The sequence below is a fragment of the Pedobacter westerhofensis genome (assembly GCF_900182595.1).
GTDB lineage: Bacteria > Bacteroidota > Bacteroidia > Sphingobacteriales > Sphingobacteriaceae > Pedobacter > Pedobacter westerhofensis.
On sequence record NZ_FXTN01000011.1, the window covers coordinates 173015 to 230685 of the forward strand.

Here is a 57671-nt window from a genome sequence, read left to right on the forward strand (position 1 = left end):
AATCCCGGGATAGTAAGATTCATCCCTCCCCAATATGGAGGAGATTGCGGAAGCAGGTTAAACGATCTCCAGTTCTACCTCGATATTACCGCGGGTAGCGTTAGAATACGGGCAAACCTGATGTGCTTTTTCGGCAAGCGACTGAGCAACTTCGGGAGTTACTCCCGGGATAGAAATCTGTAGTTTTACGGACAGTCCAAAACCGCCGCTGCCGGTCTTGCCAATACTTACCTGTGCAGTCACTGTGGTCTCTTCGGTTTCAACTTTTGCAGTCCTGATCACCAGGCTCAAAGCACTGTCAAAACAAGCGGCGTAACCCGCGGCAAATAGTTGTTCCGGATTGGTATATGCCCCGCCCCCGCCTCCAAGTTCCTTTGGCGTTCTCACCTGTAAGTCCAGCACGCCGTCTGATGATTTAACGTTTCCGTTTCTGCCGCCTGTTGCTAAAGCTTCTGCAGTATATAATTTCTCGATCTTTTCCATGATGTTTGAACATATATTAGAAACTTATGTTTTGATAACAATCATTATGATTTGATTATGACAGCAATATTCCAAAACTATTTTCAAATGCTCCGGTTATAGAAAGTATAAAATTAAACTAATCCCATCTACCTATGGAAACCAATAAAGAAATCATAAGCGATTTAAAAGAACTGCTGTCTATTGTAAATGACGGCAAAGAAGGATATGAATCTTCAAGTGAAGCTACAGAAAAAATTGAACTGCAGGGCGTATTTTTAAAGTATGCTGCCCAGCGTGCAGGATATGCGGCAGAACTTAAAGCGCATATCGCAACACATGGTGGTGATGCAGACAATGAAAGCGGAGGTGTCCTGGGTGCTTTGCACCGTACCTGGATAGACATCAAACAGGCGCTGAGCAGTAAAGAAGATGCTGCTATTCTGGAGGCTATCGTTACAGGCGAAAAAGCGGCACTGGATAAGTACGACGAATACATCAGTGACTATACTGACCATGCAGACCATATCGACCTGCTGAAAAGACAAAGAGAAGGTGTGCTTGAAGCACTGAAAGAGATTGAATCTTTATTGGTTCAGCACAAATCTTAACCAGCATTCCCAAAAGTAAAGGAGCCGTATCAGAAAAACTGATACGGCTCCTTTGTTAAAGGCCAGGTACTGCCCGATGTTACTGCAGGAATTTATGCTTTATTTGACAAACCCGGAATTTGTACCATTTCGTCTGTTTCGGCATCGTAATCAACACCTGCTACATCAAAACCGAACAAGTTGAGGAAGTCTTTCTTATATCCGGCAAGATCCCCGGTCTGAGGAAGCGTATCTGTATCAGACTCTTCCCATAACTTCGCCACCTCTGCCTGTACATCCTCACGCATTTCCCAATCATCCACGCGGATTCTTCCCTTTTCATCAGTTGCAATTTCCTTGCCTGAGAACAACCTGTCCTGAAACAGCCTTTGCATCTGTTCAATACAGCCTTCATGCAGGCCGGCATCTTTCATCACTTTGTAAAGTAATGAGATGTATAAAGGGATCACCGGAATTGCAGAGCTCGACTGTGTAACCAGGGCTTTGTTTACAGAAACATAAGCCTTTCCGTCCAAATCTTTCAGTTTCTCCGTGATGCTGAATGCAGTTGCTTCCAGATCGTCCTTTGCACGTCCAATGGTACCGTTACGGTATACAGCTTCAGTAATTGCAGGTCCGATATATGAATATGCAACTGTTGTTGCACCCTGTGCAAGTACGCCTGCGGCTTTCAGATCTTCGATCCAGAATCCCCAGTCTTCACCGCCCATTACGGCAACAGTATTTTCAATTTCTTCTTCATTTGCCGGTTGGATGGATATATCCGAAACTAAACCTGTATGAAAATCTACCGTTTTATTGGTAAAAACCTGTCCGATCGGTTTTAAAACCGAGTTATATACAACTCCTGTTTTAGGATGAGTCCGGCGTGGGGAAGCAAGGCTGTAGATCACCAGGTCAATCTGGCCCAGGTCAGCTTTGATCAGGTCAATTACCTGCCGTTTAATGTCGTCAGAAAATGCATCGCCATTGATACTTTTTGCATATAGACCTGCTTCCTGTGCTTTAGCTTCGAAAGCCGCCGTATTATACCATCCTGCTGAAGCAGTTTTGCCTGGCGCAGGAGGTTTTTCAAAGTATACACCTACGGTAGATGCTTCTGATCCAAAGGCGGCAGTAATTCTTGACGCTAGTCCGAATCCTGTGGATGAACCAATAACCAACACGCGTTTGGGGCCATTGATAGCTCCTTTTGATTTAACGTGGTTAATTTGATTGACAATATTTTGCTCACATCCCTGAGGGTGGGCGGTCAGGCAGATAAATCCACGTATTCTTGGTGCAATAATCATATTCTATTCTTTAAAGAGGGCCTAAAATAGCAATTCTTTTTTATTTATCGTCTTTTGGAATTTCTTTCAATACCGCTAAAAGATAGCTCCAGAACTTTTTAACGGAAGATATCTGCACTCTTTCATCCGGAGAATGCGCCCCCCTGATGGTCGGGCCAAACGAGATCATGTCCATTCCCGGCAGGTGAGCACCAAGAATGCCACACTCCAGGCCGGCATGGCAGGCTTCTACCCTTGGGGATTTACCAAATTTTTGCTGGTACAATCCGGTCATCAACCTTAAAATGGCCGAATCAGGATCGGGTTTCCATCCCGGATAATCGCCGCCCTGCTGAACATCGCAGCCCATATTTTCAAAAGCGGCGCTCACTGCATTTGAAACATCTGCCTTGGTACTTTCAACACTGCTGCGCTGTAATGATTGTGTGGTAAACTCCCCATCCTTAATCACTACCCTGGCCAGATTTGTAGAGGCTTCTACAAGCTCCCTGATATCAGGGCTCATCCTGAACACTCCGTTGGGCACAGCATAGAGCGCATTGATGATCTTCCTGAAATCTACAAAAGTCATCACCCTGGATGGCAATATGGTTTCCTTAATGCTGATCAGCAGCGAAGGCTCCGCAGTATTGTATTCATCCGCAAGCAATTCGCTGAACTGCTTTAAAAGCAACACGAATAGCTCCTTCTGTCCATAAGGCACTACAATTACAGCGGCAGATTCCCTTGGGATTGCATTTCTGAGGCTTCCCCCGTCTACGCTGTGCAATTGGATATGTACCGTTTGAGACAAGGTATAAAACATCCTGTTCATCAGCTTATTTGCATTTGCCCTGCCCTTATGAATGTCCATTCCTGAGTGCCCGCCCAGCAAGCCGGTAATTTTAATTTCAAATGCAGTGCCCTGAGCATCAGCAGCTTCCTGCTGGTAATGGTAACGTGTATTTGTATCTATCCCTCCGGCACAGCCGATGGTCAGTTCATCATCTTCTTCAGTATCCAGGTTCAGCAGAATCGTACCGCTGAAATTGGCTGGATCAAGCTGTTTGGCACCCGTCATCCCGGTTTCTTCATCAATGGTAAACATGGCTTCGAGGGCGGGATGTTCAACAGTGGCAGAAGCAAGCAGGGCCATAATTGCCGCTACACCAATACCATTGTCGGCACCCAGTGTAGTGCCCCGGGCCTTTACCCAGTCGCCCTCTGCAAACATCGCTATGCCCTGCTCATCAAAATTAAAAACGGTATCGCTGTTTTTCTGGTGCACCATATCAAGGTGCGACTGTAAAACTACAGTCTTACGGTCTTCCATGCCAGCAGTTGCCGGTTTTTTGATCACCACATTCCCTGCAGCATCCTTAATGGTTTCAAGACCAAGCCTCTGGCCGAAGGCAATCATAAACGCAATTACCCGGTCTTCTTTTTTTGAAGCACGCGGAACGGCATTTAATTGAACAAAATTTTGCCAGAGATCCTGAGGTTCTAAATTATTGACTTCCATTAATTATATGAATAAGCGGCCAAATTAAGGATTATCGTTTAAAACCTTGCAATAGTTTTTCCAAGATACCAGAAGAAATAGCTAAACAATGGAGCCGCCAGCACATCTGCAGTGTAATGCACATGCTGGATCAGCAACAGCATACCCAATATCGCAGCAGCACAAAAAATGATGATTTTTTCTCTTTTATTTTCGAGGCATAAACCAACCAGGAAAAGTGTTGCTGTATGCCCGGAGAAAAACAGGTCCTTCGTAATCATATTTGAGCCATAGAAAATCACCGAGAAAGGATCAGTCATGTGTACCAAATGCCTGGGCGCTTCAAGGGGGATCAGTGAAATGGTCAGCATCCTGATCAGGCAGAGAAAGATATAACCCCATAATGCAGTAATACAAAGTATACTGTTCTTTCTCATCCTCCAGAAAAACAGTCCTGAGGCAGGATACAGCACCAGAAAGATGTAAACCGATACGTCATGTGCAGGCAGAATATCCAGTAACCAGTCATGAACCGGAACCCCATTTCTGCTTTGTACAAATACAAAAAAATCCTGTAAATAAAAGACGATCAGGGTCATCACAAATAGCCCCAAAAGGAGCTTGACCCTAAACGCAGGATAATCCCAGGCAAATCGCCAGGTTAACTGTTTAGTTTGCATTAATAATGGTTCGTTGATAATGTGGGAACAAATATAATATTACATTCCCGGCTGCATGATATTTTGGAATTAAATTGTCATTAAAATATAAAGGTTGGGTGTTTAACCGTATATTTCCCTGATGACGCCCGATTCAAAAAAATTGCTCAGCTGTCCCGCCGGGATTACTGTTTTGCTGTTCCTGCTCACGGTATTTCTCAGCCAGTGCCGCCCCAAAGAGGTTAAAGTAGCACGTGATATCACAATTACTCCCCGCAATGCAGTGACCAGACTGTTTGTAGACAGCCTGCAAATGGAAGACTTTATCAGCAAACAGGGTCTCGAGGATAGTTCTGCCAACCGGCTGAGGAATTTTTACAACAGCAGGAATTTCCAGTTTGCCTGGATTGCAGAGAAAGGCCTGGCAGAACAGGCGAAGGTATTTTACGAACTTGACAAAAACTATATTTCCGGAACACGGGACAGTACCGATGCCGACCAGGCGCTGCACAACCAGCTTGGGCTGCTCCTGAGCAGGGATACGGTAATCAGGGCTGTAAGCCCTGCCCTGATTGCCCTGGAGCTTTCCCTTACTCAGCATTTCTTTGATTTTATAACCTACGCTTATGCAGGGAAGCTTGATCCTGCCGCTCTGCAATGGTATATCCCGCGGAAAAAACTGGATGCCGTTGCCCTGCTGGATTCGCTGGTGGCAAAAAAAGGCACAAGCATCGAAAACTGGGAACCTGTAAACCGGTACTATAAATCTCTGAGCAAAGAGTTATTGCGCTGGTATGCCATTCAGCAAAAGGGAACCTGGGAAACCATCAGCAGCGGCAAGGTTAAAATATACCGGCAGGGAGATACCGGAAAAGTCATTGCCAGCATCCGGCAGCGTCTTGCAGATTTTGGCGATCTCCCTGCGGGCGACACCACAACTGTTTTTGATGCAGCATTAAATGAGGCTGTAAAAAAGGCGCAGAAACAGTTTGGCAGGGCGCAGACCGGAAGGATAGACCAGAATTTGCTTAATGCGCTTAACGTACCTGCTGAACAGCGCATCCAGCAGATGCTTATCAACCTGGAACGTATGAAATGGACGCCTCTGATTCCTGAAAGCAAAGTTATCCTGGTAAATATTCCCGAGTATAAGCTGCATGTATTTGAATCCGGTAAGGAAGTTTTGAACATGGGCATTGTTGTTGGAAAAGCGGCCAATCAAACCGTCATTTTCAGCAATGAGCTAAAGAACATTGTATTCAGCCCCTACTGGAATATTCCTCCCAGCATTGTGCGTACAGAAATATTGCCCGAGATGCGAAAAAACCGGAATTACCTGAGCCAGAAAAATATGGAGCAATATGGTACAAGCGAGGGGCTCCCCCAGATCAGGCAAAAACCAGGCAGCTCAAACTCACTGGGAAAAGTTAAATTCCTATTTCCCAACAGTTATAATATCTATCTGCATGATACACCGGCAAAGTCATTGTTTGCCGAAGAAAAACGCGCTTTCAGCCATGGTTGCATCCGGCTGGCAGAACCCAAAGAACTTGCTGAGTACCTCCTGTCTGACAGACCTGAATGGACCAGTGAAAAGATAGGCCAGGCGATGAATAAAAAAACAGAAGTGTGGGTAAACATGAAACAGCCCGTACCGGTATTTATCACTTATTTTACTTCCTGGGTGGATAAAGATGGGCTCCTGCATTTCCGCGACGACCTCTATGGGCATGACAAGGCAATGGCTGCACAAATGTTTAAATCAGCGGAATCAAAAAAATAATAAACATTTTGCTTCTGCCCGGGTTATAGCTTGACATTTAAAAATACAATAAAATATCGACCTATGGCAACTACAGTAAAAACACCTGCAAAATCAGCAGCTAAGTCAGCTACAAAAAAACCTGTTAGTAACACAGGAAAAATGGAAAATTCAGAATTTCACGAATTTTTCGTTGATGAATTAAAAGATATTTACTGGGCAGAGAAACACCTGGTAAAGGCACTTCCGAAAATGAAGAAAGCTGCTACAAGTCCTGAACTGGCTGCAGCATTTGAAAAACATACTCAGGAAACCCAAACACATATCGAAACTCTGGAGCAGGTTTTCGCATTATTAGATGAAAAAGCTGCCGCAAAAAAATGTGATGCAATGGCAGGATTGCTTGAAGAAGCAGACGGCATTATTTCAGAAACTGAAAAAGGCACGCTGATCAGAGATGCAGGACTGATCCTGGCAGCACAGAAAGTAGAGCATTATGAAATTGCTACTTATGGAACACTGAGAACTTTCGCAGAAAGCATGGGCCATACTGATGTAGCAGATCTTTTGCAACAAACGCTGGACAATGAAAAAGCGACTGACGAGGCCCTGACAGGAATCGCAGAAAGCTTTGTAAATGAGCAGGCTTCAGCAGAATAATTTGCTCTTCCTTAGCGGTACAAGCAAAATCAAATAAGCTGTACAAATAAAAAACTCCGGTCCGGCACCTATACGCTAAAGCAGTATAAGTACCGGACCGGAATTTTTTTTGTCTTTCAGCCTTGCGGCTTTATAGTTCTCCGCTGGCCTTGCGGCGTTCGCTGGCTTTGATTTCCTGCAGATCTTCTGCCGCATCTATGGAGTGAGAATTGTGGATATCATCATCTTCTTCAGAGATATCCGATAGCCGCTGATAATACTTGTGCAATACATCCAGTTCTGCTTCGGTAAGATCTTCGATATCAACCATCCGGTTACTTGCATGCCTGCTCGCAGCAATCAGTTCATTCAATTTTAGCTGTATGGCTTTAGAATCCTTATTCTGAGATTTCTGAATCAGGAATACCATCAGGAATGTAATGATGGTAGTACCCGTATTGATCACCAGCTGCCAGGTATCCGAATATTTAAAAATGGGCCCGGTAATCCCCCATACGATAATCACTGCAAATGCAATTCCAAATGCGGGGGAGCTTCCTGTCCAGCAGGTAATCTTGGTTGCCATCGTTTCAAAAAACGAGTCTTTCTTCTTTTTCATATGATATAGTTTGATAGGTGTGTTTGCAGTATCAGGTCGCCGGTACATACTTTACCTGAGGATTATGCCAATAACAACAACATGAGGCTTCTGTTTGAAGCAATTCAAACAATAGGCAAATAAATCTGCTTTTCATGCAATTTACTCCGGAGAAATATAAGTTACCCAATTAAAGCCTATTTTTATTTGGAAATTATCCTCAAAAGACTCTATGTTTACACTTGAATTTACAGTGATGAATAATACTATAAGAAATATATCTATTTTGATGCTGGTATTCATGAACACAGGATGCGATCAGATCTCCAAGCATGCTGCCCGGCAAAACATTGGGTATTATGAGACTATTGATGTGATAGGAAAGCATCTGATCCTCACCAGAATAGAAAATTCGGGCGCCTTTTTAAGTACGGGAGATTCACTGGAGGGCTCAGTAAAGTTCTTTTTTTTATCGCTCCTCCCACTCGTAGTACTTTGCTACGGGATTTATTACCTGCTGTCTAATAAAGACCTGTCAAGGCTGCTGGTATCGGGCATGTGTTTTGTTATTGGCGGCGGATTTGGAAATCTCTATGACAGGCTGCGCTATGGCTCAGTAACAGACTTTCTTCACATTGATTTATATGCCTTTAAAACGGGTATATTTAATTTTGCCGATGTTTCTATCATGGCAGGTATGATCATGATCTTAATCAACCTGTATTTTAAAAGAACTACTACTGAATTAGCAGAGGAATAAAATATGAAATCACATCTCCTGATCTGGCTGCTGCTGATGATTTCCGGCGCTGCCGGGGCACAATCGAACTACGTACAGATCTCCACCAATAAAGGCAATATGATTGTTATGCTCTATGATGAAACACCACTGCACCGGGACAATTTTTTAAAAGTGATCCGGAACGGGATGTTTAAAGACATGGAATTTAACAGGGTGATCAAAGGGTTTGTGAGCCAGGGCGGAGAACTGGACGAAACCATTCTTGACCGCGAGAAGCTTCATCCCGGACAAACACTGCAACGGATAGCCGCAGAAATTAAGCCCAACTTATATCACAAAAAAGGAGCACTGGGCGCGGGCAGGAATGATAATCCGGAAAAAAGTTCCTATGTAGACCAGATCTATCTGGTGCAGGGTAAAATACAGACTGATGCACAACTTGATCTGATTGAAAACAAAACAGGACGCAAATTCTCAGCAGAGCAAAGAAATACCTATAAAAAAACGGGCGGAACGCCCGGGCTCGATGGCGATTATACCATCTTTGGCGAGCTCATCAGCGGCATGGCTGTTGCAGAAGCCATCAACAATGTTCCTGCAAGCACTAAAGATCGTCCCCTAAGCCCTGTAACCTTTACATTCCATATCCTTACAGCAAAAGAAATCAAAAAACTGCACGAAAACTCAGGGCATTAAAATTGTATTCAGTTCTGCTTTTTCCTCGTCATCAAGTTCTGCAATTTTTTCAAGTATGGGTAGAATCTGCCCGCGCTGATCTGAGACCAGAACCGTATCCAGCAAAGAAACAATCGTTTTCTTCTGGTCGATGCTCAGATTGCTGAACAATTTTGGATGAATTTCGTAAAATGTCTTTAAAATATCCAGAAGGTCCTTTTTTTGTTTGCTATCCGGTACGTCAACATTGGCCTCTGCAATGATGCCTTCCTTTTGATAACGTTCAACCAGTCTGGATGAATATTCTTTTAGAAACAACTTTCTTTTTGCCCTCAGGAGTTCATTTACTTTTTTATGCAGAAACTTAAACTCCGGCGATGATTTTGAACGCTGGTAAAGTCTCACCTGTGCATCAAATTCTGAACCGCTGAAATCAAAATCAGTAAAAAATTCGCTCTGTATATATACACTGTGGAAATATTCGTCTGCCTTCTTATTCAGTGTGGTATATTCTTTATGCACTTCCTCATCCTTCTCATTGATAAAGTACACTTTTGATAATTCCTTATGCAGGGATTCTTTCCATTGTACAAATTTTAGCCTGAACAGAGTTTTGGTGTCTTCATAACAGATCTCCAGATTTTCTTCATAATCCTGTATATAATCAGAATAGTCCATCCTGATGCCATTGATCATGATCGTATAGCTACTTTTTTTGTTAAGTTCAAGGAACCAGCAGAACTCTGCTTTCAGATAGGGTATAATCTCCCGCTCCAGATCCTCAGCTGAGATCTTCAGATTTGAGAATATCACACGGGTACCGGCCTTGTCGTTCAGGGGAATATCCAGCAGTCCGGACTGGTAGTTGTTCAGTGCATGTACACCTATGCTGATCCTTCCGCTTTGCAGTGAGCCACGGTATAAAAAAGTGGTCTGCCATTCTGCGTCGTTGGCAAACTTAAAAAAGGTAAGCCTGCCTACCCCATTTTTACCGTGCATCACAGATCTGTTTTTGTTTACCGGCAGCTGCAATGCTTTTTCTGATTCAAAGAAAGGTTCAAACTTAACGCTCAGGTTTTCGAAGTTGATGCCATGACCGTTATCCGATATTTCAAGGACGTCTATAAATCCAAGTTCATTTGCCGCATAATTAATTTCCACAGTTTTGGCATTGGCGTCAAAACCATTCCAAATATACTCGGCAAGTGCTTGCTTTTCGTTGTAATTGCGCAATACTTTCTGGATGCCATTGGAAGTGATGTTAACGTTATTAGCCATAAAAAGAGATAAAATTCTGTAGATAAAACTAATAAATAATTTGTACAATTTGTCCCGTTTTCTGATTCTCCGAAACAATTTGGGGCCGCAAAGGTTATCATCCGATAAACATGTAGAAACAATACTATGGCAACCTTAAATGTACAACCTAAAAGTAAAAGCCTCTGGTGGCTTTGGTTAATAATTATCCTGGTGGGTATGGCAATCGTATATTTTGCAATTCACAAGGACGACCACAAAACTTCAGACAAAATAGTAACTGACTCAACCACTACAGTAACTGATTCCACAGCAGCTACTCCTTAAAAATAATTTTATGGCAATCGAAAATACAGATGAAAACCGCCTTCTGGAAGAACTGGATCGCAGCGATTATGAAATTGCTGAAGGTGAACCTGATGTTCAGGGATGGCATATCAAGGATACCCGCGGTTCAAAAATAGGCAAAGTGCACGATTTGCTTTTTAATCCCGCTACGCGAAAAGTAAGATACCTGATCGCAGATCTTGAGGCAAGAGTATTTGGAGTGCAAAACAGAAAGGTACTGATCCCTATCGGGCTTGCCGAACTGCACCTCACTGATGACGAAGTTTATTTACCTGCAATAACCATTGCACAACTTGCGGCTGCGCCGGATTACATCCGGGAATCTTTTAAACCCGAAGATGAAATCACTGTCCGCAATGCGTTTGCAGACGATATAGATATTCAGCAATCCTGGGATGAGCAAACTTTTTATGAACATGACCATTACAATGAACGCAACTTTTACGGAAGGCGTTTTATGGGCAGGCATGAATAAGGGATATACTTAAAGGTAAGTACAGCAGGCGATGAGTATTAACCAACCTAACTACGGGCCTGCTGTACCTCCCTGTGCTTTAGTCAGGCGGTTCTTTAATACACCGGTTTGAATGAATAACGAGCACTTGCATATCGTTTGAAATAATACAGGATCTTTATAATACAGTGTGAAAAACCGATTAATCTCCTATAACATTTCAAAAAAAGACACATAAAAATGTATATATGTGTTTTGCCGCAATTCATCACCATGAGAAATATCCTTATCAACTGCATGGAGGATAAAGGAAGTAATCCAAAGGCCTGAAAAACCGCTCAGCGCTCCAGATTAATTTTCTTCTAACAGATTCTTCTTGCTGAGCAGCTCTTTGATCTGCTCTACTTCTTTTGAAAGCGTTTCGATAATTGCATTGACCAGAACTGGTTCAGTTGTTAGTGGGCTCTTTGTATTGTCTGCCGTTTTATTTTCCATGATTTTATGTTATTATATCATTTAGTTTTGCTCGACTTATAATTTGATATTACTAATATAGCAAAATTGGCAGGGATGCAACCGATTTTTTTAACATTTATCTCCTCAAAAATCCTGCATTAATCATGAAGAAACAGTAACATTTCTTTAAGTGTATTTTTATTAAAAAAACGGGTATTTTGACACATAAATCGTTTGCTTAAAATTCATGTAAGGAGATAAACAGATGTGGAAAATTAAATATTACCTAATTTTTTTAACAGTAATCTGACACTGGGACTGAGTAAAATAATGTTAAATGCTTTTAGCAATTTATTGCAGGTAAAAGGTCATGCCTTAATTACCCAAAGAATATATCTGAAAAAACAAAGCCGGGCATTGTTCAGTCTACCCGGCTCCATGCATCAATCGTATAGAATTAATGTAGTCATGAGGACTACTCAAATATATTAATAATTCAGAATTAAACAAAAAAAATTAATTATAATCACTTAACGTTCAGACAACTATCATAAAACCTTAAAATCAACACGGGAATACAGGTTAATGATAAATTTAATAATAAAATATATCATTTTTTGCTGTTAAGCCAGGTCGCTCAATTCTCCCTGCTGTGAAGATGTGGTGGCATTTTTATTAAATACCGGTACCGAAACCATAAAGCTGGTACCTTTTCCCGGGGCACTGCTAAAACTAATCGTACCATTTTGCAGTTCAGTAAATTCCTTGCATAAGATCAGGCCCAGCCCTACCCCCTTTTCATTGTTCGTACCAAATGTAGATTTCGCTTTCAAAGAAAAAACATGTTTTTGATCGGTTTCGGCAATGCCGGTTCCAGAATCCACGATAGTAATCCTACACTTATCATTAATGGCAGCCATCACCTGTATGTTGCCTCCTGCGGGCGTGAACTTGATGGCATTGCTCACCAGATTACGGATCACCAGCAGCAGCATATTGGCATCGGCAAGCACATACATGTTTTCAGTGATGTGATAGGTTAAACTGATCTGCTTTTCCTGGGCAATACTCATCTCTACCTTCAGCATGTCCCTCAGCGTTTTTAAGAGATCAATGGGCTGGATATTCACACGTACACCTTCCAGCTGCGACTTAGACCAAGACAATAAATTTGCCATCATGTTCGACGTGTTTTTGGTAAGGGACAATAACTTGAGTTCAATTTCCTTTTTCTCCTGTTCAGTTAAGGGATAGGCCGTCAGCAATTCGAGGTAGCTTTGTATAGAGGCAAGCGGACTTCTCAGGTCGTGCGCCACGATAGAGAAAAGTTTGTTCTTTTCACCATTCAGTATCTCTAACTGAATATTTTTCAATTCGATATCCAGCGCTTTGTTCAATGCAGATTTCTTTTCCATCTCGTAGTTCTGCCGGATGTATTTCAGCGAAAAAAACATGGCAACCACTACCACCAGATATGCAGAAATGTTATCGGTAAAACGACTGGCCAGCGTTGGGTATGTTGTTGGTACCAGGGTAGGAAAGTAGAATTGGGTGATGCACACACCACTGACGGTAACAATATTCAACAGGAGCCACCACCATTGTTGCTTTTTGGGAGCGGTGGAACATAACAGGTAAAAGAATAAGGCAAATAATATCAGCGTGGGGCCATCAATACCGGAATTTAAAAAATAGACAATTGCGAAAAAGATATTGCCCAGTATCCCAAGCCCTATGATACTCGAGGTAAACAGCCTTTTCACGCGAGAGAGATAGTAAAGCCCGGCAAAACCTACCAGCATAATCAAACTTACCAAAGCTACTTTAGGTAAGCCAACAAAATAATTAAAGGGTACATTATACGCCAATGCAATAAAGCCAACCATACATATGCAATGATATATTCGAGCTTCCAGGGAAAATGTTGCATCACTTCCGGTTAGTTTGACCTGAAGTCGTTTTAGCGTAGATGAAAAATACATGAAACTGACTATTGTTCAAATATAACTATTTAAACACATATTATTATTTCATTTATCATGTCCTTTCCTGTAAATAAAACAAAAAAAACATTGCATCTTCAGGAAATTCATTAGTTTTGAGAAGGAAATGGTGTCTTCCTTTAACAAACCGCATTGCTGATGGCGCCTGCAATTAACCGCGCAACTTGTTGTGCTTAATATTTTGTAGGTGAAAAAATTCGAACATTACTCCATTATTAAACAGCTTTTACGCTGGACAATCCTTGTTTTCCCGATAGCAATTTTAACCGGCAGCGCCATTGCATTATTTTTATGGCTGCTGAACCAAGCCATACATTACAGGTTTGGGCATCAATGGCTGCTTTTTCTGCTCCCTGCCGCAGGAATAGTAATATATTTCCTCTATCGCCTATTTGGGAAAAATTCCGAAAAAGGAAATAACCTGATCATTGATGAAATCCGTGAACACGGAGAAGGAATTCCCAAAAGAATGGCACCTCTTATTCTGCTCACTACAATAATCACTCATTTGTTTGGTGGTTCTGCAGGCCGTGAAGGTACAGCTGTTCAGATTGGAGGCAGCATCGCAGCAATGTTCGGACGCTGGTTCAGGCTCAATGAATCAGATACCCGTGTGATGCTTACTGCCGGTATAGCCGCCGGTTTTGGTGCCGTATTCGGCACGCCTCTTACAGGTGCCATTTTCGCACTGGAAGTGCTGGCGATAGGAAGCATCCGGTATAATGCCCTCTTCCCTGCGCTGATGGCCAGTATCATTGCCGACATTACAGTAGCTGCATGGGGCATTCATCACACTGCTTATCATATTGATATCATTCCACATCAGATTTATTTTATGTCTGATCTGCTGCCGGTGGATTTGCTGCTGATCATTAAAGTTATTGTGGCAGCGATAGCATTCGGGCTTGCCAGTTTTATTTTTTCTGGAATGGTACACGAGATCAAAGTAATCCTGGGCAAGGTCATACCGATAAAATGGTTAATTCCTGTCGCAGGCGGGATGATCATTATCGGCCTGACCTATATCAATGGCAATCAGGATTATCTCAGCCTGGGCGTAGACCCTCAATACCCAGGTGCAATTACTATTCCCTCCGCATTTCATGCCGGTGGCGCAGATACCTGGAGCTGGCTGTGGAAAACCATTTACACCACTACAACGCTTGCCTCCGGATTTAAGGGCGGAGAAGTAACTCCATTGTTTTATATTGGTGCAACACTAGGCAATACCCTCTCTCAACTATTAAATGCACCTGTAAGCCTTTTCGCAGCCCTGGGATTTATCGCCGTATTTGCCGGGGCTACCAATACGCCCCTGGCCTGCACATTTATGGGCATAGAGCTGTTTGGAGGCGAATATGCCTTGCTTTTTGCCATCGCCTGTTTTACCGCTTACTTATTTAGCGGGCACTCCGGAATTTATTCTGCCCAGACCATTATCGTTCCCAAGTTTGAAGGATCTCCTGAAATAAACAACCTCCATGAGGCCAGCCAAAAACGAGGCTACCTCCACACTAAAATCTCAAAATATAAATTTAGATCCTAAAATTCATTGAGAAAAACGGATACCAGCCTTCTGTAGAGTGCCCGGCCATTAACTGTATGATGGTTAACCCGGCAGGCGAGAAATATAGCCCCCCGCCAGTTCCCTGGTGCCACTTATCAGAATGTTCGTCTTTTTCCCAAACCCGGCCGGCATCATAAAAGCCCGATAAACCAAGCTGGCCCGGCAGGATATAACTTGCTACATTGAACAGTTTAACCCTGCCCTGCAGATTGTTATATACCATATGCTCACCTGCGAAACGGTTTTGGAGGAACCCCAGCAGGTTACCCTGTCCGCCCAGGAACATCGATTGGTAAAAAGCTGCGTCACCAACAGTTACACCGCCGCCCACCCGGTCCGACAGAACAATCGTTCCGCGGGAATTAAGCTTCTGATAATAGGTAAACTCAGGCCTGATCTGCATAAAAGATTTTGAATAATGGTTAAGGCCGGTGTATCCCTGCAGTGTAACGTTAAAATAGTATCCTGCACTAGGGAGAAAATTACTGTTCCTGTGGTTGCTGTTAAAATTCACGATCAGGCCTACATGCGCTTTGTCTTTGTTTACAGTGGCACTGTCATAAGAATTAATGAGGGACTGCTGGTTGATAAATCTTCCGCCGTTGTCATCAAAGTTCAGGTGATAAAACTGAATGGAGGGCCCTGCGCTTAATGTATTTCCATTGCCAACATGCCAGCGCAGTGCGGGATCAACCTGGTAGGTATCAAACCTGGTCCGGTAAAACCTCCTGTAATCTCCCTCTTTTACCAGTGCTGTTTCATTACCGCGGCCAAAGAAATTCATCGTATTATCAGGTGCCTGGGCATACGCCTGCAGGGTGATATCAGCCTTGCCAATGGCCTGGATCCATTCTCCGTTATATTTGATCCTGAAAGCATCAGTGGCAAAGGCATGGGTAACCATGATCTGCTGTGAACTGGAATAGGGCAGCTTTCTGAAGCCGTCTTTTTTTACAAACTTTACGCCCAGTCCCAGTAAAAATCCATCATCTTTATTGATCGCAGCTGTGGCCAGTGGTATCCAGACATTATACAGGTTGGTGGGGATAAATTTAGTATTCAGCGTATCATTGGAAAGATGGGTTTTAAACCGGCTTACATCGCCTGTCAGATGAGAATTGTCCTTCTGGTCGTACAGCTTTACCTTACGGCCGGCCTGTTTTACCTCATATGATTTATTGCCCTCTCCCCCTACTATTCTTAATTTTATTGGCTGATCACTGGTATTGATGGTCACCTGGTCATCACCGCCCGAAACATATAAGCGGATCTCTTTGGTAATATCAGGATTATAGGTCATGTCCATCAAAAGATCTTTTGCCTGTCCGTCTTTATCGATTTTATTGATCAGCACCCTGGTACCATGATCAGGAGCATCACTGAATGTTACTTTCTCGTTCTTATCACTCGTTTTAATGTCTACAATTCTGTTGCTGAACCTGTAAAATCCGTCCATTGCTGCAGGGATATTGTCGCGGCGTTGTTTAAGCTCAGTAAAAAGCTGGTCGTGGCGCATGCGGTATACCTCGGCCGGCAGCAATTTCAGCCCTTCTTCCAGCACCTGATCGTTCTCGGCTTTTACAAAGTCGTTTACCACCTTCATATATTCAGTATAGCTGAGCTGTGCATCAGGAAAGCCTTTCATAAACCTTGTTTTAAACAAAGAGTATTTCACACCGGGAAGCGTAGGCCCAAAATCGCCCAGTAGTGGATCTATCCATGGCAGGGCAGCAATTGAAGGAAACAAACCCTGGTTTACATGAAAAACCTGATCACGGTCGCGCGGCACTGCCTCATACATTTTCTGTCCTTTGCCCGGTTTCACATCCAGCCAGCGCCACTGGTCTTCATGCCTGTCCCAGTCGCCAATCAGCAGGTCGAGCAGCCTTGCCCTTAAAAACTGTTTGCCGTCAAAATGATGATCATTATCTTCATTCAGCTCTTTAATCATTTTGGGGGTATTATCTGATTCGCCGCCCGGCTCCCGCTCTTCCAGCAGCACAACCATACCTGTAAATTCCTTATTGAATTCTCCAAGGGCATCATCAGCCGCAATTACGCCGATCACCGGATTGGTATGATGTACATTTGCCGCAGCGGCAAGTGGCGGCACAATCAGGGCAGAAAACGGGTGCTGCCCGCTCATGGCATCCCGTACCCAATCCAGGGCAAAAGTTCCTCTCAGACCTTCGGGCAATATTTTGTCCGGCGTTTTCTCCACACTGCGGATCACATATTCAATCCCCTTTTTGTCGGCCAGGCGCAGCGATTTGGATTGCATCCCTCCGCCTTCCTTTACCGGCGCCAAACCGCCGTATACTTTAGATATTTTAATCAGGGGCAGCTTAACAGCTGCCGCCCATTCTTTTCTGTAGTTTTCTCCAAAGAACCATTTGTGTGTACCACTTACATCTTCGTAAACCGGATGCACCTTTACCACTATACTATCAGGAAAGTTTTGACGGGCGGATGACTTTACCCTGTCCGAATTTTGTGCTTGTACATATCCGGCAAATGAGGTTAACAGTAAAATTAAAGGTAATCGTTTGGGCATAAGGATCTAATTTGGGCATCAATTTATTTAAAATCAGCTTGAACACTCCTGCTGTTGTGTTCAAGTACTAAAATACAAAATTATTAACTTAAAAATAATGTTCATCCCAAAACCCATTTAATTTCCGGAGATTTATATGATCTTTACGGTCTCTAATTATTGAATATATGACCGGCCAGATCCATCAGCATTATAAATGTACATGTCAGAATCATCAGTTTTTACAAGTTATACTGGCAGCAGGTATATTTCTGCTGTGTTTTTCGGGCTGCTCAATCCCGGCCGGCTCCCAAACGATAATCGCTAAAACAGACAAAGGATATATCCGTGGGGCAATCGAAAATAACATTCTTGTTTTTAAGGGTATTCCCTATGCCAAATCCCCAGAAGGCGAATTGAGGTTTAAATCTCCCCAACCAGCAGACCGCTGGGCAGATACCCTGTCCTGTGAAAACTTTGGCAATATCGCCGCTCAGTATGACGGAGGTAAAAAAGCTGTCGCAGGAAATGAAAATTGTCTGAGCCTGAATATTTATGCTCCCTTTGTACCAGCAAGCACAGGAACTTCATCAGACATGGGCAGAACCATGAAACCCGGTGCTGCAGGCCTGAAGAGGAAACTGCCGGTAGTGGTATGGGTACATGGTGGGGCAATGACTTCAGGATCAGGGATGGGAATGAACGGGCATGCTTTTGCAGATCAGGACAGTATCATTACCGTAACTATTAACTACAGGCTTGGTGTTTTCGGCTTTCTCTATATGGGAGATCAGCGGGGAGATTACCGTACTTCAGGAAATAATGGTTTACTTGACTGCATCCGGGCTTTGAGATGGATTAAAGACAATATCAGCTCTTTTGGCGGAGATCCTTCGGCGGTTACCGTCATGGGAGAATCTGCCGGGGCAAAACTCGTAAGTACACTTCTGGTATCTCCCCAGGCAAATGGGCTCTTCCGGCAGCTGATACTTGAAAGCGGTGCGGTACAGTGCATCCGCGACAGTGCAACCGCCAAAAATATCAGGCAAAGGTTGCTGGATACGCTCCACCTCAAAGACCCTGCGGACCTTTTTAAGCTCAGCACTTCAGCTTTGATCGAAGCACAAAATAAAGTATGTAGCGGGGCACAGGGAACCAATTACTTTGGCCCGGTACAGGATGGGGAAGTGATCAGCGAAGATCCATATACTTATATCAGCACGCATCCGGATCAAAAAATCAAACTGCTTATGGGCACAAACAATGCTGAAAGCAAGATGTTCATGAATGCGGACAAAAGACTGTTCCATGCAGATGACCAGGCATTGAAAGACTGGTTTGGCACAAATTACCGCCATATCAAATCTGCCGGCCTGAAAGCGATGGCAAAGCCCGGTCAGCTGAGTCCTGTTATGAATTTATTCACTCAGTATATGTACCAGATGCATTCCTATCGTTTGGCCGATGCACTGGCGAAAAGTAAAATTCCGGTATGGATGTACCGCTTTGATTACAGCAGGGATAACTCCGGTGCCAACCACGCGCAGGAACTAGGGTATGTATGGTATTCAGGCAATAACACAGGATTCAATGCGGAAGAAATTAAACTTGCAGTGCAGGTTCACAGATCATGGGTACAATTTATCAAAGGGAAAAATCCGGGAAAGATTAACGGGCAGTCCTGGCCGCTTTTTACACAGCAGCTAAAGACAGTAATGGTTTTCGACCATGTCTCCGGCCCTCAGGTTCAAGAAGATATTTATAATGACCCGCTGTATCCATCTGCCGGCTTTGTATTAAATTGAATATGAACGGATAACATTTACAGCTAAAAAAAATAACATTCCAATACAATTATACTAATTATATTAGTATAATTGTATTATGATTAAAGTCAGCGACCCTATCTACGGAACATTTGAACTACCAAAAATATTTGAGGATTTAATGAACAGCAAGGCGGTTCAGCGCCTGGGCAAAATACATCACAGCGGGGCAATATTTCTCGTAAATCCCGAAATCTGCCATACCCGTCTGGAGCACTCAATAGGTGTAATGCTGCTGATCAGGACACTGGGAGGAACAGAACTTGAACAGATCGCAGGTTTGCTGCATGACATCTCACATACCGCCTTTTCACATGTTGGCGATTATGTTTTTAACAACACAGATGAGACTTACCACGAGCAGCTTTTTGCCACAGTATTAAAAGATTCTGATATACCGGCAGTACTGGAAAAACATGGCTACCATGCCGATCAGCTTTTGCAGGGAAGGTTCTCCATCCTGGAACAGCCCCTTCCGCATCTTTGTGCAGACCGCCTGGATTATACGCTGCGCGATGCCTTGCACACCCGGATCATCAGCAGGAAAGATGCCCGGGATTTTATCCATGCCGTTACCTTACAGGAAGAAAAGATAGTGGTAAAAGACCAGGTACATGCCGAATGGATAGACCACATCTTCATCCTTTTAAATAAAGATGTTTACAATGCACCGCTCTACGTGTATGCTAACCAGCAGCTCGGTTTGCTGATTAAAGAATTTCTGGAAAAAGGAGAAATCAGGGAAAGCGATCTCCTGAAGGATGATACATTTCTGCTGAACAAGATCAGAAGTACGGTGTATGGATTTGATGCCGTTAAGGCGATCAAACAACAAAAAGACTATTCTAAATTCCTAAAGAAAGGTGCCAGCCTAAAGATCAAGGAAAGATTTCTTAAAGCACGTGTATCAACGCTGAACAAACAGTTTTTGTAATTTATTTAAAACTATTTTCCTGAAAGGACTGTGTCTCGGCAAAATTTATTAATTTCATTTTGTAAAAATAATTCAAACATGAGCACATCAACCCGAAGAAAATTTATAGGAACCGCCGCGATATTGTCAGCTGCAACAGCAGTATCAGCATTACCTGTTCAGAATCCCCTTAAGAATATGGAACAAAAATACCCTGTAGTACACCATGTGTTTTTCTGGCTGAAAAATCCGGGATCGGCAGCAGACCGCGATAAGCTCATTGCCGGCGTAAAAACATTATCCAAAATTGAAACTGTACATGAACTCCGCGTAGGCGTGGTTGCAAGCACTGAAAAGCGCGAAGTAGTGGATAACAGCTGGGCAGTATCAGAACTGATCTTCTTTAAAGATCTCGAAGGCCAGGCTACTTATCAAAACCACCCTATACATCTGGAATTTATAAAAAACTGCAGCCATCTCTGGGAAAAGGTCATTGTTTATGATGCTGTTGAAGCCTAGGTGATCCGTCCTGCAGCTTTCCAGCATAGCTGCAGGACGGATTAAGTAATTGGTTTAAACAGTTGCAAGCGGCAGCGTAAACCAAAACGTGCTCCCTTCGCCAACCACACTGTTTACGCCGATCTCGCCCTCGTTCTTTTTCACGATCTCAGCACAGATATACAATCCAAGACCAAGACCGGAATATTGTAATCCGGTAGTATCTACCCGGTAGTACCGGTCAAAAAGATGCGGCAGTTTATCTTCACCAATACCAGGCCCGCCGTCGGTAACAGAAACTTTAGCCATATTTCCAACCTTTTCAATCGTAACCTGGATATCTTTTACTTCAGGTGCATATTTAATTGCATTGTTTACAAAATTGATCATTACCTGATCAATCCGTTCCGCGTCTGCAAAAACTACCAGTTCCAGCTCACCGGTGGTGATGATGTTATAGATCCCTCCCATTCTCACATGCTGACAGCAGTCTTCAATCACTTTATATAACACAAAGTTTGTTTTGTTCAGATGAAGGTGCCCCTGGTTAAAACGGCTGGCATTTAGTAAATCTTCTATCAGGATGCTTACCTTTTCCAGGCTTCTGTTAGATACATCGATCAGTGAATTAAGTATTGTAGGTGATGGATTATCCTTCATCCTGTGAATCAATTGCAGAGAAGCCTTTAAACTGGTAATGGGTGTTTTCAATTCATGACTGGCAATACTGATAAAATCATCCTTTTGCTTTAACAGTTCAAGCGTTGCCTGGTCATGCGCCTTTTGGGCAGTAATGTCAAGCGAGGTTCCCACAAACCGATAAGCTATCCCATGGAGGTTAAAATAAGCTTTGCCTTTAAATTTTATCCATTTGAGATGATTACTTTTTGGTTCAATGGTACGGAATTCTTTTTCATACTCTCCTTCACTGGCTCCTGCCAGGGCAGCTTTCAAAGCCTGGCCAATCTCCTCCCTGTCATCCTGATGAATCATTTTAATAAAACTTTTATAATCAGTTTCATCCGCAGAAGAGAGGCCCAGCATTTCCCTGCTGCGCTGGTCGAGAATGAGTTCATCATGCTGGGGATTGTAATCCCAGGTGCCCAACCCGGCTGCATCTACGGCAATCTTGAGGCGCTCTTTACTTTCTTTAAATAAAATTTCTACTTCTGCCAGTCCTTCTTCAACCTTACGCTTATCGGTCATATCTTCAATAGCGAGGATAATCAGTTGTTCGCCATTTACATTATCCAGCTGGCGGGTGTTTACACACATCACCCTGCGGCCAATGGTAGGAAAAACTTGCGTTACTTCATAATCGGCAAACACTTTTTTCTCAGGCAATATACTTTCCAAAAGTTCGCGGAGAGCGGGAATATCCCACTGTTTATTTCCCAGGTCATAAAAATATCGACCTTCAGTTTCCCCTTTGGTCACTTTAAACTTGGTATAAAAACCACCGGTAGCGCGTTTCACTTTTAATTCTTTATCGAGAATAATCAAGGGGTCCCTGATGGTATTGATAATGGCCTCAGTGTAAATCCTTGAATTGCTCAACTGGTCGTTACGGTCCAGCAGCTCACTGTTCACAATGTTGATTTCCTCATTGGTGCTTTGCAGTTCTTCTTTTGACGTTTCCAGCTCTTCATTCAGGCTCTGCAATTCTTCGCTTCCGGACAGCAGCTCTTCATTGGCACTTTGCAGTTCTTCATTTACAGCTTCCTGATCTTCAGTAACGGTCCTCATATCCGAACGGGACAGCAGAAGCTCTTTCTCCAGCTGTTCAATCCTCAGGTCTTTCGCATCTGTAATTTTCTTTTTGCTGCTGCCGGATTTGCCGGATTGTACAGTAACTGCAAACCCATTTTCAAACATGATCAGATAATGCAGGTCCAGGGCACCCGTTAAGGGGGTGATCTCCATAGTTACATAGCGCTGGGCACCATTTAAACTGAAAAGAACATTTTCTTTCCGTGCCACATCGCTCGTGCGCCTGGCCTCATGCAGCAGATTTCGTAATTCAAAAGAAAGCCCTTCGCGCGCCATCTTCAATAAATTGAGACTGGCTTTACCCGGAGAAAGTGTTAGCCAGGTATCTGTTGTGCCCCGAAACTGCACGATATCATAGTTTTCGTTAACCAAAACACCTGCGGGCGCATATTTCGATAAAATTACCTCATCGGCAAGCTTAAACACATCCTGTGTACCGGCTTCTGCGGGAAGGTTTTTATCCAGATTCTTAAAATTCCGGCCCTGATCCAGCATGGTAACCTGCATGAAACGCTTACGGAGACCGTTCGGTTTAAAAATGCGCTCCAGGTTATTATAGGTATTGAAAAGATCCTCGTTCTTACCTATACTTTCAGATTTGCCCAGTATCAAAAAACCTTCGGGGTTTAAAGAGTAATGAAATGTGTTGAACACTCTTTTTTGCAGCACCGGTTCAAGGTAGATAAGCACATTGCGGCAGCTGATCAGGTCAACTTTAGAAAAAGGAGGATCTTTTAACAGGTTGTGATGTGCAAAAACGCACATATCACGAATATTTTTATTGACCAGGAAATTGCCGTCGATTTTGGTAAAAAACTGTTTCAGGCGCTCCGGGCTAAGCCCTTCAATGTCCGAAGGCCTGTAAATACCGGTCCTGGCTTTGGCTATAGCAGTTTCAGAAATATCGGTGGCAAAGATCTGAATTTTCATCAGGGATGCTCTGTCGCCCAAATATTCGTGTAAACATATCGCAAACGAATAAGCTTCCTCACCTGTAGCACAACCGGCTATCCAGATGCGTATAGACTCATTAGGGCTTTTTTGGTTGAGCAATGCCGGCAATACTACACTGCAAAAAAGTTCAAAACTGGCAGGATCACGAAAAAAATCCGTCACAGAAATCAGCATGTCGTTGTATAAGGCATCCTGCTCCTGTTTGTGCTCACGCAAATAGATCAGATAATCCTGCGGTTTTTCTGCTCTGGATATCGCCATCCGGCGGATGATCCGCCGTTTCAGCGTACTGGGTTTGTAATACGTAAAATCTACACCCCTTCTCACGCGCAAAACAGTTAGTATCTGCTTAAAAACCTCCTCGTCCTGCTCAGGAACTTTACCATTGGTTTCTGCTGCTGCTAAATCTGTTTGAAAAGGATGATTAATCGTCATCAGATGCTCCACGATCCTGGCAGGCGGAAGTACAAAATCTACGGAACCAGAGCTGATGGCGCTTTTTGGCATCCCCTCATAAGCAGCAGTGTCTTCGTCCTGCGCAAAGGTCATCCCTCCATATGCCTTGATTACTTCCAGGCCTAATGTTCCGTCAGTCATCGTACCAGACAGGATCACGCCTACCGCATAACTCTGGTGCACAACAGCCAGTGAAGAAAAAAACAAATCGATAATCTTCACCTTAAAATGCTTGTCGTCTAACGGCGCCAGCTGCAGGATACCATCTGTAGAGGTAAGGATCTTATTGGCCGGGATGATGTAGAAGTGATCTACTTCAAGATGTATGTTATTGGTGATCTGATAGACAGGAATTAAAGAAATCTTTCTAAGGATCTCCGGCAATACGCTGGTATGATTTGGGCTCAGGTGTTGTACAAACACATAAGCCATGCCCGATTTCTTTGGAATAGCCTTAATAAACTGGCTGATGGCTTCCAGTCCTCCTGCCGATGCTCCAATTCCAACAACAGGGAACTGGTTAGACGTTACAGGGTCTTCAGCAGACCCTCTTGTTTTGTTCATTAAATCGGCTTAAGATAAAAGTAATGAGTCAACTCTATTAAAGATGAGCTCAGCTTGTAATTTGCAGGATGATGTATAAAGATACCCTTTATTAAACGTTAAGATGGAAGAAATCATACAAGTATGCAATTATACTTACGAACACGTATAAACCACAAAGCCGGCTATCTTCATTACAGAAAATAACCGGCTTTGAATATGAATTTAAGTTTATGCAAACTTAAGCCATGAACTTTGTTCTGCGTACTCCTCAACAACCTGAACGGTGTTGTCAAATTTAAATGAGCTCATCAGTGCAGCTATTTCCTGGCGCATAGTATCAATACAATTCTGCACCAGATCGTTCCTAAATCCTTTTTTATCCAGATCAAGCACATAACTGATACAGATGATCCTTGCCAGGATTTTTCCAAGGTCAACCAGCTTACGCTGAGAAAGAACCTGACTGATCGTAAAATTCAGATCATTTTTAAAGTGGATACAGGCTTCAGAGGTGAGCGCCAGTTCTTTAAGGAAGTCAAATAGGTGCAGTTGTTTTTGTTTCTTCATTGCACGGGTGATCATTTCAGCAATCTGTGCGTATAACATTTCATTGGAGCCCTCAAAGATCTGGAAAGGCCTGCTGTCCATAATCCCGCGGCCCCCGATATGGCTGATCCTGTAACCATTGGCACCGGAAAGCTGTACAAGCAGCTGTGAACATTCCTGCATCAGGTCTGTCACTACCGCTTTCATGGTATTGGCTTCCAGGCCTTCTGTAGCCAGGTTATGCGCAATTCCGCTGATTTCACTGCTTTTGGCGCACATGGCAGAACAGATCGTATAGGCCGACTGCATTCTTGAGATGGAAAACTGTACCTGGTCAATGGCCAGCAGGTTACCGCTGCCAACCATTCTTTTTGTACAATGCTCAATGGCTTCGTCCAGCATACGCTTGATAAAGCCCATTCCCATCCCCGGGAACTGCATTCGGCTGCGGTGCAAAATATCGAGCATCATTTTGATGCCGGTAGTTTCAGGCTGCAGCCTGAAGTTTGCAGGAACTTCAAGGTCAAGTTTATTTAATCCGTAAGGGATCATGTATAATCCCGCATTATCATATAGTTCTTCTACAACAACCTGCTGTTGTTTGATGGTATTGTCGCTGATAAAGAAATCGATGTCCCTGCCCAGTTCGCCATTGTCCAGCGCTTTTCGTGAAGCAATAATCCAGTAGTCCGCCAGCCCGGTTAGCCCCTGCCAGTGTTTGGTGCCCTTAATGCGGTAACCATTTTTTGTTTCCTGATTGAGGGTTTTCATGTTCAGCGCATCACTGCCGTAATCAGGCTCAGTGATCATCAGTCCGCCCATATTCTGATTTTCCAGAAAACGGTGGAATATTCCTTTTTTTACCGATTCATCGGCATATTTTGAAACAGGCTCCAGGAAAAGTGCAATATTGATTCCAAAGGTAAGTGACAGGGGTAGCGACTCATATGAAGCTGCGGCTAAAATGCCCAGGCATTCTTTCACTTTACTGCCGCGTCCACCAAAATTTTCAGGAATAGCAACAGACAATGGTCTTTCAGCCAGAATCTCAGTTAATATCTCAGGTGGCAGCCCGCGGTCTAAACTCAGTTTATTGATATCTTCTTTTTCGTGAAATAAGTACTTCAGTGTTTTTTCAAAGTCTTTCAGGAACTCCGAAAACTTGATGTCGGTCAGTGTCATATATAGTGTATTATCTTATTAGATCTATTGGAGAACGAAATTCGAAGGTAACCAAGCCATCCTTTGCAGTAAATGATATCGGTCATCTTTCGGGAAACATTTTAAATCCTTTAAGAAATCGTGTTTTTATCGTCACTCATTATATGCCATACCGCATATAAAGTACGTAAGGTACTATAAATATCGCAAAGTTATTATTTATAATCATACTAAATAGCAAAATCTCATTATTTCGACTTAATAAGTCTGTTTTTGATCATTCGATATTTAAAAGGTAACATAATGTTATCTTTGCCAAAAAATATATGCTGAATATTATCTACCAGGACGAACATTTAATTGCGATCAACAAACCTCATGGACTGCTGGTGCACCGTTCTCCGATTGCGAATGATGCAAAAGAGTTTGCGCTGCAGATGCTGCGGGATCAGATAGGTAAATATGTGAGCCCTGTTCACCGCCTCGACAGGAAAACCGGTGGCCTGCTCCTTTTCACTTTTGAAAAAGATGTAGAAATTGCGATGCATAAGCAATTCCAGGAAGGCCTGGTAAAGAAGAAATACAAAGCAATTGTGAGAGGATATTCGCCCGAAAGTATGGATATCGACTATCCGCTGGTGAAAGAAAATGGCATGATCCAGGATGCCTTCACTTCTTTTGTTACATTAAAACAGGCAGAACTGGATATCGCGCTGGGCCAGCATCCCACTTCAAGATATTCATTGGTTGAGGCCAGGCCTACAACTGGCAGAATGCACCAGCTGAGAAAACATTTTGCGCATATATTTTATCCGATCATTGGCGACAGAAAACATGGCTGTAATAAACAGAACAGGTTTTTTAAGGAACAATGGGACATGACTACCATGTTACTGCACGCTTCTGAACTCTCTTTTGATCACCCTGTAACCAAAGAGCCTCTGCACCTTACTGCGCCTTTACATGACGAATTTAAAAGGGTGATGAAGCTCATGAACTGGGAGCTTAGTGATAACGATTAAAACCACTTTTACGAAATGGAGCGCAAATACCACCCTGGAGATTAATATTTTTCATTCGTCACGGACGTGTACGGATGAGATCAGTTAGACAGATCATTATTATCAATCGCTCTTTTATTTTTTTTGATCTTACCTTTTAAGGCGCCGAAATTATAGTTGAGGCTAAACCTGTAGCTGTTAAAATAATTTTGGGCTGAGTTGATTTGCGAGAATGCCGCACCAGCGATTATGGTTTTAGCATTCCTGTATTTTACAAACAGATTGCTGGCCACAGCCGATACAGATATTTTATCTTTAATCAGATCCTTGTACAAGCTTAGTGAAGAACTGACCATCCCATTTGTAGTGCCCTGAAAGCCTGTGGGGTTTCTGCTTCTGATAGTCAGGCTTCCGTTTGCACGCCAGCTTTTTTTAAAATCGTATCCCGTGGACAGGTTTACGCTATAGGTAAATAATTCCTTTTCTACATAGGCGCCATCAGCCTCGCCGGCGATCCAGAAATAGATGATACTTCCATTCAAACTTGCGTTCCATCTTTTTGTAAAAGACCGGTTGATATTAACGAAACTACTCAACCCATCTATTCTTCCGGTATTCCGGTAAGTTGTGCGGGTAATCCCAGTAAGCGGGTCAAAAGATGATACAGCCAGATCGGCATTACGAAGATAGGAATAATCAAATCCTACCGTCGCTGCCGTTTTCCCGGAAAACGTATATCCAGCCTGCATGTCGTTCACGAGTACAGGTTTTAAATCCGGGTTACCTGCTGATTCGAAATTAGGGTTAATCCGGTTTACAAACGGGTTCAGCCTGTTGATTCCCGGTCGTTTGATCCGCTGTGTAAAGCCAAAATTCAGGCTGTTTCCACTGGCAAAGTTTATATTGGCACTCAGGCTTGGGATCAGCCGGAAATAATTTTGAGAAGCCTTTGATGAACTGGACAGAAAATCGGCGTCAATTACAGTCTGCTCTACTCTCAGTCCTCCCTGAAAGCTCCAGCTTTTTAAGCTGAGGGCATATGAGTTATAGGCACTGAAAACCTTTTGGGTATAAGTAAACAGATCTGACTGATCCGGACGCAATTCAAATTGCTGCCTCATCGTGGCGTCTGTCAGCCACTTAAAGTTGCTATTCTGGTTCCTGAATATCCCTTTTATACCACCTTCGATATTTAGTTTTCGCAGTGGCTGCACATAATCAACCTGTACAGTTTGTTCTCTGGCTTGTTCCTGATTGTTCTGCTGATAATCCGGCAATAGAAAATTTACAGGATCAAGAACCAGTACCTGATTAAACTGATCCTTTTTGTTATTGCTGTATTGGTATGAGAAGGTGAGCAAGCGGTTTTTCTCTGCATTAAATCCGATTTGATAATTTAAGGATATATCCGTCACTCTACCCTTCCCCGCACCTGTGTTGGAAAGCTGATATTGCTGCATTTCATTTCCTGGCTGATCCAGGTTAACCTGTTGCCGACCGTGATCTGTACTATTGCTGCCATAAAAATTGAATTGTGCTGAGATCAGGTTCAGTGAATCAAGTTCATAACTCATCTCCGACCCGAAATAACCGCCTTTACTGTTGCTTTTTGTGTAGCCTTCCTGGGTTAACATTGAGGGCAATATACCAGCAGTTGTTCTGATCGTAGATGTACTGGTTTCAGGAATATCCCGCAAATTTGCCCCTCCGAAGGCAGAAATCCCCAGCTTCCCTTGTCTGAGCGTAAAAGCCCCACCTGCTCCTGGTCCGCCGGCCGGAAATTGCTCATTAATATTAGCCGTACCGTTGTAACCGTTCTCTGTCTTTTTAATAGTGATGATATTGATGATCCCGGCTAAACCTTCAGCGTCATATTTAGAAGAAGGAATAGTGATCACTTCTATATGTTGTATGGTACTGGCAGGTATACTTTTAAGCAAATCACTTAGGTTATTTTGAAGGACACCGGTGGCTTTTCCATTTAGCAATAACTTGAAATTTGAGTTCCCCTTTAGCAGTACACGGTCGCTGCCATCTACTGAAAGATAAGGAATTTTATTCATCATGGTTAATACAGAATTGCTTCTGCTCTCAGGATCAGCCTGCAGATTGTAGATGATACGGTCAGGCTTTTGTTTAACAAGCGTTTTGCGTGCTGTTACTTCTACTTCTTTTAATCTGCGAACAGAATCCTGTTTATTCAGCTGCTGTGCTGACGAAGCAAAAGTACAAAACAATAAAGCAGCTATGATAATGTTCCGGATCTTTGTACTGATAATTTGCATAAAATATAGGCGTTAATCTATAAGCATGAAGGATAAAATTAAGACATAGGGATCCCTGCCGGGATGGTTACCAGACTTAGAATGACACCGCAAAGATTGATGAAAAGCAGGGCAGAAAATAGCCTTGCTCTGGTGACAGGTTAAGTTGAGCTATTCCCGGTTGTTCCTGAAGATCATATAATTTAAAACCAGGCTTAGTCCGCCAAATAAAAATACCATCGCTAAGAAAGCAGTGGACCGTGAAACACCCCAGTGATAGGTAGCTACGTGACCCATTAAAATTCCTACAGCAATCCCCACGAGAAGCATTCCATATTTTAAAGTCAGGAAATTTGAATATTTGATAGAATTAAATGGAGAAGCTGGCACTCCTTTTTCCAGCATAGACATCCGTTCACGGTGACGGGTCACCAGGTACACATATATCACACCAAATATTGCAGCAAACGAACCGATTGATACAATTGCATCCCTTGTAATCTCATCCATAACTTCTTCTCAATTTATACCCCATATGACAGACGTTGCAGGGAGATGGTTACATCATATACCTAAAAATATAAACCGCTTAATCTGTAACCATCCTGTTTAGTCTTCTGTCATATAGATACATGACGCATACAGAAGATCTGGTCTGGGTTGATAAAATACGAAACGGTAATCCCGCTTCATATACATACATCGTGGATAAGTATCAGCACATGGTATATACCATATCGATGAAAATCCTTTCCAATCCAGATGATGCAAAAGATTCTGCGCAGGAAAGTTTTATTAAAGCATATCAGCAGATCGGTTCTTTTGCCGGAAAATCTAGATTTTCTACCTGGCTTTATACGATTGCTTATCGAACGGCTATATCAAAATTTAAGGCCAACCGGGTTGTTACTGTGGAAATGAACGAAGAAATCAATGAGTGCTATATCTCAGATCATACCGCATCGGGACTGGAACAACTGCAGCTAAAGCAACAAAAGAAACAGGTAGAAGATGGCATTAACCAGCTTCCAAAGATTGAGGCCCTGCTGATCACTATGTATTATATAAATGAAATGCCCGTAAAGGAAATTGAGGAAATTACAGGACTGGGTACGTCAAACATTAAGATCCAGCTTTTCAGGGCAAGAAAAAAATTGGAACGCAACTTGCGGCCTTTATTGAATGAGGAATTAAAAAATACGATCTGACATGGGCAGGCTAAAAGATGAGGTTTTCAAAAAGGTACTGAAATGTGCAGAGACGCCGGCTACACCCAGGGATTTTACTGCAACAGTAATGCAGGAAATTATGGCTGAACAGCAGGAAACAGTGATCAATCCTGCTTTGGGTAAGCTGATACAACAATATGGCATTGAAAAGGCACCTGCTGATTTCAGCCGTGCCGTCATGGTTCAGTTGAATGAGGTGGAAAATCAAAAGGTTTACAAACCTGTGATCAGTAGAAAAACAGGATACGCTATAGCAGCGATCATCATAATCATTGTTTTCTTGTCCTCACTGAGTGGCGAACAACATTCTACTTCCACGTACAGCCATAACTATTACATAGTTATATCCTCCCTGAATAGTATCTCCTCCGTTTATCTTATTACTTTATTGATATCCGCTGCACTATTGATCGGAGATTTCCTGTTTGCACAACCACAAAGGCTGAAAACAACATCACCGGGCAAGCAATAAGTGAACGATACTTTAACTCCAATTTAAATAGGGATCATTACGCCACTTCAGGTCATCATTTCCTTCAGATTCACCATTACTTACTATCGCTGCTATAATAGCAGCCGGATTAAAAGCAGGATTGTTTTCCAGGATCTGATATTCAGCAGAATTATACCAAAAATCAAGATAACAGACAACCAGGCAGAGACAGCCATTGGGAACCTTAAACTGAAACATTTGTTCTTCAAGATTTTTTTGGTCTTTTGAAACAATCACACTGAACAGATCCGACACTCCCTTAAAAAGACTACCTTTCAAACTGTAAATCAACAGGTTAAAAGCTATTTTACAGTATGTACTTTTACCCTGAAACTTCAGCTGGGCGGGAACTTTTATTGCATCAAGCGTGATAGTGACCAGGTTGTTGTCGTCTAAGCTTACCTCCGGTTTTATCCGTAAACTATGTAATAGCGGAGATTTAATATTGAAATCGAAGTCGGCTAGTTTTTCGAAGCTCTTTTTTGAAAAAGCAAACTCCATTGTTGACACCTCCCTTGATTCATAAAATATCATGCTCATCACAGAATTCATGCGATTGTACATCGTTCCGTCATAGAATCCCCTTGTACAAAAGGAAAATCTTTCTCTGATGCTCTGAACAAGCAGATTTGCCTTTCCAAAAGTGTTTGAGCACCTGATGGTGGCTGCTGTCTGTTTAATTTTCTCAGCTCTGATCGACATCGTTTGTTTCCTGCGGTACCTCCTTAAATTTACAGGTCCTAATACGCCTGTGATATGTTTTCCGGTTACTCTGGCCATGGTTGTTATTTTTAAATGTTTAATCTAAATTAGTGCAGGGCGTTAACAAATTAAAATTTCTCAGCTGTGATGTCCACACAAGTCCGCCCTTGTCCATAGAAGTCTATTGCTGTCCATTTAGCTTTTGTATTGCAGCGCTATGAAAAGGCAATAAATGCGCTGCGACTGCGCTATTTTTTGCGAAAAGGCGCAGTCGCGGCGTACTTATTGTTTTCGCATGGCGTTCTGATTTAAATTCAGGCCCGAAACTCCCCGCCTCACCATACCTAATGTGATAAAAAATCGTTAAACTTGTAATAGCTTTAGTGGTGTCCTCTTAAACGGACTGAGATTATACACTTTGCACCTGATCCGGCTCATACCGGCGTAGGAAAAAGCAAATGAATTTATCTTGTTTTCCGTCTGGAAGCCCTCCTATTGCTATAAATTTCGTTTATGACACAGAGAATCTGGAATTATATATCAGGCTTAAGACAAACATCACCGCTGGTACACAGCATTACCAATTATGTGGTGATGAACAATACGGCAAATGCTTTACTGGCTGCCGGTGCATCGCCCATTATGGCACATGCCCACCAGGAAATGAAAGATATGGTGAGTATCGCAGGCGCACTTGTGATCAACATCGGCACACTCGATGAATACTGGGTGGAAAGTATGCGCTTAGCGATCAGACAGGCAGAAGCTTTAAAAAAACCATGGGTGCTTGATCCCGTAGGCGCAGGTGCCACCCCGTACCGAAATGCAGTACTCAAAGAATTGATCAGTACCTATCATCCTTCGGTAATCCGGGGCAATGCTTCAGAAATTATGGCGCTGGCTCAGGTCAGTGTTCAAACCAAAGGGGTTGACAGCACGCATCAAACTGAGGAAGCCCTGGATGCAGCCTTGCAGCTGAATGCCATAACGGGGGCCGTTATCTGTGTTTCTGGTGCTACCGATAATATCGTTCATCATGGTAAAAGGATTTTATTGCGAAATGGCGATCCCATAATGTCAAGGATCACCGGCATGGGATGTACGGCAACAGCCTTAATCGCGGCATTCTGTGCATCAACTCCTGGAGAACTGTTTGAAGCCACAACAGCGGCAATGGCATTGACGGGTGTGGCCGGAGAAAAAGCTGCCGCTCAGGCAAAAGGCCCCGGAAGTTTGCAAATGCACTTTTTGGATATACTATCCACAATCACTGAAGATGAATTTAACAGCTCGCTCAACATAGAAGAAGAATATGCCAGCATTCAATCATAAGTTATATCTCGTTACCGACGAGCGTGCCTGCCTGGGAAGAGATTTCTTCAAGGTAGTAGAAGCTGCCATCAAAGGCGGCGTGGATGTGGTGCAAATCCGGGAAAAAGAACTTCCTGAGAAGGAATTTTTAAACAAGACATTAAAGCTGAAAGAGCTGTGCGATAAATACAACATCCCGCTGATTGTCAATGACATGCTTTCTGTAGCGATGCACGGGCGAACAGCAGGCATCCATGTAGGTAATTCTGATTTATCGCCCGTGATGATCAGGATGCAGTGGCCTGAATCTGTTTTGGGCTATTCTCTGGAACATGTCGATCAGCTTAGCACATCGCATGCAATGGTTGCCGATTATATTGCGCTTAGCCCCGTTTTTCCAACAGCTACAAAAACTGATACCATTACAGAATGGGGACTTGAAGGCGTAAGGGAGGTAAGAGCCCTGACCAAACATCCCCTGGTAGCAATCGGAAATGTTCATGCGGGTAATGCCGCAGAAGTGATCAGGGCAGGAGCAAATTGCCTGGCGATCATCACTGCGATCTGCTCTGCAAACGACCCCGAGAGAGCAGCATCTGTGATCAGAAATGAAATTGAAAGGGCATGAGAAAAGTTTATCAGTACCCTTCCGTGCTTACTATTGCCGGGTCTGACAGTGGTGGCGGTGCAGGCATACAGGCAGACCTGAAGACTTTCTCTGCCCTGGGCTGTTACGGGACATCGGCCATTACAGCGATTACTATTCAGAACACACTTGGCGTAACCGGGATCCACAGCATTCCGGCAGACATTGTACAGGGACAGATCATTGCAGTGATGGATGATATCAGGCCTGCTGCCATTAAGATCGGTATGGTTCACAGTACTGAACTGGCCATTGCAATCAGCGCTACGTTAAAAGCTTATCCGGATACACCTGTGATATTTGATCCCGTAATGGTAGCTACCAGCGGTGACAAGCTCATCAAAGAAGATACCGTATCGGTATTAAAGGAAATATTGTTTCCATTGATGACGCTTATTACTCCAAATTTGGATGAAGCAGAAATCCTGACCGGGCAGCATATTACCAATGCAGAAGAGATGCGCTCCGCAGCAAGATCTTTGTTACAGACAGGCTGTGCAGCCGTTTTGCTGAAGGGCGGGCACCTGAAAGGCCCCAAACTATTCGATGTATACATCAGCGCAGACGGTGAAGAAGAAATCTTTGAATCGGATTATATCGACAGTGAGAATGTACATGGAACTGGCTGCACCCTTTCTTCAGCGATTGCGGCATACATCGCAACAGGCAATCTGCTGTCCGAAGCCATCGCCAAAGCAAGAAATTACGTTCATGAGGCAATCCTGCACGGAAAAAACGTAAAAACAGGACAGGGGCACGGCCCGCTTAATCATTTTTTTGATCCACAGAAACTATTTAAATATGAAATGGAGTGAAAACGCCTGGGATGAAATAGAAAATATCTACTGCAGTATTATCGAGATGCCTTTTAATCAGGAACTGCTCTCAGGCACATTATTGCTGGAACGTTTCCAGTTCTACATGCAGCAGGACGGTGTGTACCTTGTCGAATTCAGCAGGGCCCTTTCGCTGATTGCATCACGCTGTTTTAACCATCCGTACACGCTGGATTTCATCAGGTTTGCAGAAGGCGCAATAGTAGTGGAAAGGTCGTTACATGAAGGTTATTTTAAGCAGTTCAATGTTACAGGGACTACAGAGGCCTCTCCCACTTGCCAGAATTATACCCAGTTCCTGCTGACAAAGGCTAGTCTTGATCAGGTTGAAGTAGCCATGGCCGCGGTTTTGCCCTGTTTTTGGATCTACAAAAAAGCAGGTGATTACATCTACGCTAACCAGCACGAAGGGATCAACCCTTACCAGGAATGGATCAACACCTATGCCGGAGAAGAGTTTGGCCTGCTGGTAGAAAAAGCAATCGCTATCTGTGATGCTGTAGCAGAAACCTGTTCTGCTTTGCAGCGCGAACAGATGACCAAAGCTTTTGTAATGGCTTCAAAACTGGAATGGATGTTTTGGGACAGCGCATACCGGCTAGAAAAATGGCCGGTGTAAACGCTAATTTTCGTCCTTCGTAAATGGAAACACGCCCCCGCCCTGTTTCAGTGTAAACTCTCCGAAGATAGGCCTGAATTCCATTACGATACCTGCAAGGGCAAAACTAAATTTGTCTTTGGCCACAGGCTTTAACGCAAATGCAGACTGGCCTGTTGCCTGTGCCATCAGCACATTGCCTTTTTTGGTGACCGATATTTTGATTGGTATCCTGAGACTGGAATAATTACCTACATATTTATCCAGGTCTTCAGTGCTTAATACAGGTGTTTTAAAAACCGGTATAGTGTAAGGAATATTAAAATAGATTTTGAGGGCACCGTTTACAAGATCCTTAACACCATAGTCAATTCCATTGGCACAATAGGCATAAGCCACCTTATCTTCGGGGAAATAACCTACTACCGAAGAAAAGCCATCAATATCGCCATTGTGTCCATAGGCTTTTTTAGTCCCCAGTGATATCTGGAACATCCCCATTCCAAAACCATCATTCATGGTTTTCATCAGGGTCAGGTTGGCATCATTGATCAGCCTGCCGGCAAACAACCCGTCGATAAACTTAACCAGGTCTGCCGGAGTAGAAACAACAGCGCCTGCACCACCGGGAATGCTCATATCCGTTTCGGGCATCTGCTGCCAGCCATTGCCGGGTGTGTATGAATATGCTTCATTTTTCAGTGTGCTTGTTTTGCCACCGTAATATGTATCCAAAAGCCCAAGTTTACGCGCAATCTTTTGCTTCAGAACTTCTGCATATGTTTTTTTACTCAGGTTTTCAACGATATAACCCAGCAGCACAAAATTGGTATTACTGTATTCCGCTTTGCTGTCGGGCTCAAAAGCAGAAGACTGAGCAGCAAAGGTAGCCAGCATCTCTGCTGATGTGCGGGGTTTAGACATATACGTTTGATAAGCAGTATCCACCACAAAATTATACAGTCCGCTTCTGTGGTACAGCATCTGCCTGATGGTGATTTTGTCTGCATTGGGCAGTTGAGGATAAAACGCCGCAAGTTTTGTATCGAGTGTGAGCTTTCCTTCTTCCAGCAGTTGAAAGATCATGACCGCAGTAAACATTTTACTGATGGAGCCTATGCGGTAATGCGTTTTCAGATTTGCTTCCGTACGGTTGGTACCGGAGATTGCGCTGTAACCTATTGCTTTCTGATATACCAGGCTCCCATTATGAGCAATGGCTAAACTGCCCATTGCCTGGTTGTCTGCCGAAACAGATTTCAGCAGGCTATCTATTTTGGCTTTATTGGGAGTTTGAGCTGCTGTATCTAGGGTACTTGCTGCAATAATTATTGTAGTACATGCAATAAAGTACAGAGAGGTTAAAACGAATTTCTTCATGATTTAGCGTGATAAGGTAACAATGACAGAACGTCCTATTCCCCCATTTATGATTTAACGCATAAAGATATATGATTTTTTAACATCTGGGCAGAACAGTACATGGAAACCTGCAGACCCTTTATTGTATAGTGGCGTTTTCTTAAACGCGTACTGGGTTGTTGAGAAATAGAATTACCAGCATTTGAGGAATCAATATTAAGTTAGACTGTGAGAAAACAAAACGACACTTTATGGAAGGGGATTCTGGAACCGTTTTTCAGAGAATTCCTGTTTTTAATTGATCCGGCCCTGGCAGCCTCTGTTGACCCGGCTAGGGAAATCATATTTTTGGATAAGGAACTGAATCAGGAAATCCCCTCTGTTGAAGGCATCTATGAACAAAAAATTGTAGATAAACTCATTAAACTCTATATGCTTGACGGAACTGAAGAATGGATATTACTTCATCTTGAAGTACAGGAAAAATATAGGAAGGATTTTAGCAAGCGGATGTTTGATTATTTTAACAAATTGTATGACAAATATAAAAAACCAATTACTGCATATGCAATATTTACAGAGGCTAGCGATATCAAACGTAATAATGTTTTCAAGATGGACTGTAGGGGAACTTCGCTGCAATACATATTTAATACATATAAAATAGCCCTTCAGGATGAAGATATGCTTCGAAAAAACCCAATCCATTTGCCATGGTCATATTAATTGCCAAAGCCACAGCTTTTAAGAAAAAATTCAAAGACAAATATTTGTATGACCAGATGTTGCTGAAGAATAATTTAGAAATCGCCAGGCTGATCCTAGAGCGACAGCTTCCTGCTGAACAGGAAGAAATATTGATGAATTTTCTTTTTAATTACATAAATTTTGAATTTACAGAAACCAAGGTTATATTTGACAGAGAAATTAATTTATTATCAGACAAGAACATTAACACGATGACAATTCAGGAAATATTAGTTGGCCAGGCCAAACTCCAGGGGAAGCGTCTTGGTTTGAAGGAAGGTATAAAAGAAGGTAGAAAAGAAGCCAAAGAAGAAGAAGTCAGCCGGTTAATTACAAAACTTAGATTTACCGATGAGCAAATCGTAGATTTTGCCGGAGTTTCTCTTACGACAGTAAAAAAGGTGAGGCGAAGTGTAGCGCGAAGTATTCATTAACTGGAAACGTTCCGCATTTGCAAAGATGCAGAACGGATGTCAAATTTACTGTGCCGCTTCAGCAGTAACAGTTCCCTCTTTAAGAATACCATTCAGCAAACCTGCTAAACGCAATCCTGCCTGCTGCAGCCGCTTCTCAACGATCGGGTAATGTTTTTCATAATAATCCGTATCAAGCTTACGGGCCTTCATCTGGTCAACCTCGGCATACAGCTGACTGCTGATCTGGTAGCTTTCCCACATCCATACGATCAATGGTGTCTGCTGCCACTTTCTGGTATCTTTTGCAGTTGCATGATCATACTTTTCTGCCAGCTGCTCGTAGTTTAATCCCTGATGTTCAATCAGTCTTGAATCCCAGAGGCTGTGCAGGTTTGTTCCCTTTCCTTCATAATTCAGCTGGATGGTATTGCCGCCCTGATCTTCTGCCCTGCTGATGTGCATCGGCTGATGCAGGTCGCCCACAAAATGAACGATGAATTTCAGCGCTTCTGCCCGTTTTTCTTTTGCTGAGTTTTGATCAGCGAGTATATTCTCCTGTTTCAGCATTGCGCTGTAAATATTCTCATCGCTCATATTTTCAACCTTTTCTTTGAACTGACTGTAGCTTAGCCCCAATGGAAGATTGATATAGTGCCAGGGAGTAGTGTATTTAAACTCTGGTTTCATACGCAGCTCATCTGCCCAGGTACTTACATCTGCAAGACTTTCATTGCCCAGCAATTCATGAACGGCTGCATCAGCAGATGGAGTAAGGTGGCTGGCCGCGATTTTACCGATAGCATGGTGGCCAACAACGCCCCAGGATATCAATACGAAAGAAATGAGAACAAATAAGAGCGAAAAAAGATAATTAGATTTGATCATGTGATAGCTAAAATTAAATGACGAAGGTCGGCCAGCCCTATTAACTGCAGATGAACTACAGGTAACATTTCAGCTATCAATTGATATAAAACTTGGTTATTTTAAAACCTTATTCACTTCATCCAGCAGATATTCCTTCTGGTCGCTTGTATATTCCCAGAACATCACTCCGCCCATCTTCTTATCTTTCACATAATCCGCCTTGTTTTTCACCGACCATTCGTCATCAAAAGAAATAAACTGCCTGGTAGATGGATTATACAAATAAGGCGCTTTTGCCTCCTTGTCGCGGAAATACTTAAAGCCCTGTTTGTTGATCAGGCTGTCCCTGATCAAAGTATAACCACCGCCCTGCGCAGTTCCGGTAGTTTTTACGCCCAATCCGTTCTGCGTATTTTCTGCTACAATAGATGACCTTCCGTAAAAGGCCAGTCCCATGACCAGTTTTGAGGCTGGTACACCAGCTGCGATGTAATCAGCAACTGTTTGATCTGCATTATCATTCCCTTTATACATTTTTGACCCATACAAATTTGTATGGTGTACAGAAAGCTTCAGGCTGTCCTGCAGATAATCATAGGTCATCAGATTGATGTAGTCCAGGTAAACCTGTGCCCTGCCCATTTCCGTCAGGTCCAAAAACCTCTTGAAACCACCAACCGCGGTTGTGAGCAGTAACTTTTTGCCCGTCTGCTTTTCTGCCACATTAAGTTCTGCGCGCAGTGCCTCAAACATCAGTGTATAGTTTTGTTTATCCTCCGGCCTGAACTTATTTCCGGCACCAACCTGTGCAGGATATTCCCAGTCGATATCTACTCCGTCAAGACTGTACTTCCTGATGATGTCAACAGCACTCTGCGCAAAAGCCCTGCGCGAAGTATCGGAGAGAACGGCATCAGAGAAATTACCGCTCCATGCCCATCCTCCTATCGAGATCAGGATCTTCAGGTCAGGGTTCTTCAGCTTCAGTTTGTTTAAATTTCTAAAGTTTGTAGAATCAGTTTTCAGGTTGGTAAGCCAGGCACGGTTGTGCTGAACATTTACAAAAGCATAATTGATATGTGTGAGCTTACTGGCGTTTACCAGGTTGGTGTCCACCAGTCCGCGGTACCCGCCCACATATCCGATCACTACATACTTTTTATGTTTCGGGCCCTGAGCTTTCGCGCTGAAGCCTGTACCGGATAAAAGCAGTACCGCAAGAAATGCCATAACATTCAGGCAAACAAAGTTTTTGATTTTCATATTGTTATAACTTAAGTCTTATCCTTCGTTTTTCCATCAGGCCCACCATTGCGATCAGAATAAACGATATCGCAAACGAGCGGATCAGTCCAATACTGCCAGTGTTCAGAAAAAGCGAATACTTCACATGGAACAAACGCATCAGGTACACCTGAAAGTATGGCATCAGGTAACAGGTAAGGGTACTGGTACCTGCCGGGGCAATCCACCTGAACCAATCCTTCTTTCCTTTTACATCAATCAGGTATATCGCAAGTTCAAAAAACAATATCGTAATCCCGCTGCAGATCAGCACCCATGCAGGAGTTGAATGGATCTTTGAGATTCCGCCGGCAAACGGACGGATCAACAAACCAGCGGCAATGAATACGGTTCCGAGCACAGCCATGGTCAACCATAAGCGCTGTGTTTTGCCGATACTCACCAGCCTGCTGTATAATCCGGATATAATAATCCCGCCCATCGTTAACGTTACTGATGAGCCATCCCCGATCAGCCAGATCCGCACATTGAGGATCTCCATATGTACCGCAATGTTCACAGCTGCAAAAATGATCCAGAACAAAATCAACAGGCCCAGCCTGCCTTTACTTACCAGATACAGGACAGCACAAACCAGATACGACCAGCCGATGATACCCAGAATACCCCACCACGAAGGTTTCATTCCCACTGGTGCCTCCGGAGTTCCGCCTTTATATAAGGCAGCCATCCCCAGCAGTAAGAATGCACCTGTGCCCATCAGCAAATACTTTTTCGTTTTGTTCATCTGCTCCGGATAATGCAGCCAGATCAGGAAAAAGCTGATCGTAATCAGCAGCGCCCAGACGGCTTTAGGCAATATTGCAGCAGTGCTGTAATCTTCAAGGTTCACATGAAAAAAGCCCATGAGCAGCAATGCCGCACTGCGTGTAAGGATATAAAAAATGATTTTCAGAAAGGACTCGCCCTTTTTGATCTTATTGCTAATCGCAAAAGGCAGCGACAGACCTACGATGAATAAAAAGGCAGGAAAGATCGTGTCAGCAAAGCCCATTGCATCAGCATTTGCGGCCGCGTGGTCAAGCCATAAGGGAACGTTTTTTACTCCGGCAGATTCATTTACAAAGATCATCAGGAACATGGTCACCGCCCGGAGCACATCGATAGACAGCAGGCGCTTAGGTAGTTGTTGCATATAACAAAACTAACCTTTGGCAAGGCTTTAACCAAATGAAAAGGCCACATTAACCGAAATGGTACAGAGATGCTCAGGTCAGCCAGGTATACACTTTCTCTGCCAGCAGCAAACCCCGTTTGCCACAACTGGTTTCGATGGTGTGGATGTATTTAAACGAATGACTAAACAGGTCGTACCCTTGTCCCATTACTTTGACATTTACATTTTCTTTCTGAAAGTGTTTGTTATCCTGCAGGCAGATCAGTTCCTGCTGATCCAGCATCAAAAAATCAAAAACATAACCGATGTTATGCAGTTCAATAACCTTCCTTGTGATGGAACCATTTACTTTCCGGGACTTTACTGCTATGCTTTCCATCATATTCTGACTGATAAAGAGTAAAACGATTTTATAGGATGCAGGGGCTGCGCATATGACAGGCCCTGAAAGGTAATACGAGAAGAAAAACAGGAAAGATCATTTGGGAATGATCTTTTTTTACAACACAAAAGGCCAGTACCGGAAATGGTACTGGCCTTTTAAAGAGCGGTGAGACCGCCTGATATTACTTTGTGTTTAAAGAAAGAATGTATTTCACCATCTTCTTTGCATCCGGAGCGGTGATTCCCGGATGTGGTGTCATTGGCACCTGTCCCCATTTCCCGCTGCCACCGCTGATGATTTTCTGAGATAATGTTGTAACATTAGCTTCAGTCATGGGGTATGTTTGAGCAATCGTTACATAAGCAGGCCCAACCATTTTGTTTTGCACACTATGGCAGCCCACACAGTCAGTTTTACTGATCAGCAGCTGACCAGCTGCAACATCGGCTTTGCTGAAAGTGACCTTGCTAACTTTGGTAACAGTTTTTACGACTTTTTTGGTTTGGCAAAAGGCCGAATCATTACTGCCCAGTACCGCAATAAAAAGACAACCAGAAAAAATAAGCTTTAGCTTCATGACAAATTTGATAGAATTCAAAATACGACTAGATATAAGCGATACAGTCCATCTCTACAAGAGAATCTCCCGGAACACCACCTTTAGCAACAGCTATCGTTGTACGTACCGGAGGTTTCTTTCCAAAACGGCCTTTATAAACTTCGTTCATTCCCTTATAGTCAGCGATATCATTGAGGAATACACTCACTTTTACCACTTTTTCCATCGATGAACCCGCTTTGATCAGCTCAGCCTCCAGTTCTTTCAATACGATATCAGTGTGTGCTTCAATAGTAAAGGGAGCAACGTGGGCACCTTTACCGGCAATAAAAATCATGTTGCCTAATTTAGTGTGGCCAGAAAACAATGGAACATCATCCATTTTAGTGATGTTGCCAGCTTCCTTTTCAGGTGCAGCATCTTTAGTAGCTGCATTTGCAAATAATCCAAATCCTGTTACACCAACAGCAGATAATAATAATTTTTTCAGGGCAGATCTTCTTTCTGTACTCATTTGATTTAAGGTTTAATGGTAATATTAATTCTATTTACTATTCTTTGTTCTCAACCACTCACGGCCGGGTTTATCCACCCTGAAGGTCTCGATATTCTTCTCATCCTGGAGTGTTACGTACATCGTGCGCCCGTCCTTACCGCCAAAGGCTACATTGGTAGGCTTTTTACCTTTCAGTACAATCTCCTGCAGCAGCTTGCCCTGCGGAGAAACTTTAGCTACCACCCCTTTTCCATAACGTGCCTGGTAGATGTTGCCATCCACATCAACACGCAGTCCATCCATTCCAAAATCAGTGAATTCAATTACCAGGCGTTTGTTGCTGATTGCCCCTTCAGGAGAAAGATCAAAGGCCCAGATTTTCAGCAGTTCGTTTACGTATAAGGTCTTATTATCCGGACTAACGTCGATACCGTTTACTGTACCCGGAGCAGTGTACAACAGGCTGAACTTGCCGTCAGTATCCACACGCCACACACGTCCTGTTCCTGCTTTCCAGTTTGGATCGCTTGCGTATAAACGGTCTTTGTCATCTATAGCGATATCGTTAGGCTGGTTCATGCTGCCCTCATGTGCAAAAACACTGATTGCTTTTGTGGCCATATCCACTTTAAGGACATTATGACCGGTATAATCAGCAATAAGCATATTGCCATGACTGTCAAAGCGTATACCATTGCCCATACTTCCTTTTGGTAATTCAAGAAAAATGCTTGCCTTGCCTTTAGGAGTAATGATACCGATCGTCCCGTCGTGGTCATAATTTACAGCATACAAATTCCCTTTTTTATCAACGGCGGGTCCTTCTGCACCAATTGTAAAACTATTTGGAGGCGTCAATACCGAGGATTTAAACAATCCGCCCTGGGCATTCGCACTTAGTGTGAAAGCCAGGCAAAGAGAGACAACTGACAATGTTGGAGCGCATTTGTACGTGAAACTGTTCTTTTTTAGCATTATATTATTTATGGTTTTGTTTTTCTTGCTTCAGCAACCTCAGCGGCAGTAACTACACCGGGAGTGTTTCCGAAATTACTTTTAATATAGGTAACTACCTGTGCAATCTCCTCATCTTTGAGGAAAGTACCGTGTGCAGGCATCACTTCATTGTATGGTAAGCCTTTTACCTGTACCGGCCCCTGCAGCCCGTTAAGGATTACATTGATCAGTTTTGTTTTGTCGCCATTTACCCATTCAGATCCTGCAACCGGAGGATAGCGGTTACCGTCACCCTTACCGTCACGCTGGTGGCATGGACTGCAATAGGTAGTATACACTTTTGCCGCAGCAAGGAGCTTGCCCCTGTCCAGATCATCCGTGATTTCATTTGGTGTTTTGATATTGGATCTTGTTACCTTACGTTTCGCCATCGCAGCCAACTGCAAAGGGCCAAAAGTCTGTTTGTTCCCTTTAAACATGATCCTCCAGATCTTTCCCTTTTCAGTATCGCTGACGTAGAGCGAACCATCCGGGCCTTCAGCAAGTCCCATTGGGCGGTACACGGCATTACTTACGTTTACGATTGGGTCAACACCGGCAAATCCATCCGCAAACACTTCCCATGGGCCGGAAGGGACACCATTTTTGAAAGGTACAAATGCGATGATATATCCTGCCTGAGGATACGGGGCACGGTTGGTTGCGCCGTGAAAAGCCATAAATGCTCCATTTTTATATCTTGCAGGAAACTGGTTGCCCTTGTAAAACATCAGGTCGTTGGGTGCAAAGTGCCCCGGGAAACCGATCAGCGGCTGCGTCAGTTTAGCGCCATTACCTTCTTTAACCTTATCACCTCCATATTCAGGGTTCAGGATTTTTTTCTTTTTAATCTGGTCATAATAATAATATGGCCAGCCTCCGTTCAGTCCCTGTTTTACCTTGAAAAACTCCTCGGCAGGAAGCAGTGCGCTTTCCCATGGCGTATATATTGCAGGCCATAACATTCGCAGGTCGTCACGGCCATGGTTAATGGTGTACAAAGATTTGCTGTTATGGTCCCATTCCAGCGCTACGATGCTCCGCAGGCCTGTTGCAAATTTCACACCGTCTTCCTGTTTCTGGTTCAGTTTATTCTCATCAAACATCCAGATACCGCCGTGGTCCACCAGAAAAGGGCTCGGGTCAGTTTCCGAATCGGGCGTACCCGTTCCCGGAGAGCCGGGCCTTCTGTTGGCTACCTGACTGGCATTTGATCCTGCGCCCCATCCTACATAGATATGGCCACTGTCGTCAAAAGCCACAGGCTTGGTCTGATGTTCATGATATGGCGGATTGTCAATTACAATCGTATCCATCTTACTGTCCGGCACCAGCTGTCCCGGTGTCAGTTTATTACGGTAAACAACAAGTTCAGAGCTGTAATACAAATACCCGTTGTGGATACGCATGGCTGTTCCGTAGCTGCGGCCTTCATATTTGCCAAAAGGCTGGATAATATCGGCCTTGCCATCATTATTGGTATCGCGCAGGGCGATGTTGCCATATCCATCGTTCCTGTTATGGTTTCTTGCTTTAACATAGATATCACCATTGTCGTTCACAGCGATATGCCGTGCCTGACCGGGTAAACTGTCTACCACCACTACTGCACGGAATCCCCCCGGCAAAGCCAGCCCACCATTTCCCGGATCTGCAGGTGGCAGGCCGGTATTGGGTTTGTATTGGGCAAAACCCATTACGATCAGGAAAAGCCAAAATCCTACCAGGTAAACCTTTGGTATACGGAAAGGAATAAGGGACGTAAAAAAAGCCCTCACTTTGAGCGCGGTGTGTTTGTGGTTCATTAGTAAATCGGTTAATCTTTAGCAATATCCTAAAAAAGCATCAGGAAATTGGTTGAATTTACAATAATTAGTTATTTCCTCTGCCATTTTTAACTATCAATCCCGCTTCCTAACTAAAAAGTTATAAAAAAACCCTGTAAACGTGCTTTTTCGGCAAGTTTACAGGGTAAGACACCTGATAAGGGCAATCAGACTAATGAAAAACCTAAAAAATAACCAGTCTTAATTAGGGCTTATTTATCCCACCACATTCTGGTTGTCCATAAATCCGGGCCCTGGGTGGCCACGGCAGCTTTATAGTTATCGGCATTCAGGCTTGCTTCAGATTGCGGGTAAGGCAGCCGTCTTGGTATCTGTCCACCGGTTTGATTGCCGGGATAATTGGTAGGCACCAGCACGGGATAGCCCGTCCGTCTCCAGTTGGCATAAATTTCCATATTGTTCATAAACTGCGAAGCCCAGAACTGCGTATGGATCTGTTTCATCTGCGCGTCAAAAGTACCGCCTGTGTAAGGGTTGGCCGTCAGGTAAGCATTGATCGCCGCAGAAGAAATACTGCTGCCGCCTGGATAAATGGTTTCTATTTCCATCGATGCCCTTACTGCATTATCATAATGTGTTTTGGCATCCCCGGTTCCCCAGCCGCGCAGCGACGCTTCGGCCAGATACAGTTCTACTTCATTGTAACTGATAAATATGCTTGGTGTGGCATTATTGCCGATGGTGTTCAGGTTGATTTCCGAGTATTCTGCCAGCATCTCATCTGTCCATCCGGGGATGATCGTTTTGATCGAGGTATAATCGTACCCGTTTGGCAAGCCCTTCTGGTTTGCTGCAATTGTACTGGTTGGCAATTGTGTAGGATCAGCATTTCCCGGCCATAAAGTAATATAAAATGGTAATCTCGGATCGTTCGTATTTTTTAGGTGGTTTACAAAAGTCTGCGCCATTTTCCCGTATCCCGTTCCTTTTGCTGATGGCGGCACGCCCTCTCCACCGCGCAGCTCACGGCCATCCCAGTAGAAATTAAGCTCCGTCCCATCGGTATGGTTCAGTTTTGCTATATCAGCATTGCTCTGCATCACGCCACCGGCTATGGCTTTCTTGACCCAGGTTTGAGCTAAAGCAGGATCAACCTTGGTGAGCCGCATCCCCAGGCGGAGCATCAGCGAATAGGCAAAAGTTTTCCATTTGGAAGTTGTACCATTGTAGATATAATCGGCAGCGCCATAAGATGCTTTAGAGGCGTCCAGTGCCAGTGCAGAGGTTTCCAGCTGCTTAAGCATGGCCGGATAGATATCAGACTGCTTGTCGTATTTGGGTTTGTAGATGCCGTTCACATATCCCAGGCCTGCTTCGGTATAAGGCATATCACCATACATATCCGTTACACGGTGCAGGATGTATACCCTCCAGATCTGCGCAATATGATAAAGGTTTATCATATCAGGTTTATCTTTTGTAAGCGAAATAATCTGCGAGTTCTCTTTCAGCTCAACCCCGTAGGCAGTACCAAACAGGGCATCAGAGTATCCTGCTTTGGCCAGGTATTTATCTCCCGTCCACTGATAGGGATTGAGGGAGGCAAAAAGCTGCATCATCGCCCCTGCCAGCTTATCATTTGGATACAGCGTATTGCCATCACCATCACCTGCAGTTTTGATAATGTTGTAGGAGAACAAACTGGTGATCACCGGTTCTGTAAAAGCATTCGGATTGGTATTCATCTCCTCAAAGCCTTTGTCGCACGATGATAAAAGAACAACTGCCACCAATGCAAGCCTCAGCACTTTAGCCGGAAAATTCCATTTTATATATTTAGAGTTTGTCATAATTAATGCTAAAATTGGTTTTACATGAGTTGATTAGAATTTCACTGAAAGATTTAAACCATAACTGCGCGTAGTAGGAACACCAAAGTTCTCCAGTCCCTGTGCATTGGAGTTGTTGTAGGTAGACTCAGGGTCTACATTTGGCACCTTGCTGTAAATCAGCAGCAGGTTACGGGCAACAAGTGAAAGGGTTGCCGACTGAACCGGTGTTTTTGCCAGCAGCTTTTTCGGCACAGAATAACCAAGGGTAATCTGGCGTAACTTGATAAAGCTGGCATCATACACAAACTGGTCGGTTAGCGTGTAGGCGATGCCCTGGTAATAGTCCTGCGCAGAAACTACCTTGCTAAACGGAGCCCCGGTTTCGTCCACACCTGTTACCGTAATGCCGGATTCACGCACGCCATTGGCAGCCGTCCTTTTGTCCAGTCCGTAATACGTTCCGTACGCATTGGTTGAGGTATACATTTTTGCACCAAACTTGCCATCGATCAGAAATCCGAGCGAAAGGTTTTTGTAGCTGAAAGTATTGGAGATACCCATGGTCAATGGCGGCACTCCTTTTCCGAGCGGCACAATCTCACTTTGTAAAGGGATGCCGTTGGCACTGTTGTAAATCACATTTCCATTGGCATCGGTTTTGGCTTTATTTCCGGCAATCATCCCAAAAGACTGACCTTCATAATGATACACATAAGCATTTTCTGTACGCGGACTGGCACCCGGCAGTGCCAGTTTATCTAAACCTTCGGCGATGTTCAGCACCTTATTATCATTATAGGCCATATTGAAACTTACGTCCCAGTTGATGCCATTTGAAGAACGCAGCGGTGTGCCCGTCAGCAAAAGCTCTACGCCCCTGTTTCGCATTTTTCCAACATTCAGCGATACACTGTTAAAACTGGAAGACACTGCAACCGCAGCATTGACGATATCGTTTGTTGTGGTACGGTCGTACACGGTTAAATCAACCCCGAAACGGTTATTGAACATTCTGGTTTCGATTCCGGCCTCTGTAGTAGTTGAGGTATAAGGTTTCAGCTCACTCGGAATATTGCTGCCGGTAATGGCCAGCAAAGGTTGCCCCAGGTGCGTTACCGATTGTGCAGTATAAGTTAATGCCAGGGAATAGGGATTTGGTGCCCCGCCTCCTACCTGCGCCCATGAACTGCGGATCTTTGCATAAGACAACCATGAAGGTTTGGAGGCCCAGGCATTTGAAAGAATAAAACTCACACCTGCTGATGGATAAAACAGGCTGTTATTGCTCATGGACAAGGTGGAGAACCAATCCTTACGACCGGTTAAATTTAGGTAGAGGTAGTTGTTAAACCCGATATCTGCAGATGAAAAGAAGGAATTGATCGCAGATTCGCTGAAAGTATCCGTAAAAGTCTGGCTGCTGCCGTTTCCGATAAAATAGGTAAAGGGAACATTGAACAGTCCGCTCGATAAAGTACCCGCTCTTACCTGTGAGTGCATCTGGTTACCGCCAAGCAATGCGTTTACAGAGAATTTGCCAAAGGTCTTATCAAAACCCAGCAATGCCTCGGCATTGGTTTCATAGGTACTGTTGCGGTCGGTAGTCATGCTCCCCCGTGTATCCGTTAAGATCCCACTGGGATTGATATCAAAACCATTGGTATTAAAGTAGTCGATCCCCAGCCGGCCACGGGCGTAGAGGTAGTCGGTAATATTGTAACGGGTGCTGAAAGAGCCGATAAATCTTTTTCTTTCATCTTCATTCTGCACCTTATTAATGGCAAAGTATGGGTTTACCACAAATACATAGTCGTTCCATGGTACTTCAAAACCCTGGGCATCATAGCCTGGCGCCAGCGTACGGACATCCAGACTGGTGGCGATCAGGCCTACCGAAGCATTCGGGTTTTTCGTAAAATCGGCAATGTAACTGCGGTTTTTGTTTTTCTCGATGTTGAACTGCACATTACCTTCAAAGATGATCTTTTTGGAAAGGTTGGCACTGGCACTCAGGTTGAATGTTTTACGGTTGAGCGAAGAGTTTGGCACAATCCCGTGGTTGTCCATATTGGAGGCCGAGAAACGAAAATTTGAAGTTTCGTTGCCTCCGGTTAAAGCCAGCGTATTGGAAAAAGTGCTTCCTGTATCATAAAAATTCTGGATATTATTTTTTTGTGCAACATAGGGACGGGCTATCCCATCAGTATTTACTACCGATGACCCGTCCAGTTTAGCGCCCCAGGAGATCCTTCCATTGGCAATAGCCTCTGATTTAGAGGTAGGTTTCAGGCCGCGGTCGCCCGATCCGTATTCATACTGCCAGTCGGGCGTAGACAGCGGGGTCTCCATTGTATAGGTAGTATTGTATTCTACACCAAGCCCGCGTTGTCCCTTCCCTGTTTTTGTTGTAATCAGAATCACCCCGTTGGCCGCCCTGGAGCCATATAAAGCCGCAGCCGTTCCGCCTTTTAATACCGATATCGATTCAATATCATCAGGGTTGATACTATTTAATCCATCGCCCCTGTCCACACCGCCGTAAGTTCCGGGAGTACTGGGTGTACTGTTGGTCATGGGCACACCGTTTACTATATATAAAGGCTGGTTTTCACCACTCAGCGATCCGTTACCCCTGATGATCACGCGGCTGGAACCACCTGCGCCGGTTGCCGTACTGGTGGCATTTACCCCGGCTACACGTCCTGCAAGTGCATTTCCTAAATTGTTCTCACGGGCTTTTGTAAACTCATCGCCTTTTACCTCCGTTACAGAATAGGCAAGCGCTTTTTTCTCCCTTGCTATTCCCAGTGCGGTAACTACCACCTCGCTCAAAGCCTGGGACTCTTCTTTCAGCATCACATTGATGATACTCCGTCCGCTCACAGGTACTTCCTGCGTAATAAAACCAATAGAGCTGAAAATCAAATCGCCAGTGCCATCCGGCAGCGATATTGAGTACTTCCCCTCAGCATTCGTACTGGCATCAGCCTTTCCGTTCTTCAGTTTTACGCTCACGCCCGGAAGCGCAATACCTTTCGCATCTGATACGGTACCGGAAACCTGGCTTTGTTTATTGGCGGTAATATCCTTCATGGGATGTTTTTCATCTTCGCGGATGGCCTGTATCAGGATCAGGTCTTTTGAGTAATAATATTCCATATGAAATGGATTTAATATTTTCCTGAGCACATCAGAAAGTTTTTCTTCTTTCACATTAAGGCTAACTTTTTTATTGTCGCCCAGTGCGTCTGAGCCATAGGCGAAATCGATCTTTACCATCTGGTTGATCTTTTTCAATACGTCGGCCACAGGCATGTTGGTTACTTTGAGGGTGATCCTGGTATCAAGGCCACGCTTATCTGCACGTTCTGCCCTGGCAACCAGTGAATATTGGAACAGGAGGATAGTCAATATAATTCCCGCCAGATTTTTCAGCGAAAACCGGCTTGACAATATTTTATTTGTCATATATTTGCGATAAATTTTGTTAAAAGATAGCCTTCCATACAAGGAAGGTTTGCAGGATTTAGCTGAGCACAGCTCAGAATTTACAGGTTGGATGTGCTGGTACCACATTCAACTTTTTTTATGTCGTTTTCTCATTGCATAGGCGTCTGGATTTTGGTTAATTATTAAATAATTATTTCATCTTCTGAACAAGATGCGCTCCCCGATTCAACCTTTTAACTGAATTAACCCTTTAAAAAAGAGTTAAGAATTCAGATTCAAAATAAAAAAAAGAAATTAAGCAGACATTTTCTGGTTATGCTATTCATTTTGTGAGAGGTTCGCATTAAAGACACACAAAATTGCGTTTCAGACTAACTAAATCAGGATATTTCTATTGAAAAAACCAGTAATACAGCTTATTTAGACCTGTTTTTACATATTATATGTAACAAAATACACGATAATACCAGCCGGAAATCATATTACAGGTAAAAGAAGGTAAAAATCGTAAACTTCTCTGTTTTCACAAGCTCATTATTCTAAGAACCTTCTCAAGGTGATTATGGAATTTTTCCTGCCGGATCATCATGATTAAAAAATCATACAGATATGAGAAAAGTACTATTGTTAAGCTACGCAGTTGCGCTCGGCTTCTTTTGCGGCTGCGGCCAGAATACCGGCAACGAACTTGATAACTATGATGCGCTGGCAGCTGTTCCCTCTGCAAAATACCTGGCAGTTTATGAGCAAGACACCGCCTGGCTGTCCCTTATTAAAAAAGGGCCAAAGGTTGAAGGTAACCTGAGATTTAAATACAGCAATGGGATCAGACAGCAGGGCACATTCAAAGGATTGTTCAGAGGTGATACGCTGTTTGCAGATTATCACTACAAAGGACAAAACGGGCAGTGGCAGAGAAATCCGATAGCCCTGTTAAAAACAGGCGGGCAACTACAGATGGGCGTAGGACAGCGTGAATTTGCCTGGGGACGTACCTACTTTACTAAAAATGTACCCATAGATTTTGAAAAAGGCCGCTTTGTTTTTGTAAAAAAAGATTAGTTACAAAATTTATTACGCCCGTTGGTCGAAAGATTGCAGGAGTTGGTCGGGTGTTACAGTAACATGGTATAAAAGCCACAAAAGCGCTGAAACGTTTGAGGGGTGACGACGTCTTATATACAAACAATTAAGAAATAGTTATTTACAAAAACCCTCAAACTCAAAAGATATGAAAACTCTATTCAACAACGGATTAAAATCATTAGCTATCATTTTATTAGTATCAGTATTTGCGCTAAACGTTTCTGCAGCAACCGCAACAGTAGATATGGGACATGCCCCAAAAGAAATCAAAAAAATAATTGTTAACGGCAATACCAAAGTGATCCTGGTACAAAGCGCAAAAGAATTTATAACAATGGATTCTCTTGATCTGAAAAACGTATCAGTAACACAACTTGGCAATGCACTTACGATCAGCTCCAGCCAAAGCAATCCTGTAACGGTAACAGTTTATGTAAAAAACCCATACCGCATTGATGCCTCAGGTACTTCGGAAGTTAAAACACTGGGAAAATTTAATCTGGTAAACCTGCAGGTAATACTTAAAGATGATGCTACTGCACGTGTAAAAGCAAGTACTGAAAGTATCTATACCGTAGTTAACGACCGTGCAAACCTGCAGCTGATTGGTGAAACAGGCAAACACGTTTATGAAACTGCCGATGTTGCCAAAATGGATACTGCCAAATTAGCAGCAACAGAGTCAGAAAATGCAAGAATCTTGAAAGTAGCTGTTGCCTTGAATGCCAAATAAAAGCAGGCAATAACATTACGATTGTGAAAGAAGATACCTGTATTCTGCCGGTATCTTTTTTTATGTTACAGCTATATCGATTATGCAAGCACATTTATCTAAATTTGCCTAATGATCCGGATATCAGTTGAGTCCCCTGCCCTTGTTAAAGAAACTCCAATCTTACACTTACTTGTATTGCTGTTCATGTTATCGTCATGCAGCAATGAGGCTGCTGGTGATCATCAGCAAAAAGTGGTTTATCATGCGGTGAACAAATCCGATACGGCAAAGCTCAGCATCGATTTAACTGATAAGGTATTTGAAGGGCAATTCGAAATCAATCACCGCGGCGTGTTTAAAGATTCAGGCGACGTCAATGGTGTGGTAAAGGGAGATACACTGATGGGCACCTTTCATTACCAGAGTTACGGCGTAGAAAAATGGTACAGGATTCCTATCGCTTTGCTCAAAAAGGATAAAAAGCTGATTATGGGCGTTGGTTCAATGGAGATCTATATGAACATGACCTTCTTTACCAGGAACACGCCTATCGATTATGAACATCCGCAGTTTACCTTCGAAAAAGCGGAGTAAATGCAATTAGGGTCATAGACAGATTTGAACTTTCGGTCGATGCTTTGGGGTATAACGACGATTCTGCGAAATGGTTTATTCTCCCTTTCCTACCTTTAAGCATGGAAAAGAAAACCAATAAATATCATTTAGCCTTAAAATTAAAGCAGTACGCTAATGGCGAGACCTTACCAGCCAGAGAACTGGAGTTCGACTTTGATAATCATGATGAGATATTCAGTATCATAGAAAGGATCGAAGCGAAGAACCCATTTAATGATCCTTCACAAGCCGTACAATTTGCCCTTGGCCTTAAATTATTTGCCGAAGTTAAACTGAAGAACCGTAACCACCCCCTCTTTGAAGAACTGAATACTGTTTTTGGTGACTTTATGAAGAAACTGAAGAGTTTGTAGCAGGCAATCCATATGATAAATACATTAACTGACAAGCGGGTATCTGAAATTTTGGATATACTGCACGAAAAAGCAACAGCCGACAGTATCCAGCGCCGGATTGCAAAAAACACACCCGGCTTTGAACGCTCATGGGACACTGCTTATATGGCTGTAAATCCTGAAGAAGGTTATCTGCTGAACTTTTTAGCTACAGTTTCGGAAGCAAAAAACATTGTAGAATTTGGCTGTTCTTTTGGAATCTCTACTATTTATCTGGCAGCAGCCGCAAAAAACAATGGAGGAGCCGTTGTCAGTACTGATATAGAGCCCACCAAAGTTGCCGGCGCGCGCAAAAATCTGGAAGATGTGGGCCTGGCTGAATATGTAACCATTTTGCAAGGCGATGCCACACAAACCCTCGCGTCCCTGAAGGGGCCGGTTGATTTCCTGTTCCTCGATGGCGCCAAAGAACTTTATCTTCCGGTTTTTAACCTGCTGCGCCCAAAACTAATCAAGGGATCTGTGATCTTTGCAGATAATGCCGACAAACCGGACACACAACCATTTGTGGAGCACATACTTGGTTTAAAAGATGAATTTACAACTGCGCATATTTTTGAGAAACGGGCATTCATTGCCTATCTAAAATAAAAAAGAGATTGTATCATTGATGATATTGAACCTCAGAGAATGGAATATTTGCAAGTGCTCCCTTAGGGGGTACTAGTAAAAATAGCGAAAAAGAGGCTGATCATGATACAGCCTCTGCTTTTCATCGTAAAGATTCAAAATTAACGGCCAACTTCAAATCTATAGGTAGCACCCTGCCAGAGGCCTGTATATTTATTGCCGTTGAACTCACCTGCTTCCGGGCTGGACGAAGTTGCTTCAACCAAATATTGGCCAGGCCATAGCGGTGTAAAAGTAACATTACCTTCAGCATCCGTTTTTAATTCCTGGCTCCATTTTGCCGGAGAAAACAACAGTACAGTTAAATCCGCTTTGGCAGCACCTTTCAGCCAAACCTTCACTGTAACAGGTTTATTTACTGTTGCATCGCCCAGCGGCAGCACTTTCAGTTCGCTGGTATTGGCCGCAGGTTCTGCAGCAAGGCCTGCCTTACCAACCCTTACACTTGCGCTTGCTAAAAACTCAAGCAGATAAGTACCACTCAATGTATTGCCCTTATGGCTTACAGTTAGTGTATATGCACCTTCACGCTCAGGAGTAAATGAAGACTGCAGTGAATTAGCAGTTTTAGTAAGCACCAGCTTCTCTTTTTTTCCATCCGGCGCGGTTAACCACAGTGTCAGATCAGGCAGGTTAGCAAACCATTTGCTCAGTTCGTCCTTTTCATTCTGACCATATTCGCCATAAAACAGGTTTACAGCTTGTGCCTGACCGGCTTTTCCTGTTGCAGAAGTCTCGATCCAAAGTGAATGCGCAGATACGATAACAGCGCTTAAGGCCATTAGAAGTGTTAGTATTGTCTTTCTCATGTTTAATTTAATTGATTGATATGAGTTTTTCTCGTAGACTCATCTAAAACTTAAATGTAATGCTGCCCAGGTACTGACGTGTCATCTGATAAGCAGCGGCATAATTCCAGTAATGTTCATTACCAAGGTTGTTGCCTTTCAAGCCAAAGCGCCATTTAGGCTGATCATAGAACACGGAAGCATTCAGCAGCAGATAAGACGGAATTTTCAGCGTATTGAGTGCATCAAAATAGGATTTGTCTACATAGTTACCGCCAAAGCCCAGTCCCACATTTTTGATGTATTCCGAGAACTTATAGCTTACCCAGAAATTTGCAACATTTTGCGGAGCTGCCTGTACCAGTTTACCAATCAGCGCAGCTGTTCCTTTTGTGGTCTTATTCTCATTATAGGCATAACCTGCAACGATATTAAGGCCATTAACAGGATTGGCGATCAGTTCTGCCTCAAATCCCCTGCTCCGCTGGGTACCGTTCTGTACCGTAAAATTCAGGTTATTGCGTAGTTCAGTATAAGTTGCATTGCTCACACGGATATCATAAAAGCTTACCGATGCTGATAAACGGTGTTCAAAAGCCTCAGCCTTGATACCGCCCTCAAACTGGTTCGCCTGCCGTGGTTTAAATACTTCGCTGCTGCCATCAGGCTGGGTAACCGGCCCTACATTGGAAAATCCGTTCATGTAATTGGCAAACAAACTTAGCTGGTCTTTTACCAGCTGGTACACCAATCCAAATTTGGGCGACAGAGCGGTCTGGTTGTAATTATTTTTAGCAGCAACACCATTGGTCAGGGTTGGTTTATTCTTAAAACGGTCTACACGCAAGCTCATCATCGCCTCCAGCTTATCGGTAATATTGAGCACGTCTGAGGCATAGGCACTGTAAATATCTTGTTTTGCAGATACTGAACTGTAAGTACCATTGGCAGCCAGCAGATTGTATTTTGGCAGGTCTACCGCCGCAAAGGGCTTGGTGATATCAGGAATAACATCATAAGCGATCTGGTTGGAGTAACGCTGTTTGCCGTCATATGTGAAAACATCCAGGCCGGCAACCAGACGGTTACGCAGTGACCCTAATTTAAAATCTCCGGTAAAGTTCTGCTGGAAGTCGATCGAGTTGAAATCACGCGGCCCGAAATCCAGGATACTGCGTGCCACGCTTGTTGCCGTCAGGTATACCGGGTACATCTGCAGGCTTCGTTCTACGTGGTTATTACTGTAGGCAACCTGGGTAGTAGATTTCCAGTTGTCGGATATTTTATAATCGCCCTGTGTGTAAAAGTTCCTTGAACTTAAGCGGGCGTCTATATTCTCACCGCCGTAACTGGTACGATAATCAAGCGGAACATCCTTCAGGCTCGTGAACAGTCCCGCATTGAATGTAGGATAGGGATTCTGGGTTTTGTTCTGCGTAAAAATCTCCGCATCAAATAATAATGTCAAACGGTCATCTACTTTGTAGGATAAGCTTGGTGCAAAAGTAAAGCTGCGGTTATGACCGATATTCTGGAAACTGCCTTCATTGTGATAAGCCGTATTTACGCGCAGTAAAACGCTTTTATCTGCATTGAGCGGACTGTTGATATCTGCTGTGACCCTGCTTAAATTGTAGCTGCCCACGGTACTGGAGATCTCGCCCTTAAAGGTATCGAAAGGTTTTTTCGTCACCTGGTTGATCAGTCCCCCGAAGGAAACAATACTGGAACCAAATAAAGTGCCCGATGGCCCTTTGATTATTTCTGCACGTTCAATATTGATCGGATCAACAGAAGACCATGCCTGTGCGGCCATCCCGTTCCTCACCGATGTACTTACACTAAAACCACGCAGGTATACACCGATCGTCCCTGCAGGGGTTACTCCGGGTACTACACCGGGCGAATTCCAGAGCGCGTCTTTATAATCCACAACCATTTGTTCCTGCATCAGTTCCTTGCTCACCACAGAGTACACCTGCGGATTTTCGAGGTTAGACAGGGGCATGCGCGCAACATACTCGCTTTTTTTACCGGCAAACTTATTCGGCTTGTCGCCGCCTATCACAACTTCTTTCAGCTGCTCATGGTTTTCTGAGAGCACAAAATCAACCACAAGGGTTTCACCGGCTTTCAGTTCAACTGTTTTGCTTTGTGGGACCAGCCCTACATACCGGGTGGTCAGCGTATAGTTACCCGGCAGGACCCGGTTGATCTGGTAGTTCCCTTTCTTGTCAACAGCAGTACTTTTGGAGGCGCCTTTTAAGCCAATTGTTACAAATTCTGCCGGCTGTCCGTCAGAAGTAGTTACAGTACCTCTGATACTGCCGCTTTGCTGTATGTTAATGGATTGCGCCAGCTTAACTGATTGCTCCTGGCTGCCGGCAGCCGTTTGGTTATCAGAGGACTGTGCGAATGCGGGTGAAGAAAGGCACAGCAGGAAAAGAGAGGCAAGGGTAAGGCTTGGTTTTTTGAGATAGAATAAGATAGATCTATTACTGCATAGTAATAAAGAATTCATAATTTTGTTTGAATGATTAATTGATTGAAAGATGAATTATCATGGGCCGGTGTGATGTTTGGCGACGAGCACCGGCTTTCTTAAATCCTATCTTTCAGGGAGGAGCTAAATGGATTTTCATACCGCAAAGAAAAGCGTTATTTAGAATAAATCCAAACTAAGATTTAACTATCTCAATAAAATAACGAGAATCAGGCTGAATATAACCAGCATAGCACCTACATCGAGCCATCCAAAGTGGAATATTTTATCAATGTGCAGCTCAGCCTCCTCTCCCCGGATCCAAGCCCTTA

Annotated in this window: 52 protein-coding genes and 2 riboswitches; of the genes, 25 read left to right on the top strand and 27 right to left on the bottom strand. The window is 43.5% G+C overall.

Annotated elements, in window-relative coordinates; genetic code table 11:
* Positions 1 to 57: 57 nt before the first annotated feature.
* Complete coding sequence (locus FN831_RS20745) at positions 58 to 483, bottom strand: organic hydroperoxide resistance protein (protein ID WP_221931373.1); 426 nt, start codon at positions 481 to 483, stop codon at positions 58 to 60.
* A 134-nt stretch (positions 484 to 617) separates the two neighbouring features.
* Here FN831_RS20745 and FN831_RS20750 point away from each other — a divergent pair, with 134 nt between their 5' ends.
* Positions 618 to 1073 (top strand): ferritin-like domain-containing protein, encoded by a 456-nt coding sequence (locus FN831_RS20750; protein WP_142530108.1) that lies wholly within the window; start codon positions 618 to 620, stop codon positions 1071 to 1073.
* A gap of 92 nt (positions 1074 to 1165) precedes the next feature.
* On the opposite strand, the gene fabV is transcribed toward FN831_RS20750, so the two are convergent.
* Genes fabV through FN831_RS20765 form a run of 3 tightly spaced genes read right to left on the bottom strand, consistent with a single transcriptional unit; the run spans position 1166 to position 4525 of the window.
* Positions 1166 to 2365, bottom strand: coding sequence for an enoyl-ACP reductase FabV (fabV, locus tag FN831_RS20755; protein WP_142530109.1), 1200 nt, complete (start codon positions 2363 to 2365; stop codon positions 1166 to 1168).
* Between the two features lie 40 nt (positions 2366 to 2405).
* Complete coding sequence (locus FN831_RS20760) at positions 2406 to 3866, bottom strand: aminoacyl-histidine dipeptidase (RefSeq protein ID WP_142530110.1); 1461 nt, start codon at positions 3864 to 3866, stop codon at positions 2406 to 2408.
* 38 nt (positions 3867 to 3904) lie between these two features.
* On the bottom strand, positions 3905 to 4525 hold the full coding sequence (locus FN831_RS20765; protein WP_142530111.1) for a phosphatase PAP2-related protein: 621 nt from the start codon (positions 4523 to 4525) through the stop codon (positions 3905 to 3907).
* A 121-nt stretch (positions 4526 to 4646) separates the two neighbouring features.
* On the opposite strand from FN831_RS20765, the gene FN831_RS20770 reads away from it, so the two are divergent.
* Positions 4647 to 6287 carry a L,D-transpeptidase family protein gene (locus FN831_RS20770; protein ID WP_142530112.1) on the top strand — a complete coding sequence of 547 codons (1641 nt, stop codon included), beginning with the start codon at positions 4647 to 4649 and terminating at the stop codon, positions 6285 to 6287.
* 63 nt (positions 6288 to 6350) lie between these two features.
* Entirely contained in the window at positions 6351 to 6926 is a 576-nt protein-coding gene (locus tag FN831_RS20775) for a YciE/YciF ferroxidase family protein (RefSeq protein ID WP_142530113.1), read from the top strand.
* Between the two features lie 130 nt (positions 6927 to 7056).
* Here FN831_RS20775 and FN831_RS20780 read toward each other — a convergent pair whose 3' ends face one another.
* Positions 7057 to 7524, bottom strand: coding sequence for a low affinity iron permease family protein (locus FN831_RS20780; protein WP_142530114.1), 468 nt, complete (start codon positions 7522 to 7524; stop codon positions 7057 to 7059).
* A 235-nt stretch (positions 7525 to 7759) separates the two neighbouring features.
* Between FN831_RS20780 and lspA the strand changes: the two genes are divergently transcribed.
* Both lspA and FN831_RS20790 read left to right on the top strand, forming a co-directional pair.
* Positions 7760 to 8263 carry a signal peptidase II gene (lspA, locus tag FN831_RS20785; RefSeq protein ID WP_142530115.1) on the top strand — a complete coding sequence of 168 codons (504 nt, stop codon included), beginning with the start codon at positions 7760 to 7762 and terminating at the stop codon, positions 8261 to 8263.
* A gap of 3 nt (positions 8264 to 8266) precedes the next feature.
* A complete protein-coding gene (locus FN831_RS20790) occupies positions 8267 to 8941 on the top strand; it encodes a peptidylprolyl isomerase (RefSeq protein ID WP_142530116.1) in 675 nt (224 codons plus the stop codon).
* Here the strand turns inward: FN831_RS20790 and FN831_RS20795 are convergent.
* Positions 8930 to 10198 (bottom strand): ATP-binding protein, encoded by a 1269-nt coding sequence (locus FN831_RS20795; RefSeq protein ID WP_142530117.1) that lies wholly within the window; start codon positions 10196 to 10198, stop codon positions 8930 to 8932. The genes FN831_RS20790 and FN831_RS20795 overlap by 12 nt on opposite strands.
* A gap of 126 nt (positions 10199 to 10324) precedes the next feature.
* On the opposite strand from FN831_RS20795, the gene FN831_RS20800 reads away from it, so the two are divergent.
* Positions 10325 to 10504, top strand: coding sequence for a hypothetical protein (locus tag FN831_RS20800; RefSeq protein ID WP_142530118.1), 180 nt, complete (start codon positions 10325 to 10327; stop codon positions 10502 to 10504).
* 10 nt (positions 10505 to 10514) lie between these two features.
* On the top strand, positions 10515 to 11000 hold the full coding sequence (locus FN831_RS20805; RefSeq protein ID WP_142530119.1) for a PRC-barrel domain-containing protein: 486 nt from the start codon (positions 10515 to 10517) through the stop codon (positions 10998 to 11000).
* A gap of 330 nt (positions 11001 to 11330) precedes the next feature.
* Here FN831_RS20805 and FN831_RS27790 read toward each other — a convergent pair whose 3' ends face one another.
* Both FN831_RS27790 and FN831_RS20810 read right to left on the bottom strand, forming a co-directional pair.
* Positions 11331 to 11474 carry a hypothetical protein gene (locus tag FN831_RS27790; RefSeq protein ID WP_185960561.1) on the bottom strand — a complete coding sequence of 48 codons (144 nt, stop codon included), beginning with the start codon at positions 11472 to 11474 and terminating at the stop codon, positions 11331 to 11333.
* Between the two features lie 584 nt (positions 11475 to 12058).
* Positions 12059 to 13321, bottom strand: coding sequence for a sensor histidine kinase (locus FN831_RS20810; protein WP_246101664.1), 1263 nt, complete (start codon positions 13319 to 13321; stop codon positions 12059 to 12061).
* Between the two features lie 210 nt (positions 13322 to 13531).
* A riboswitch (Fluoride riboswitch) is annotated at positions 13532 to 13593 on the top strand.
* Positions 13594 to 13625: 32 nt separating this feature from the next.
* Between FN831_RS20810 and FN831_RS20815 the strand changes: the two genes are divergently transcribed.
* The gene (locus FN831_RS20815; protein ID WP_142530121.1) at positions 13626 to 14984 is read left to right on the top strand and encodes a voltage-gated chloride channel family protein; all 1359 of its coding nucleotides are present in this window, start codon (positions 13626 to 13628) and stop codon (positions 14982 to 14984) included.
* Here FN831_RS20815 and FN831_RS20820 read toward each other — a convergent pair.
* Positions 14974 to 17559, bottom strand: coding sequence for a BamA/TamA family outer membrane protein (locus tag FN831_RS20820; protein WP_142530122.1), 2586 nt, complete (start codon positions 17557 to 17559; stop codon positions 14974 to 14976). The two genes, FN831_RS20815 and FN831_RS20820, sit on opposite strands and share 11 nt — an antisense overlap.
* 167 nt (positions 17560 to 17726) lie before the next feature.
* Here FN831_RS20820 and FN831_RS20825 point away from each other — a divergent pair, with 167 nt between their 5' ends.
* The 3 genes from FN831_RS20825 (at position 17727) to FN831_RS20835 (ending at position 20796) form a co-directional block, all read left to right on the top strand.
* Positions 17727 to 19343 carry a carboxylesterase/lipase family protein gene (locus FN831_RS20825; RefSeq protein ID WP_142530123.1) on the top strand — a complete coding sequence of 539 codons (1617 nt, stop codon included), beginning with the start codon at positions 17727 to 17729 and terminating at the stop codon, positions 19341 to 19343.
* A gap of 79 nt (positions 19344 to 19422) precedes the next feature.
* The gene (locus FN831_RS20830) at positions 19423 to 20298 is read left to right on the top strand and encodes an HD domain-containing protein (RefSeq protein WP_142530124.1); all 876 of its coding nucleotides are present in this window, start codon (positions 19423 to 19425) and stop codon (positions 20296 to 20298) included.
* 78 nt (positions 20299 to 20376) lie between these two features.
* On the top strand, positions 20377 to 20796 hold the full coding sequence (locus FN831_RS20835) for a Dabb family protein (protein WP_142530125.1): 420 nt from the start codon (positions 20377 to 20379) through the stop codon (positions 20794 to 20796).
* 54 nt (positions 20797 to 20850) lie between these two features.
* On the opposite strand, the gene FN831_RS20840 is transcribed toward FN831_RS20835, so the two are convergent.
* Both FN831_RS20840 and FN831_RS20845 read right to left on the bottom strand, forming a co-directional pair.
* Positions 20851 to 24519: a CheR family methyltransferase gene (locus FN831_RS20840; RefSeq protein ID WP_142530126.1), complete on the bottom strand. Its 3669-nt coding sequence runs from the start codon at positions 24517 to 24519 to the stop codon at positions 20851 to 20853.
* A 210-nt stretch (positions 24520 to 24729) separates the two neighbouring features.
* Positions 24730 to 26229, bottom strand: a complete 1500-nt coding sequence (locus FN831_RS20845) for an acyl-CoA dehydrogenase family protein (protein WP_142530127.1) — start codon at positions 26227 to 26229, stop codon at positions 24730 to 24732.
* A gap of 305 nt (positions 26230 to 26534) precedes the next feature.
* On the opposite strand from FN831_RS20845, the gene FN831_RS20850 reads away from it, so the two are divergent.
* Positions 26535 to 27230: a pseudouridine synthase gene (locus FN831_RS20850; RefSeq protein WP_142530128.1), complete on the top strand. Its 696-nt coding sequence runs from the start codon at positions 26535 to 26537 to the stop codon at positions 27228 to 27230.
* Between the two features lie 80 nt (positions 27231 to 27310).
* Here the strand turns inward: FN831_RS20850 and FN831_RS20855 are convergent, their stop codons facing one another.
* Entirely contained in the window at positions 27311 to 29494 is a 2184-nt protein-coding gene (locus FN831_RS20855) for an outer membrane beta-barrel family protein (protein WP_142530129.1), read from the bottom strand.
* A 150-nt stretch (positions 29495 to 29644) separates the two neighbouring features.
* A complete protein-coding gene (locus FN831_RS20860) occupies positions 29645 to 29983 on the bottom strand; it encodes a DUF6249 domain-containing protein (protein WP_142530130.1) in 339 nt (112 codons plus the stop codon).
* A 122-nt stretch (positions 29984 to 30105) separates the two neighbouring features.
* On the opposite strand from FN831_RS20860, the gene FN831_RS20865 reads away from it, so the two are divergent.
* Together FN831_RS20865 and FN831_RS20870 are read left to right on the top strand one after the other, a co-directional pair.
* Positions 30106 to 30681: an RNA polymerase sigma factor gene (locus tag FN831_RS20865; RefSeq protein ID WP_142530131.1), complete on the top strand. Its 576-nt coding sequence runs from the start codon at positions 30106 to 30108 to the stop codon at positions 30679 to 30681.
* Between the two features lies 1 nt (position 30682).
* A complete protein-coding gene (locus FN831_RS20870; protein WP_142530132.1) occupies positions 30683 to 31174 on the top strand; it encodes a hypothetical protein in 492 nt (163 codons plus the stop codon).
* A gap of 12 nt (positions 31175 to 31186) precedes the next feature.
* Here the strand turns inward: FN831_RS20870 and FN831_RS20875 are convergent, their stop codons facing one another.
* Positions 31187 to 31975: a hypothetical protein gene (locus FN831_RS20875; protein ID WP_142530133.1), complete on the bottom strand. Its 789-nt coding sequence runs from the start codon at positions 31973 to 31975 to the stop codon at positions 31187 to 31189.
* Between the two features lie 294 nt (positions 31976 to 32269).
* A riboswitch (TPP riboswitch) is annotated at positions 32270 to 32365 on the top strand.
* Positions 32366 to 32410: 45 nt separating this feature from the next.
* On the opposite strand from FN831_RS20875, the gene thiM reads away from it, so the two are divergent.
* From thiM to tenA, 4 genes are read left to right on the top strand one after another with little or no spacing between them, the layout of a single operon-like run.
* Positions 32411 to 33229 carry a hydroxyethylthiazole kinase gene (thiM, locus tag FN831_RS20880; protein WP_142530134.1) on the top strand — a complete coding sequence of 273 codons (819 nt, stop codon included), beginning with the start codon at positions 32411 to 32413 and terminating at the stop codon, positions 33227 to 33229.
* On the top strand, positions 33210 to 33836 hold the full coding sequence (gene thiE / locus FN831_RS20885; protein WP_142530135.1) for a thiamine phosphate synthase: 627 nt from the start codon (positions 33210 to 33212) through the stop codon (positions 33834 to 33836). Before thiM ends, thiE begins: the two co-directional genes overlap by 20 nt.
* Positions 33833 to 34669: a bifunctional hydroxymethylpyrimidine kinase/phosphomethylpyrimidine kinase gene (thiD, locus tag FN831_RS20890; RefSeq protein WP_142530136.1), complete on the top strand. Its 837-nt coding sequence runs from the start codon at positions 33833 to 33835 to the stop codon at positions 34667 to 34669. The genes thiE and thiD overlap by 4 nt, the downstream gene beginning before the upstream one ends.
* A complete protein-coding gene (gene tenA, locus FN831_RS20895) occupies positions 34656 to 35309 on the top strand; it encodes a thiaminase II (RefSeq protein ID WP_142530137.1) in 654 nt (217 codons plus the stop codon). Before thiD ends, tenA begins: the two co-directional genes overlap by 14 nt.
* A 3-nt stretch (positions 35310 to 35312) precedes the next feature.
* Here tenA and FN831_RS20900 read toward each other — a convergent pair whose 3' ends face one another.
* Positions 35313 to 36668, bottom strand: coding sequence for a serine hydrolase domain-containing protein (locus FN831_RS20900; RefSeq protein WP_142530138.1), 1356 nt, complete (start codon positions 36666 to 36668; stop codon positions 35313 to 35315).
* A 210-nt stretch (positions 36669 to 36878) separates the two neighbouring features.
* On the opposite strand from FN831_RS20900, the gene FN831_RS20905 reads away from it, so the two are divergent.
* Together FN831_RS20905 and FN831_RS20910 are read left to right on the top strand one after the other, a co-directional pair.
* Positions 36879 to 37376 carry an RpnC/YadD family protein gene (locus FN831_RS20905; protein WP_142530139.1) on the top strand — a complete coding sequence of 166 codons (498 nt, stop codon included), beginning with the start codon at positions 36879 to 36881 and terminating at the stop codon, positions 37374 to 37376.
* The gene (locus FN831_RS20910) at positions 37364 to 37831 is read left to right on the top strand and encodes an RpnC/YadD family protein (protein WP_142530140.1); all 468 of its coding nucleotides are present in this window, start codon (positions 37364 to 37366) and stop codon (positions 37829 to 37831) included. Before FN831_RS20905 ends, FN831_RS20910 begins: the two co-directional genes overlap by 13 nt.
* 45 nt (positions 37832 to 37876) lie before the next feature.
* Here FN831_RS20910 and FN831_RS20915 read toward each other — a convergent pair whose 3' ends face one another.
* The 10 genes from FN831_RS20915 to FN831_RS20960 all read right to left on the bottom strand — a co-directional run bounded on the left by FN831_RS20915 (position 37877) and on the right by FN831_RS20960 (position 50625).
* The gene (locus tag FN831_RS20915; protein ID WP_142530141.1) at positions 37877 to 38698 is read right to left on the bottom strand and encodes a S1/P1 nuclease; all 822 of its coding nucleotides are present in this window, start codon (positions 38696 to 38698) and stop codon (positions 37877 to 37879) included.
* A 96-nt stretch (positions 38699 to 38794) separates the two neighbouring features.
* A complete protein-coding gene (locus FN831_RS20920) occupies positions 38795 to 39943 on the bottom strand; it encodes a glycoside hydrolase family 18 protein (RefSeq protein WP_246101666.1) in 1149 nt (382 codons plus the stop codon).
* Between the two features lie 4 nt (positions 39944 to 39947).
* Positions 39948 to 41120: a DUF5009 domain-containing protein gene (locus tag FN831_RS20925; RefSeq protein WP_142530142.1), complete on the bottom strand. Its 1173-nt coding sequence runs from the start codon at positions 41118 to 41120 to the stop codon at positions 39948 to 39950.
* Between the two features lie 73 nt (positions 41121 to 41193).
* A complete protein-coding gene (locus FN831_RS20930) occupies positions 41194 to 41484 on the bottom strand; it encodes a hypothetical protein (protein WP_142530143.1) in 291 nt (96 codons plus the stop codon).
* A gap of 184 nt (positions 41485 to 41668) precedes the next feature.
* Entirely contained in the window at positions 41669 to 42064 is a 396-nt protein-coding gene (locus tag FN831_RS20935; RefSeq protein WP_142530144.1) for a c-type cytochrome, read from the bottom strand.
* A gap of 28 nt (positions 42065 to 42092) precedes the next feature.
* Positions 42093 to 42560, bottom strand: coding sequence for a RidA family protein (locus tag FN831_RS20940; RefSeq protein ID WP_142530145.1), 468 nt, complete (start codon positions 42558 to 42560; stop codon positions 42093 to 42095).
* A gap of 30 nt (positions 42561 to 42590) precedes the next feature.
* Positions 42591 to 43517, bottom strand: a complete 927-nt coding sequence (locus FN831_RS20945) for an SMP-30/gluconolactonase/LRE family protein (RefSeq protein ID WP_142530146.1) — start codon at positions 43515 to 43517, stop codon at positions 42591 to 42593.
* Positions 43518 to 43525: 8 nt separating this feature from the next.
* Positions 43526 to 45343 (bottom strand): c-type cytochrome, encoded by a 1818-nt coding sequence (locus FN831_RS20950; protein WP_221931374.1) that lies wholly within the window; start codon positions 45341 to 45343, stop codon positions 43526 to 43528.
* A 233-nt stretch (positions 45344 to 45576) separates the two neighbouring features.
* Positions 45577 to 47175: a SusD/RagB family nutrient-binding outer membrane lipoprotein gene (locus tag FN831_RS20955; RefSeq protein WP_142530147.1), complete on the bottom strand. Its 1599-nt coding sequence runs from the start codon at positions 47173 to 47175 to the stop codon at positions 45577 to 45579.
* A 33-nt stretch (positions 47176 to 47208) separates the two neighbouring features.
* The gene (locus FN831_RS20960; RefSeq protein WP_142530148.1) at positions 47209 to 50625 is read right to left on the bottom strand and encodes a SusC/RagA family TonB-linked outer membrane protein; all 3417 of its coding nucleotides are present in this window, start codon (positions 50623 to 50625) and stop codon (positions 47209 to 47211) included.
* A gap of 591 nt (positions 50626 to 51216) precedes the next feature.
* Here FN831_RS20960 and FN831_RS20965 point away from each other — a divergent pair.
* The 5 genes from FN831_RS20965 (at position 51217) to FN831_RS20985 (ending at position 54030) form a co-directional block, all read left to right on the top strand.
* Positions 51217 to 51669, top strand: a complete 453-nt coding sequence (locus tag FN831_RS20965) for a hypothetical protein (RefSeq protein WP_142530149.1) — start codon at positions 51217 to 51219, stop codon at positions 51667 to 51669.
* A 169-nt stretch (positions 51670 to 51838) separates the two neighbouring features.
* Positions 51839 to 52426: a GIN domain-containing protein gene (locus FN831_RS20970; RefSeq protein ID WP_142530150.1), complete on the top strand. Its 588-nt coding sequence runs from the start codon at positions 51839 to 51841 to the stop codon at positions 52424 to 52426.
* A gap of 111 nt (positions 52427 to 52537) precedes the next feature.
* A complete protein-coding gene (locus FN831_RS20975) occupies positions 52538 to 53002 on the top strand; it encodes a hypothetical protein (protein ID WP_142530151.1) in 465 nt (154 codons plus the stop codon).
* A 101-nt stretch (positions 53003 to 53103) separates the two neighbouring features.
* Positions 53104 to 53397, top strand: a complete 294-nt coding sequence (locus FN831_RS20980; RefSeq protein ID WP_142530152.1) for a DUF3861 domain-containing protein — start codon at positions 53104 to 53106, stop codon at positions 53395 to 53397.
* Between the two features lie 12 nt (positions 53398 to 53409).
* Entirely contained in the window at positions 53410 to 54030 is a 621-nt protein-coding gene (locus FN831_RS20985) for an O-methyltransferase (protein ID WP_142530153.1), read from the top strand.
* A 140-nt stretch (positions 54031 to 54170) separates the two neighbouring features.
* Here FN831_RS20985 and FN831_RS20990 read toward each other — a convergent pair whose 3' ends face one another.
* A complete protein-coding gene (locus FN831_RS20990) occupies positions 54171 to 54878 on the bottom strand; it encodes a DUF4198 domain-containing protein (protein ID WP_142530154.1) in 708 nt (235 codons plus the stop codon).
* A gap of 43 nt (positions 54879 to 54921) precedes the next feature.
* Positions 54922 to 57378, bottom strand: a complete 2457-nt coding sequence (locus FN831_RS20995; RefSeq protein ID WP_142530155.1) for a TonB-dependent receptor — start codon at positions 57376 to 57378, stop codon at positions 54922 to 54924.
* Between the last annotated feature and the right edge of the window lie 293 nt (positions 57379 to 57671).

Bases quoted from the DNA above. Each gene is read 5' to 3' on its own strand.
- FN831_RS20745 (WP_221931373.1), bottom strand. From the start codon at position 483: ATGGAAAAGATCGAGAAATTATATACTGCAGAAGCTTTAGCAACAGGC.
- FN831_RS20750 (WP_142530108.1), top strand. From the start codon at position 618: ATGGAAACCAATAAAGAAATCATAAGCGATTTAAAAGAACTGCTGTCT.
- fabV (WP_142530109.1), bottom strand. From the start codon at position 2,365: ATGATTATTGCACCAAGAATACGTGGATTTATCTGCCTGACCGCCCAC.
- FN831_RS20760 (WP_142530110.1), bottom strand. From the start codon at position 3,866: ATGGAAGTCAATAATTTAGAACCTCAGGATCTCTGGCAAAATTTTGTT.
- FN831_RS20765 (WP_142530111.1), bottom strand. From the start codon at position 4,525: ATGCAAACTAAACAGTTAACCTGGCGATTTGCCTGGGATTATCCTGCG.
- FN831_RS20770 (WP_142530112.1), top strand. From the start codon at position 4,647: ATGACGCCCGATTCAAAAAAATTGCTCAGCTGTCCCGCCGGGATTACT.
- FN831_RS20775 (WP_142530113.1), top strand. From the start codon at position 6,351: ATGGCAACTACAGTAAAAACACCTGCAAAATCAGCAGCTAAGTCAGCT.
- FN831_RS20780 (WP_142530114.1), bottom strand. From the start codon at position 7,524: ATGAAAAAGAAGAAAGACTCGTTTTTTGAAACGATGGCAACCAAGATT.
- lspA (WP_142530115.1), top strand. From the start codon at position 7,760: ATGAATAATACTATAAGAAATATATCTATTTTGATGCTGGTATTCATG.
- FN831_RS20790 (WP_142530116.1), top strand. From the start codon at position 8,267: ATGAAATCACATCTCCTGATCTGGCTGCTGCTGATGATTTCCGGCGCT.
- FN831_RS20795 (WP_142530117.1), bottom strand. From the start codon at position 10,198: ATGGCTAATAACGTTAACATCACTTCCAATGGCATCCAGAAAGTATTG.
- FN831_RS20800 (WP_142530118.1), top strand. From the start codon at position 10,325: ATGGCAACCTTAAATGTACAACCTAAAAGTAAAAGCCTCTGGTGGCTT.
- FN831_RS20805 (WP_142530119.1), top strand. From the start codon at position 10,515: ATGGCAATCGAAAATACAGATGAAAACCGCCTTCTGGAAGAACTGGAT.
- FN831_RS27790 (WP_185960561.1), bottom strand. From the start codon at position 11,474: ATGGAAAATAAAACGGCAGACAATACAAAGAGCCCACTAACAACTGAA.
- FN831_RS20810 (WP_246101664.1), bottom strand. From the start codon at position 13,321: ATGGTTGGCTTTATTGCATTGGCGTATAATGTACCCTTTAATTATTTT.
- FN831_RS20820 (WP_142530122.1), bottom strand. From the start codon at position 17,559: ATGCCCAAACGATTACCTTTAATTTTACTGTTAACCTCATTTGCCGGA.
- FN831_RS20825 (WP_142530123.1), top strand. From the start codon at position 17,727: ATGACCGGCCAGATCCATCAGCATTATAAATGTACATGTCAGAATCAT.
- FN831_RS20830 (WP_142530124.1), top strand. From the start codon at position 19,423: ATGATTAAAGTCAGCGACCCTATCTACGGAACATTTGAACTACCAAAA.
- FN831_RS20835 (WP_142530125.1), top strand. From the start codon at position 20,377: ATGAGCACATCAACCCGAAGAAAATTTATAGGAACCGCCGCGATATTG.
- FN831_RS20840 (WP_142530126.1), bottom strand. From the start codon at position 24,519: ATGAACAAAACAAGAGGGTCTGCTGAAGACCCTGTAACGTCTAACCAG.
- FN831_RS20845 (WP_142530127.1), bottom strand. From the start codon at position 26,229: ATGACACTGACCGACATCAAGTTTTCGGAGTTCCTGAAAGACTTTGAA.
- FN831_RS20850 (WP_142530128.1), top strand. From the start codon at position 26,535: ATGCTGAATATTATCTACCAGGACGAACATTTAATTGCGATCAACAAA.
- FN831_RS20855 (WP_142530129.1), bottom strand. From the start codon at position 29,494: ATGCAAATTATCAGTACAAAGATCCGGAACATTATCATAGCTGCTTTA.
- FN831_RS20860 (WP_142530130.1), bottom strand. From the start codon at position 29,983: ATGGATGAGATTACAAGGGATGCAATTGTATCAATCGGTTCGTTTGCT.
- FN831_RS20865 (WP_142530131.1), top strand. From the start codon at position 30,106: ATGACGCATACAGAAGATCTGGTCTGGGTTGATAAAATACGAAACGGT.
- FN831_RS20870 (WP_142530132.1), top strand. From the start codon at position 30,683: ATGGGCAGGCTAAAAGATGAGGTTTTCAAAAAGGTACTGAAATGTGCA.
- FN831_RS20875 (WP_142530133.1), bottom strand. From the start codon at position 31,975: ATGGCCAGAGTAACCGGAAAACATATCACAGGCGTATTAGGACCTGTA.
- thiM (WP_142530134.1), top strand. From the start codon at position 32,411: ATGACACAGAGAATCTGGAATTATATATCAGGCTTAAGACAAACATCA.
- thiE (WP_142530135.1), top strand. From the start codon at position 33,210: ATGCCAGCATTCAATCATAAGTTATATCTCGTTACCGACGAGCGTGCC.
- thiD (WP_142530136.1), top strand. From the start codon at position 33,833: ATGAGAAAAGTTTATCAGTACCCTTCCGTGCTTACTATTGCCGGGTCT.
- tenA (WP_142530137.1), top strand. From the start codon at position 34,656: ATGAAATGGAGTGAAAACGCCTGGGATGAAATAGAAAATATCTACTGC.
- FN831_RS20900 (WP_142530138.1), bottom strand. From the start codon at position 36,668: ATGAAGAAATTCGTTTTAACCTCTCTGTACTTTATTGCATGTACTACA.
- FN831_RS20910 (WP_142530140.1), top strand. From the start codon at position 37,364: ATGGTCATATTAATTGCCAAAGCCACAGCTTTTAAGAAAAAATTCAAA.
- FN831_RS20915 (WP_142530141.1), bottom strand. From the start codon at position 38,698: ATGATCAAATCTAATTATCTTTTTTCGCTCTTATTTGTTCTCATTTCT.
- FN831_RS20920 (WP_246101666.1), bottom strand. From the start codon at position 39,943: ATGAAAATCAAAAACTTTGTTTGCCTGAATGTTATGGCATTTCTTGCG.
- FN831_RS20925 (WP_142530142.1), bottom strand. From the start codon at position 41,120: ATGCAACAACTACCTAAGCGCCTGCTGTCTATCGATGTGCTCCGGGCG.
- FN831_RS20930 (WP_142530143.1), bottom strand. From the start codon at position 41,484: ATGATGGAAAGCATAGCAGTAAAGTCCCGGAAAGTAAATGGTTCCATC.
- FN831_RS20935 (WP_142530144.1), bottom strand. From the start codon at position 42,064: ATGAAGCTAAAGCTTATTTTTTCTGGTTGTCTTTTTATTGCGGTACTG.
- FN831_RS20940 (WP_142530145.1), bottom strand. From the start codon at position 42,560: ATGAGTACAGAAAGAAGATCTGCCCTGAAAAAATTATTATTATCTGCT.
- FN831_RS20945 (WP_142530146.1), bottom strand. From the start codon at position 43,517: ATGCTAAAAAAGAACAGTTTCACGTACAAATGCGCTCCAACATTGTCA.
- FN831_RS20950 (WP_221931374.1), bottom strand. From the start codon at position 45,343: ATGAACCACAAACACACCGCGCTCAAAGTGAGGGCTTTTTTTACGTCC.
- FN831_RS20955 (WP_142530147.1), bottom strand. From the start codon at position 47,175: ATGACAAACTCTAAATATATAAAATGGAATTTTCCGGCTAAAGTGCTG.
- FN831_RS20960 (WP_142530148.1), bottom strand. From the start codon at position 50,625: ATGACAAATAAAATATTGTCAAGCCGGTTTTCGCTGAAAAATCTGGCG.
- FN831_RS20965 (WP_142530149.1), top strand. From the start codon at position 51,217: ATGAGAAAAGTACTATTGTTAAGCTACGCAGTTGCGCTCGGCTTCTTT.
- FN831_RS20970 (WP_142530150.1), top strand. From the start codon at position 51,839: ATGAAAACTCTATTCAACAACGGATTAAAATCATTAGCTATCATTTTA.
- FN831_RS20975 (WP_142530151.1), top strand. From the start codon at position 52,538: ATGATCCGGATATCAGTTGAGTCCCCTGCCCTTGTTAAAGAAACTCCA.
- FN831_RS20980 (WP_142530152.1), top strand. From the start codon at position 53,104: ATGGAAAAGAAAACCAATAAATATCATTTAGCCTTAAAATTAAAGCAG.
- FN831_RS20985 (WP_142530153.1), top strand. From the start codon at position 53,410: ATGATAAATACATTAACTGACAAGCGGGTATCTGAAATTTTGGATATA.
- FN831_RS20990 (WP_142530154.1), bottom strand. From the start codon at position 54,878: ATGAGAAAGACAATACTAACACTTCTAATGGCCTTAAGCGCTGTTATC.
- FN831_RS20995 (WP_142530155.1), bottom strand. From the start codon at position 57,378: ATGAATTCTTTATTACTATGCAGTAATAGATCTATCTTATTCTATCTC.